The sequence below is a fragment of the Sphingorhabdus sp. genome, assembly GCF_044374345.1.
Classification (GTDB): Bacteria; Pseudomonadota; Alphaproteobacteria; order Sphingomonadales; family Sphingomonadaceae; genus Sphingorhabdus_B.
The window spans coordinates 1-42,705 of the sequence record NZ_JBILOS010000006.1 but is presented as its reverse complement, the minus strand read 5'-3'; the positions used below and the strand labels follow the sequence as shown (position 1 = coordinate 42,705).

Below are 42,705 nucleotides of genomic sequence, written 5' to 3'. Positions count from 1 at the left end.
GACATCCTTAAGGAGTTCATGGTCCGCAACACATATATTTACCCGCCCGAACCATCGATGCGGATCGTTTCGGACATAATCGCGTACACCAGCGCCAACATGCCGAAGTTTAATAGCATCTCCATCTCCGGCTATCATATGCATGAAGCCGGCGCGACCGCGGTGCAGGAGCTTGCCTTCACCATCGCCGACGGCAAGGAATATGTGCAGCGCGCGATGGCTTCCGGCTTGGATATTGATGCGTTTGCCGGACGGCTGTCCTTCTTCTTTGGAATCGGCATGAACTTCTTCATGGAAGTGTCAAAGCTGCGCGCCGCGCGCACCTTGTGGCACCGCGTCATGGATGAGCTTGGCGCAAAGGACGAACGCTCCAAAATGCTGCGCACGCATTGCCAGACATCGGGCGTGTCGTTGCAAGAGCAAGATCCCTATAACAACGTCATCCGCACCACGGTTGAAGCCATGGCCGCGACCCTTGGCGGCACGCAGAGCCTTCACACCAATGCGTTGGACGAAGCCATTGCGCTGCCTACGGAATTTTCGGCGCGCATTGCGCGGAACACGCAAATCATCCTGGCCGAAGAAACGGGCATTACAAAGGTCGTCGATCCTTTGGGCGGCAGCTATTATGTCGAAGCCTTGACCGCTGAGCTGGTTGATCAGGCGTGGAAAATCATTGGTGAGGTCGACGAACTCGGTGGCATGACCAAGGCTGTCGCATCGGGCATGCCCAAGCGTTTGATCGAAGAAGCCGCCGCGGCGCGTCAGGCACGGGTCGATAAGGGTGAAGACGTCATCGTTGGCGTCAACAAATATCGTCTGGAAACCGAAGACCAGCTCGATACGCTTGAGGTCGATAACGACTTTGTCCGTCAGGGCCAGATTGCACGCCTTGCCGCCACGCGCGCGTCGCGTGATAAAGCTGCGTGTCAGGCCGCATTGAGTGCGCTGACCGAAGGGGCCCGTGCGTTCCCCGGCGAAGGCCGGGGGCCAGTGCCGCACAACGCAACGTCCGAGACTGGACCCCTGCCTGCGCAGGGGAACACAAACCTGCTCGCGCTGGCCGTCGACGCCGCCCGCGCACGCGCCACACTGGGCGAGATATCGGACGCAATGGAGGCTGTGTTTGGCCGCTATGCAACCACACCCGTACCTGTGCAGGGTATTTATGGCAGCGCGCATGAATTCGACAAACGCTGGGCGCAAGTGCTCGACGGCGTCGCATCGGTTGGCCGCCGCTTGGGCCGCAAACCAAAATTGCTCGTCGCCAAAATGGGGCAGGATGGCCACGATCGCGGTGCGAACGTCATTGCCTCTGCATTTTCCGACATGGGCTTCGACGTCATCAGCGGGCCATTGTTCCAGACACCCGAAGAAACCGTTGTGTTGGCGCTACAGCATGATGTCGATGCCGTGGGTGCCTCCAGCCTTGCTGCAGGACATAAGACGCTGATCCCAGAGCTCATAAAGGGTCTGCGCGAAGCGGGGCGTGGCGACATCAAGGTCATTGCCGGTGGCGTTATTCCACCGCAGGATTATGATTTTCTGCGTGAAGCGGGTGTTCAGGGCATTTACGGTCCGGGCAGCAATGTTGTTGAGTGCGCAGCCGATGTTTTGACGTTGCTCGGCCACAATATGCCGCCGTTGCATGATGCGGCGGAGTGAGACGCATGCGATCTTGTTGGAAACAGACATGGTAGGTTCAACACCGCCTCTGCCGCTTTCAGCCAGCGTCAACGCCGCGCAACTTGCCAAGGCCTATGTCATTGCCGAGGTTGATGTGCGCGATGCCGCTGCGTACGAAGAATACACATCCGCCGTTGTCCCTATCGTTGCCCAATTTGGGGGGCGTTACATCGTTCGTGGGGGTAGAATAGAAAGCCTTGAAGGCAGCGATCCCAGCGGCCGCATGGTCGTCATTGAATTTTCGCATTTTGCCGCGGCCCAGGCGTTTTTAAGCTCCGAAGAATATCGTCCCGTCGCTGATATCCGGCATAAGACAGCTATATCCCGCATTATGATTGTTGAAGGAACGCTTCCTTAATGTTCAAGAAAATCCTGATCGCCAACCGTGGCGAGATCGCTTGCCGTATCATCAAGACCGCACGCCGGATGGGGATCGCAACTGTCGCGGTCTATTCCGATGCGGATGCGCGTGCACCATTTGTGCAAATGGCCGATGAAGCGGTGCATATCGGGCCTTCGCCTGCCGCGCAGTCTTATTTGATTGCCGACAAGATCATCGCCGCGTGTAAGGCAACGGGCGCGGAGGCAGTCCACCCCGGCTATGGCTTCCTGTCCGAACGCACCAGCTTTGCCGAGGCTTTGGCCAAGGAAAACATCGCGTTCATCGGCCCGCCCGTGAACGCAATTGCCGCGATGGGCGACAAGATCGAGTCCAAGAAACTGGCCATGAAAGCAGGCGTCAACGTCGTTCCCGGTTTTGTGGGTGAGATTGACGACACCGAACATGCCGTGCGGATTTCGGAAGAAATCGGCTATCCAGTGATGATGAAGGCCAGCGCGGGCGGCGGCGGCAAGGGGATGCGGCTTGCCTATAATGAGCAGGATGTGCGCGAAGGCTTTGAAGCGACCAAACGCGAGGGGCTGAATTCCTTCGGCGACGACCGCGTTTTTATCGAGAAATTCATCCTCAACCCGCGCCATATCGAAATCCAGATATTGGGCGATCAGCATGGCAATATTTTATACCTGAACGAACGCGAATGTTCGATCCAGCGGCGCCATCAGAAGGTCGTGGAAGAGGCGCCATCGCCCTTCGTCACGCCCAAGATGCGCAAGGCGATGGGTGAGCAATGCGTCGCATTGTCACGTGCAGTAGGCTATTATTCGGCGGGTACTGTGGAACTGATCGTATCGGGTGCAGACCCGAGCGGCGAGAGTTTCTACTTCCTGGAAATGAACACCCGTTTGCAGGTGGAGCATCCGGTGACCGAATGCATCACCGGCATCGATCTGGTCGAACAAATGATCCGCGTTGCCGCTGGCGAGAAGCTCGCCATGACGCAGGATGATATCAAGATTGACGGTTGGGCCATTGAAAACCGCGTCTATGCCGAAGACCCCTATCGAGGATTCCTGCCCTCAACAGGCCGCCTGACGCGCTATCGTCCGCCAGTCGCTGGCTGGACTGAGGACGAGTACGCTAACGGCCGTCGCGGTGTCGAAGGCGTTCGCGTTGACGACGGCGTTTATGATGGCGGCGAAGTGTCTATGTTCTACGACCCGATGATCGCCAAGCTGATCACATGGGGCAAAACCCGCGACGAAGCGGCTGACTTGCAAATCGCTGCGCTGGACCGTTTCGAAATCGAAGGCCTTGGCCACAATATCGATTTCGTCAGCGCCATCATGCAGCACCCGCGCTTCCGTTCCGGCGAATTGACCACGGGGTTTATCGCGGAGGAATATCCGGACGGTTTCCACGGCGCGGCATCAACGCCCGATTTGGTCAAATCACTCGCGGCCATCGCAGGGTTCGTGGCGACGGCAGAAGCCGACCGCGCGCGCCATGTCGACGGCCAGTTGGGCGATACGCTGGAACCGCCCGCACGCTGGCAAGTGAAGATCGGTGACGCTGTCCACGATATCGAAATGGTCGATGGTGACATGCACGTCGACGGGGAACATTTCGACCTTTCAATGGAATATGATCCGGGTGATCGCTTGATCGAGGCGGAAGTCGGTGACGAAGAGCTGGCGGTCAAAGTTTCGAAGATGCGGACTGGCTTTAAGCTAACCACGCGCGGCGCAACGCATATCGCGCGCGTCCTGCCGGGGCATATTGCGCATTTGGCCGATCACATGATTGAAAAGATCGCGCCGGATCTCTCCAGATTCCTCATTTGCCCAATGCCCGGCCTGTTGACGACATTGCACGTCAATGCCGGCGATGCTGTGGAAGCAGGGCAACCACTCGCCGTGGTGGAAGCCATGAAGATGGAGAATATCCTGCGCGCCGAGAAATCCGGGACGGTAAAGATTGTCAACGCCAAGGCAGGGGACAGCCTTGCCGTCGATGCTGTCATTCTGGAAATGGAATAATATGCGCGCGGTGGCTTAATCCAAAATCGCTACCGCCCGTATCCATCCCGCGCTCGCACGCTCGATCTTCACGGGGAAGCATGACAGCGTAAAACCAAAGGCTGGCAATGCTTCCAAATTGGTAAGCTTTTCAATTTGGTAATAAGGCTGGATACGTCCGGCCTTATGTCCTTCCCAAATAATCGACGGATCGCGCTTTTCGGCCCAACGCTTGGCCGTATGGCTGAACGGCGCATCCCAGCTCCATGCGTCGGTGCCGACAACCTGCACGCCCAGCGAGGTCAAATACAGCGTTGCTTCCGCGCCCATGCCAACGCCTTGGTCGGTGAAATTATCCGTGCCGTAAACCGCACCAGACTGCACCAGAACAATGTCGCGTGGTTGCAGCGTATATCCGATACGCTTGAGTTCGGCCTCGACCTCCGAAGCACTGACGACATGGCCAGCGGGCAAATGCGAAAAATCCAACTTCACGCCCGGTGCGAAAAACAAATCCAACGGCGCTTCGTCAATCGATGGGGCAGGGCGTGCTCCGGCATCTGTTGTTGAATGGAAATGCCACGGCGCGTCCATATGCGTTCCGTTATGCGTGGAAAGCGTGAGGCTTTCGACGGCCCAACCCTCCCCATCGGGAAGGTCGTTCTTCGTGAGCCCCGGGAAAAACATCGCAATCTGTTCCCACGTGTTTTCATGCGTCATATAGGAAATCTGCGGCCGCATGACGGGCGGATCGGAAATGACGTCGTTGGTAATCGGGATCGACAGATCAATAAATACCGGCATGCTCTTCTCCTCTCCCAAATCGTTAATCGCCCTTGTGGATAAGCGCAACAAGCCGCTTGAACAGAGCGACATAGCGATTAAGACAGGCAAGAGGGTTTTTTGGGGAATATCATGGCCGCTGCTACCGAGAACGAAATCACACTTGATCCGAAACGGGACCGCCTGGTCATAACGGCGTCATCACTTGGCACCGTGTTCGAATGGTATGACTTCTTTGTCTATGGCATCCTAGCGGCGCTGATCGGTAAGCTATTCTTTCCTGCAGATAACCCAACCGCCGCAACGCTGGCTTCTCTGGCCATATTCGGTGCGGGCTTTGGTGTTCGTCCGCTTGGGGCAATATTATTTGGCTATTTCGGCGACAAGATTGGGCGGAAATATACCTTCCTCGTGACGATCACGCTCATGGGCGTCGCGACCGCCGCGATTGGCCTATTACCCACATTTGAGACCGCAGGCGTCTGGGCCGCAGGCCTGTTGTTGCTGATGCGCTGTCTTCAGGGGCTGGCGCTTGGCGGTGAATATGGCGGCGCGGCCATATATGTTGCCGAACATGCACCCGAGGGAAAACGCGGCCAATATACCAGTTGGATCCAAGCATCGGTCGCTGGCGGCTTTTTGCTTGCGGTTATCGTGGTCCTTATCACCCGTCAGTCGATGAGTAACGAAGCGTTTGAAGCCTGGGGTTGGCGCGTGCCGTTTCTGACGTCGATCTTGTTGCTCGCCATATCGCTGTTCATGCGGCTTAAATTGTCTGAAAGCCCTGTTTTCAAGGCCATGAAAGCGGCAGGAACGACGTCCAAAAATCCGTTTGTCGAAAGCTTCCAATATCCCGGCAACATCGGACGTCTCTTGGTTGCGCTATTTGGCGTCGCCGCGGGTCTTACGGTGATCTATTATACATCGCAATTCGGAACGCTCTATTTTCTGACAGGTACGGCGCGTGTGCCAGAGACAGATGCCTTGCTGTACATGGCCGTGGGTGCCGCGCTCGCCGCTCCAACCTATGTTGCATGCGGTTGGTTGTCGGACAAATGGGGCCGCAAGCGGATGCTTTTGCTGGGCTACGGCCTTTCTATCATCGGCGTGTTCCCAATCTTCTGGATGATGGCGGATGCAGCTAATCCCGCACTTGCGCGCGCGACTGTTAGCAACCCGGTCACGCTGTCGATGCCCGAATGTGATTTCAACGCATTAAACCGCGTTCACGAAAGCGAATGCGCGCAGGCGCTGAACTTCCTGACCAAGCGCGGCATTGCATATAGCAAGCAATCGGGCGAGACTGTGTCATTGAAGGTCGGCGATGCCCAGTTGCAGGGCTTTGACGAAAAAGCCTATATCGCCGCATTGGAGAAGGCGGGCTATCCCGACAAATCTGATCCTGCCCAGCGGCAGCCATGGAAAATCATTCTCGCGGTGTTCCTGATGGTCGCGTTGTCGGGTATGACCTATGGACAGGTTGCAGCCATTTTGGTCGAAATGTTCCCGGCCAAAATCCGCTACACCTCCATGTCTATACCTTATCATATTGGCGCAGGTTATTTTGGCGGCTTTCTGCCCTATATCTCGCAATATATTGTCGCGCAGACCGGGCAGCCATTCTCTGGTCTTTGGTATACGGTCGGTGTCACAGCATTGGCCTTTGTCGTTGCATTGATTTGGCTGCCGGAAACGTCGGGAAAGACCAAGCTGGATTGACACGCAATGGGGTAGGGGCAAAAGGCCGCGGATGACCGATTTTGAACCCCCACTGCGTTTAATCCTTGATGGCGAAGCTCTCGCTTCGAACTGGAAAGCGCTCAACGCACGCAGCGGCTCGGCGCAGGCTGGCGCGGCGGTAAAGGCCAACGGCTATGGCCTTGGCGCGCGCGAAGTGGCGGCGCGGTTGCGCGATGCAGGGTGCCGCGACTTTTTCGTTGCCCATTGGGGCGAAGCCGCTGCGATCGCGGATGTTATTCCTCCGGCCTGGATGTCCGTCTTAAACGGCATTCAGGCCGCTGACATTCCGCACATACGCGCTTTAGGCGCAGTGCCCGTGCTGAACACGCCAGAACAGGTCGCGATCTGGCACGCGTCAGGTGGCGGACGTTGCCACATCATGTTCGACAGCGGCATCAATCGGCTTGGCATCGGGCCGGAGCAGATGTCGCAATGCCGCTTACACGATCTCGATGTTGATTTGCTGTTGTCGCATCTGGCGTCGGCGGATGAGGATAGCGCGCAGAACGAAGCACAACAGCGCCTATTCCATGAACATGCGGCTGCTTCGGGCGCGAAGCGCCTGAGCCTTGCCAACAGTGCGGGCATCATGCTCGGTGCGGATTATCATTATGATCTCACGCGCCCCGGGCTCAGCGTATATGGCGGCATCGCACGCTCCGGCATGGAGGCCTTCATCAAGCCCGTCGCGCGTCTTTCCGCACGCTTGCTTCAGGTGCGGGCACTGCCTGCCGGCGCGCCTATTGGTTACAACGCGACACATATCTGTGGAAACGATACGACCGTCGGGACGATTTCTATCGGATATGCCGATGGGTATCTGCGCGCCTTCTCTAGCAAGGGAACAGCGCATCATGGCGCGGCCGCATTGCCTGTTCTGGGGCGCGTATCCATGGATCTCGTGACAATCGACGTCAGTGCGGCGCCTGAGCTTCGCGAAGGCGACTGGGTAGACGTCGATTATCACCTGCCCACAGCATCGGCGCTGACGGGGCTATCGCAATATGAATTGCTCACCAATCTGGGAACCCGCTTCGAACGCATTTGGCGGTAGTTCGCTGGCGCGTTTTAGTGGCCTGCGGATAAACCAATAAAAAAGGGCGCCACACGGGCGCCCTTTTCAATTTCTATGTGTAACGATTAGAACGTGGCACGAACGCTCATTTGGAAGCGGCGGCCAATCAAATCGTTGTAGCTAGAAGGATGGAGCTCACCGAAGTAATTCTGTCCTTGGCGGTTAAGCAAGTTTGTAACCGACAGAGTGATACGGAAATCGTCGGTTGCATCGATAAAAAAGCCACCGCTGACGATGAAAAAGTCATTTAGCTTGTCGACTTCGCGCGCATCGGGCCCAGAACCAGCCACTCCTGGCGCACGGTTCAATCGGCTAAACAACTGTTCTCCGGTGTATGTTACTGTTGTCGTAACGCCGAACTCTTCTTGAGCGTAGCGGAAACGCAACTGGCCCGAGAATTCAGGGTCTCCAATGACCCCGTCACTGCGGCTTGGCGCAACACCGGTAATGTCTACAAGACGGCGCCGGACATAAAGCATGTCGCCACCTAATGTAAATGTACCTTTGAACAATGGAAGATCGTAACCAATTGTTCCTTGAATTCCGCTAAACTTGATATTGTTGCCATTAACAAAACCGCTGCGGACAGCGGGGTTTTGTGGATCACCCTGAACACGTCCATTGGGACCATAGTTAATCTGTTCACAGAAGCCGTTACCATTGGATGGGTCCGACTTATCAAAGTTAGGGTTGTCGAAACAACCGGACGCAATCTGCGCGATCGTCAAGTTCGAAATTGGCTTATTCAGCGTAATGTCGATGTAGTCCGCCGTGATTGACAGTCTTGGGATGAATGTCGGACGAACAATGACGCCGAAGCTATAACTGTCAGCAGCTTCGTTATCCAGGTTTGGATTTCCGCCGGACTGCGCAGGCACACTCGCCGTAGATGCAGGGTCCGGAGAGTTGAAATCGGTTCCTGGAAACGCTGCGATGAAAGCAGCGCAGTTCGCGGCACGGATTGTAGGTGCCGGGCCCGCGTTACGTGCCGAGGGCTGACACAGATCTGGAACGAATGCAAAGGTGTTCACCTTTGGCAGGAACAGCTCTGTGATCGCAGGAGAACGGAAGGACCGTGTGAAGTTACCACGGAATTCCACGTCGGGGATCGGTGCAAGGGTGCCGCCGACCATGTATGATGCGAACCCTCCGTTTACGGTGTTATCAGAATAACGACCACGTGCGGTGATAGACGCGTTGTGAATGAAAGGAACATTATTCTCTTCAATAACAAGCGGCACAACTAGCTCGCCGAACGCCTCGTCAAGATTATACCTACCGGACAAAGGTGTAATAGCAACGGAGCGTCCCCGACCTGCCTGCTGGAAATCACTAGGTGTAAAGCTCGCTTTCTCGTCACGGTGCTCATACCCAATGTTGAAACCAACCGGGCCTGCCCAAAGATCAAACAGCGAACCACCAATGTTGGCGTTGAAAACTGTCTGCTCTTGCTCACTGATGGTCACAAAATCTTCGATGACATAGTCCCGCGCTGTTGCGGATGCGCGACCATCACCAAACACATCAAGGGGAACGCAATTTGGATCCGCAATCGGCGTGCCACCAGGAGCAGCAAAACCGGTTAGCGTGGTACCGACAAGGCGCGTAGGCGCTGTTGTACATACAATTTGGCCATTTCCGTCACGCGTCACGTTTACAGCATTGATGAAATTTTGGGCATTCAAATCTTGACCAAAATCCATGCTGCGCGTCTTGCCGTGGCTAGCATATGTTTCAAAATTCAACGAACGACCAAAAACGTTCAGATCCGCTTTCAAACCACCGACCATGTTATACAAACGGGTTTTGTTGAAACCGGTAAGATCGGCATAGTCATCAGATGCGCGAGATAGGCTGAACGTCGTAACACCGCGTGAAACCAGTGCCGCCCGCGCTTGTGGCGTCAACAACGGGTTGTCTACGGAGAATGTCAGCGCGCCACTAAGGCCGCCGAAAAGCGAGCTGTTGAACGTGGGCTGCTGCGTCAATTCGTCAGCACGCGATTCGAAGTAGCTTCCCTCAAAAAACAGCTCGACATCTGGAGTCACATCAAAAGTTACGAATGCATTTGCGCTTGTACGATTGAGATCAGAGGTGATCTGCGTGAAGTCCGAGAATACGAAACCGTCGCCACCTGAACCTGACGTACCCGGAAAAACAACACCCTGATTAAAGGGTATAAGATTACCGCTGGAGTCAAACTGCAGACCGCTAGATGTGCGCGTACCAAAGGGGACCGCTGGATTTAGCGGGTTTGTTCCCGCACCGGAGAGGTTGGTGCCAGTGATTAGACCGCCACGTGTCAGGAATGGAATGTTAACGTTGCGAATAAGAACCGAACCAGGCCATCCATCGGTAGAACTGTTGTTAAATCCTATGCCAGTATTCAAACGACCGTCGTTCGTTTGATTGACGCCGGGAAAACGGAGCGATGCATTTTGCGCATCGGATGGATTCGTTCCGTTACCAATCCGACGACGCAGAAAATCACGGTCATTATATTCGAGGCCATCCAACTCGTCGCGTGAGAAAGCAACCGTAATATTCAGGCGGTCGTCCAGGAAATCTTTTCCGATGATCCCGGAGAAATTGTAATTTGCATTGTCACCGCGGGCGGTAATGCCTGTGGTGACTGAAAACTCAGCACCGTCAAAACGTGTCCGCTGGAAAATGTTGATAACACCCGAAATGGCGTCCGAACCATAGATAGGCGCACCGCCCACGCTAAGCTGGTCGATTTTATCGGTAAGGATACTTGGCTGTGTGTTAAGGTCGACTTGCGTTCCGGCGCCCGCGTTTGCAAAAATCGTCGCTACGTTCGAACTTACAAAACGACGACCATTTATAAGTGTGAGAGTGCGGTTTGAACCGAGGCCATAGCTGTTGGCGAAGTTTACACCTTGACCAAAGCCTTGACCGCCCTGCGGCGTAACACTTCCGCGAATCCCAGGAAGCTCGTTCAACGCATCGGCTATGTTCGTAAAATTGCGTTCGCGCAGTTGGCGATAATCGAGAGTCGTTGTCGGCTCGATTGATTCAAGATTAGGAAGTCTGATGCGCGATCCGGTTACCGTGATGACTTCTTCGTTTTTGGAGGACTCTTCAGCGCTGCTTTCATCAGGCTGCGCATCCTGCGCGTAGGATGGAACGGCGCTAAACAGCGCTAGGCTGATAGCGGAGCCTGCGACCAATAAACGTGACTTCTTCATTAAAAAAATCCCCAGCTGTTTTGTTCATTTTCAATTAATAGTCCAGTAAAGCGTAGACGGACAACATGTGCAATAGCTCCCGAAGAAAAAAACTGCTTTTTCCGATATTGTTGCTGTCAGGCCACATAGGGCAAACCGCTGTAGCGGACAGGTTTAGACATCAAAAAGTCAGAGCACGACAGGCAAATTCCCTTTCAATGTGCTCCCAAAAGTCCCTGAACCTTAGGCAAATTTCGCTGCACCGCGCGCCGATGTTGCAGTGCACCACAGCTTGGTGCTATCGGACTTCTAACATCCGCGAAAGGAATATGAATGGCACGTGCAGCCAGCAGAAATGGTGATGGCCCCATCATCATCAAAAAATACGCGAACCGGCGGCTCTACAACACGCATTCGTCCAAATATATTACGTTGGACTTCCTGGCGGAACTGACTCGTAAGGATATCGACTTCAAAGTTGTTGATGCCAAAACGAATGAGGACATTACCCATGGTGTGCTGACACAAATCATCATGGAAGAAGAAAATAGCGGACAGCAGATGTTGCCAGTCGGCTTCCTGAAACAATTGATCGCCATGTATGGGGATTCCATGCAGGGCATGGTCCCGCAGTTTCTGGAAAGCTCCATGGACAATTTCCGCAAGAACCAAAAGCAGGTGCAGGATGCGATTGAAACCGCAATCACCTCCGGTCCTTTTGGCCATATTGCAAAACAGAATATCGAATTCATGCGTTCTGCACGCGAAGCGTTGATGCCCAATCTTGGCGGCCTTACGGGCGGCAAAGCTGCGCAGACAGAGACAGTTGCGGATCTTAAGCGGCAGATTGCGGAATTGCAGGCGAAGCTTGATAAAATTGCGACGGATTAACGCCGCAGCCATAATCACTATAAAGTAACAGGTAAGATTTTGATAAAACATGCTTTAAGCGTCACGCGCGCGCAAAATTTCGCGGGCTGGTATCAGGAAGTTATTTCGGAGGCCGATCTCGCAGAAGAATCGGGTGTCCGTGGTTGCATGGTTATCCGGCCATGGGGCTATGGCATGTGGGAACGCATCCAAAAGCTGATGGACGCGGAAATCAAAGCTGCAGGCGTGGAAAACTGCTATTTCCCGTTGTTCATCCCCTTGTCGTTTTTTGAAAAAGAAGCCGACCATGTGGAGGGCTTTGCGAAGGAAATGGCGGTCGTCACGCACCACCGCTTAATTGGTGATGGCAAAGGCAAGTTGATCCCGGATCCGGATTCCAAGCTGGAAGAGCCGCTGGTTGTTCGCCCAACATCGGAAACGGTGATTGGTGCGGCGATGAGCCGATGGGTCCAAAGCTGGCGTGATTTGCCGTTGATGGTCAATCAATGGGCCAATGTTGTGCGCTGGGAAATGCGCACGCGTATGTTTCTGCGCACCAGTGAGTTTCTATGGCAGGAAGGGCACACCGCCCACGCCGATCGCGCCGATGCGATGCAGGAAACCATGCGCGCGCTCGAAATGTATCGCGCCTTCGCCGAGGGGCCCCTGGCCATGCCAGTCGTGGCTGGCGAAAAGCCCGAGAATGAACGCTTCCCGGGCGCCGTTGCAACATATAGCATCGAAGCGATGATGCAGGACGGCAAAGCTTTGCAGGCTGGCACGTCGCATTATCTGGGCACCGGTTTTGCCGAAGCATCGGGCATCAAATATCAGGATAAGGACGGCAGCCAACAATTTGCGCACACCACCAGCTGGGGTGTTTCCACGCGGATGATTGGCGGCGTTATCATGACGCATGGCGATGATGATGGCTTGCGCTGTCCGCCGCAAATTGCCCCGCACCAAATCGTCATTATACCAATGTTGCGCGACAATGACGAAGACGAAGCCGTGCTGGAATATTGCCGCAGCCTGCGCCTCGAATTGCTCGCGTTAAGTGCGTTCGGCGAACCCTTGCGCGTATTGCTGGATACCAAAGCGGCGAAGGCATCGAACAAGCGTTGGTCTTGGGTCAAGAAAGGCGCGCCCATCATCGTTGAAGTGGGCCCACGCGATGTGGGCGAAGGCAAAGCGGCCGTTTTGCGCCGTGATCGCCTGTATAAGGACGACGGCAAGCTTGCGACGGCATTTACCCCGCGCGATGAATTTGTCGCGGCGGCCGCTGGCTTGCTCGAGGACATTCAGTCCACATTGTACACGCAAGCAAAAGAGCGGCTTGATGCCAACATCCGCCGCGACGTCACCGACCTTGCCGCGCATTTTGCTGGTGACGAGGCGAAGTTTGCTGGCTGGGTAGAGGTTCAGTGGGCACGCCCAACCGGCGCTGCACTCGATAAAATCGTTGAGCAGTTAAAAGCGCTCAAACTGACGATGCGGAACAGCCCAATTGATGCGGCGGCGGTCGACGGCGCATGCTTTTTTACCGGCGAACCTGCCGTGGAACGGATCCTTATTGGCCGGACTTATTAGGGAATGGCCAAAAGAACCCATTTTGAAGGTCTTCCGTCCCGCGAACAGATACTCGCCTTTATCCAGTCGTCCAACGACCCTGCGGGAAAGCGTGAGATTGCGCGGGAATTCGGCTTGCGCGGGCATGAAAAGATCGCGCTGAAGGCATTGTTGAAAGACATGACCGATGAAGGCCTGATTGACATGGCACCGGGTCGTGCCTTTCACAAAATGGGCGGCGTGCCAAAAGTCACGGTGCTGAAAATTATTGCGATTGACGGCAACCAAGCGGTGGCCATTCCGGAGCATTGGGAAGCTGAAGGCATTCCGGCACCCAAGATCCGGGTGATCGAGACCAAAGGCAAGCGCAACAGTGCGTTGGGCATTGGCGACCGCATTTTGGCGCGCACCGAAGAACGCGGCAATGGCTGGGCCGCGCATGTTATGAAGAAACTCGCCAAGGGTAGCGAGCAGATTTTGGGTGTTGTCGAAGGCGGCGAAAATGGGCGTTTCTGGCTAAAATCCGTTGACAAGAAATCACGGTTCGACACCCAAATCGGTGATGTTGGTGACGCAAAAGCTGGCGAGCTGGTCCTTGCGGAATTGACCGGGAACGCGCACAAAAAATCGGCGCGGGTAACGCAGGTTCTGGGCGACCCGTTTGCGCCGAAAAGCTTCAGCCTCATTGCCATTCATAAATTCGGCATTCCGTTTGAGATGCCAGAAACCGTGGAGCGCGAAGCGGAACGTGTACGCGAACTGCCCGTCACCGACGACCATCGCGAAGACCTGCGCCACCTGCCGATTATTGCCATTGACCCCCGCGATGCGCGTGATTTCGATGATGCGATTTGGGCAACGCCAAATGCGGATACGGGCGGATTTGACGCCATCGTCGCGATTGCGGACGTCAGCTATTATGTCCGTCCGGGCAGCGCGCTTGACCATGAGGCGTCGAAGCGCGGGAACAGTGTCTATTTCCCAGACCTGGTCGTGCCCATGTTGCCGCACGCATTGTCATCGGACAAATGCTCGTTGCGGGCGGGGGAAGACCGTGCGGTACTCGCTTGCCACCTTGCCATTGGTAAGACGGGCCAAGTGACGTCATGGCGCTTCACGCGCGCAGTGGCGCGGATTGCCGCCAATATTCCTTATCCCGACGCACAAGCCGCGATTGACGGGACGATGGAAAATCCGTTGCTGGAGACCGCGCTAAAGCCATTATGGGCATGTTGGCGGCTGCTGTCGAAGGCGCGTGCCAAGCGCGCGCCATTGGAACTAAACTTGCCCGAAAAGCGTATCACGCTGGATGCACAAGGCCGCGTGACGGGCGTTGCCGAACGCGAGCAGCTTGAAGCGCATCGTTTGGTCGAAGATTTCATGATCGCGGCCAATGTCGCGGCCGCCAAAGCCTTAGAGGCGAAGAAATCCTCGCTCATTTACCGCGCCCATGAACCGCCAGGCCGCGAAAAGCTGGTCGCGTTGAAGGAATATCTCAAAACCTTCGACATTGATTTTGCGCTGGGGCAGGTGGTTAAGCCGGAAACCTTCAACGGGATCTTGGCAAAGATCATCGACGAAGAAATCCGCCCACAAATTATGGAAGCCGTCCTCCGCAGCCAGACTCAGGCTTATTATGGCCCGACCAATGTCGGACATTTCGGCCTGTCCTTGGGCAGCTACGCGCACTTTACCTCACCCATTCGCCGTTATGCCGACCTTATCGTGCATCGCGCGTTGGTCAGTGCCTATGGGCTGGAAATGCCCAAGCCGAAGATCAAGGATGTCGAACCAATAACCGGTCTGACTGAGGCCGCGATTGCACGATTACCCGCGACCGCCGAAGCGATTAGCCGCACCGAACGCCGCGCGATGGAAGCCGAGCGCGAGACCACAGACCGCTATATCGCGGCATATCTGTCGGCGCAGGTCGGGCAAGTGGTTCAGGCACGCATCACCGGCGTTCAAAATTTCGGTTTTTTCGCAACAGTTGAAGGCGTTGGCGGTGATGGCTTAGTTCCGGTCTCAACACTTGGAAAAGATTATTTCCATTATGATGAGGCGAGCCAAGTGCTCATCGGCGAAAAAACGCGGCAGGAATATCGCCCGGGCATGCGCCTTGAACTCCGCTTGGCCGAAGCCAACCCTATTTCGGGATCACTCCGCTTCGAATTGCCCGAAGGTGGCAGCTATGCGCCGGACCGGTTCAAACATAAGGGTAAGCCAAAGGCCGGTAAATATGACGCGGGCAAACGCGGACGCCCCGGGAACATTCGGCATCAGGGCAAGCGGCGCTAGCTCAATTCATCCAATTGCGCATCGCTCAGCGAGCCGGGGATCACCATAACCGGGCAGGGCAATGTCCCTGCATTAATTCCGGTAAAGTGCGCAATAAGTGGCCCCGGAGCGCCTTGGGCTGCGGCACCGAGTACAAGTGCGGCGATACCGGGATGTTCCTCCAGCATGACCTTGACCACGTCAATGGCTTCGCCGGGCTTCACGGTGATTGCGGGACGAACACCCATTTCGTCAAAAATGGATCCAGCAGCGGCGGTCACAAGCTGTTCAGCCCGGTCGCGCGCTTCTTCCTCCATCGTCGCTTGCACGCCACCCCAGGCGACAAAATCCGCCTGTTCAACGAGCGCAAGGATGTGCACGGTTCCACCCGTTTTTGCGGCACGACGCGACGCAAACCGCAGCGCAAGCCGCGCTTCTTCGGTCTCGTCAATGACAACCAGATATGTGCGCATGCGCTTCCCCCGGCATGGGCCCCTGCGGCCAGCCTTTATGAATTCGTATAGCCTGCGCGAAATTTGCATCCTTGGCAACCTTATCGCGCTTGACGCTTGGGAAAGCTTGGCTATGCGATTATTTCAAATTGCGACCAAAAAAGGCCAAACCCGATGTCTATCGAACTCAAAATGCCCGCACTTTCCCCAACCATGGAAGAAGGCACGCTTGCCAGATGGCTGGTGAAGGAAGGGGACACTGTTTCGTCCGGTGATTTGATCGCAGAGATCGAAACCGACAAAGCGACGATGGAGTTCGAAGCGGTCGACGAAGGTGTGATTACACAATTGCTCGTTGCCGAAGGCACCGACGGCGTGAAAGTCGGCACGGTCATTGCAATCATTCAGGGTGAAGATGACGTTGCGTCCGCCACACCAAAGCCTGCCGCGCCTGTCGCCGCGCAAGCGCCTAAGCCTGCAGCAGTGGCTGCTGCACCAGCGCCAGTCACCGCGCCCGTTGCTGCGCCATCGCATTCCTCAGGTGACCGCATCAAGGCCAGTCCATTGGCAAAGCGCATCGCGGCGAATTCGGGCGTTGATCTTGCGGCTATTAGCGGAACGGGTCCCAATGGACGCATTGTAAAGGCGGATGTCGAGGCGTTCTCCGGCGCAGGCCGGAGCCCAGCCACAGCAACCACAATGGATCCCGGCCTTCGCCGGGAAGCACCTGCGGCTCCGGTTGCGGCAATCGATACCGACATTCCGCACGAAGTCGTCAAGCTCTCCAACATGCGCAAAACCATTGCGCGCCGTCTGACCGAATCCAAGCAGCAGGTTCCGCACATCTATTTGACCGTCGACGTCCGCCTCGATGCTTTGCTCAAGCTGCGCGGAGAGCTTAACGCGTCGCTGGAACCGCGCGGCATCAAGCTGTCGGTCAACGACATGCTGATAAAGGCGCTTGGCCTTGCGCTGATTCAGGTCCCCAAATGCAATGTCAGCTTCGCCGGCGACAATATGCTGCAATATAGCCGCGCCGACATCAGCGTTGCGGTATCGGTGCCCACCGGCCTGATTACGCCCATCGTGACGGACGCAGCAAACAAGTCGCTGTCCAAAATCTCGACCGAAATTGCCGAACTTGCGGCCCGCGCGAAGGAAGGCAAGCTGCAACCCCATGAATATCAGGGCGGCACCGCGTCCATATCCAACATGGGCATGATGGGCATCAAGCAATTCGAAGCCGTCATCAACCCGCCACAGGCGATGATCATGGCGATCGGCGCCGGCGAAAAGCGGCCCTATATCGTCGATGACGCACTCGCCATCGCCACAGTCATGTCGGCCACCGGCAGCTTCGACCACCGCGCCATCGACGGCGCAGACGGCGCGCAGTTGATGAAGGTGTTCAAGGAGTTGGTGGAGAAGCCACTGGGCTTGGTGGCGTAATATGTCGGATTACGACCTCATCGTCCTTGGTTCCGGCCCCGGTGGCTATGTTGCCGCCATCCGCGCGGCGCAGCTGGGCCTGAAAGTTGCGATTGTTGAACGGGAAAATCTCGGCGGCATTTGCCTCAACTGGGGCTGCATCCCGACGAAGGCGTTGCTGCGCTCGGCCGAAATCTATCATTATATGCAGCATGCGGGCGATTACGGCCTGACGGCGGCGAATATCAGCGCGGATATTGACGCGGTGGTGAAGCGGTCGCGCGGTGTGGCCAAGCAGCTTAATCAGGGCGTCACGCATCTGATGAAGAAGAACAAGATCACCGTGCATATGGGCGACGGCAAGCTGACGGCGGCAAACACACTGACGGTCACCAAAGATGGCAAGAGCGAAGAGCTGACCGCGAAGAACATCATCCTCGCCACCGGTGCGCGCGCCCGTGACCTGCCATTTGCGCCTGCCGATGGAAAACGTATCTGGACCTATCGCCACGCGATGGTGCCACCAGAAATGCCGAAAAAGCTGCTGGTCATCGGATCGGGTGCGATTGGCATCGAATTTGCCAGCTTCTACAATGATATGGGCGCAGAGGTCACCGTCGTCGAAATGCTCGACCGCATCGTGCCCGTTGAAGACGCCGATGTTTCGACCTTCCTTGAAAAGGCGCTGACAAAGCAGGGCATGACGATCATGACCGGGGCAGGGGTAGAAGAGCTTAAGGCCAGCGCGACGGGCGTTTCTGCAAAGATCAAGGGCAAGGACGGCAAAGTCATTGCGTCCGAATTCAGCCACTGCATCGTTGCCATCGGCATTGTCCCCAACACCGAAAATATCGGGCTAGAGGCGCTTGGCGTCGAAATGGACCGCGGTTTCCTGAAAACCGATCCGATGTGCCGCACCAATGTGCCGGGCCTGTGGGCCATCGGTGATATCACCGCGCCGCCTTGGTTGGCGCATAAGGCCAGCCATGAAGGCGTTATTGCCGCCGAAGCGATTGCTGGCGGGCATCCGCACGCGATGGACCCCAAGAACATCCCCGGCTGCACCTATTGCCACCCGCAGGTCGCAAGCGTTGGCTTGACCGAAGCTAAGGCGAAAGAGGCGGGTTATGACGTCAAAGTCGGCAACTTCCCGTTCCTCGGCAACGGCAAAGCGATTGCGTTGGGTGAGGCCGAAGGTTTTATCAAAACCGTGTTCGACGCCAAAACCGGCGAGCTACTGGGCGCGCATATGGTTGGCGCTGAAGTGACGGAGCTCATCCAAGGCTATACCATCGGCAAAACGGCGGAGTTGGTTGAGGCGGACTTTATGCACACTGTGTTCCCGCATCCGACATTGAGCGAGATGATGCACGAAAGCGTGCTCGGCGCTTATGGCAAAATGTTACACATGTGATTTTGCCGTTTCGTCTTTGGGCGGGGGCGGCGGTTCTCTTTGTTCTCGTACTCGCGTTGGGTTTCGCTGTTACCGCTGGCTATTTCCGCGCATTTGACCTCGCCGTCTCGCACGCACTCAATATGCAGCGCGGGGTTTCCCCTGATTGGCTGATCTGGCTTATGCAAGGCATCAGCTGGATCGGCGGCGGCGCCCAACGCTACATCATCATCGCCGTTCTGACGTTCGCTTTATGGCGTTGGTGGGGGTGGGGCTCTGCGCTTGCCATGGGCCTAACGACATTGATCGCGGCCCTGACGTCTGACGTCATGAAATATTTTTTCGCACGTGTCCGCCCAGATCTGGTGGCGCAGCTTGACCCTGTCACCAGCCCGGCATTTCCCAGCGGCCATGCCAACAATGCGGCAGTGGTCTACATTCTTTTCATCATGCTGGTACCGCAGGCGCGGCATCCTGTGTGGCAGCTGGCGGCGGCGACGATGATCTTGCTGACCGGTGTTTCGCGGATCATGCTGGGCGTCCATTGGCCGACCGACGTGCTGGGTGGGTGGATGCTGGGTGCGTCCTTCGCGCTTATGGCGGGCGGGGTCATTGCCTATCGCGAGCATCAGCGACAGGGACAGTTTCCTTCGGTCCTCGCACCTTAATACCCACAGCTGCGCTTTTTTCTGTCCTACACGCGCGGAATTTGTCATGCATGTAACTTAACAGTTTTTCGGGAGAAACGACCATGGGACATAGCCTCTACTTTCTGAGAAATGCTGGCGTTTTCGCGATTGCGTTGGCGGCCGTTTCTGCCCCTGCATCCGCGCAAGATACCATCATTACCGCAGATAAGATGATCGACGTTTTGACGGGCAAGACCGTGGACTATCCCGCCGTCTTTGTTGGCGCCGATGGCCGCATTACCAGCATTGCAGACGCACGCACCGTCAAATGGGGCAGTGACGTCAAACATATCAACCTTAGCGGCAAAACCATATTGCCTGGCTTGATCGACATGCACGTCCATCTCGACGGTCCCGCCGATATTGGCGGCTATCGCGGATTGGAATTCACCGACAGCTTTTGGGGCATGACCGCCGTTGGATCGGCGCAAGCGATGCTAAAAGCCGGATTTACGACAGTTCGCAACGTTGGCGCGGGCAACCGCAACGACATCGGTCTGAAACAAGCCATTGAAAATGGCTACGCCAACGGGCCGCGCATTGTTCCGGCTGGCTATGCGCTCGGCGCGACTGGCGGGCATTGCGACTCCACATTCCTGCCACCAAGCCTTGAGAAATCGGGTAAGGAAGAGGGCATCGCCGACAGCGAAGACGAACTGCGTTACCAAGTGCGACGTCAGCGCAAATATGGCGCAGAGGTTATCAAGGTTTGCGCAACGGGCGGCGTGTTTTCGCGCAATACCGAACCCGGCCAGCAGCAGCTTTCGGAGCGCGAGCTTCGCGTGATCGCGGACGAGGCACATCAATGGGGCCTTCGCGTTGCAGCCCATGCCCATGGCGGCGACGGGATCAAAGCCGCGATCAAGGCGGGCATCGATACCATCGAACATGCCAGCCTTGTCGATGATGAAGGCATCAAGCTTGCAGCAGCGCGGCCACGGCCGGTCTGGTTCTCAATGGATATCTTCAACACCGACTATACCCAGTCCGAAGGCGCAAAGAACGGCGTGCTCGAAGACAATCTCAGGAAAGACCGCGAAGTCGCGCAAATCCAACGCGATAATTTCCGCAAGGCGCATAAAGCGGGCGTCAAAATGGTCTTCGCGTCCGATGCTGGCGTGATGCCGCACGCATTGGTCGGCGGGCAGTTCAAGGTCATGGTCGAATATGGCATGACACCGCTGGAGGCGATCCAAGCCGCCACGCGCAATGCGGCGCAGGCTTTGGGCCGTGAAAAGGATGTCGGCGCAATCGCCGTCGGTCGCTTTGCCGATATCATTGCGGTTGATGGTGATCCGCTGGCCAATGTTCGTGAACTGGAATCGGTCGATGCCGTCGTAAAAGGTGGCAAAGTCGTCAACTAAAGCCAATATCACGCTGTGCGATGTTGCATTGATTGCGAACCGCACACTGTGATAAAAAGAGCTAATATGATGAACATCTGGGGGTTTGAACTATGATTTCTCTGGTCGCAGCAACTTTGCTCAGCATGGCCGCCATGAAAGGCGACCCAATGGACAATGCCCGCAAGGCATTCAACAATTGCATGATTGAAACGCACAACACCGCGGTTGACGGAAAAGCGAGCCCAAGCGATTTCATCAAAACCAGCGATGCAGCCTGCCCAACGGAGCGCGCGGCGTATAAGGAAATTCTGATCAAATCGGAACGCTCATACGGTTCAAGCATGGCGGATGCCGAAAAATTTGCGGCTGAAGAAATTCAGATGATCGTCGACTCAATCGTCACCAGCTTCAACGAAAATGTCGAAAGCGGCGCAAAGCTGACGCCCGAGAAATAATCGCGGCGTTGGATGTGCAACAAATTCGGTTGAGATATTGGCGGACAGGGTGGGATTCGAACCCACGGTGAGCTTCCACCCACGACGGTTTTCAAGACCGTTGCCTTAAACCACTCGGCCACCTGTCCGCTTACGCAGTGCCCCTAGCCATCCCGCAAAGCGATGGCAAGGGCCGATGCAGACAAACTGTGGCTTCTCCGCGCGACCGGATGTGGGGTGGCCGCGACCAAAGCATTTCACACCTTGGGTACAATGTGCCAATATGCCGCCTTCAACACAAATGGAGGCCATGTGCGCATTAACCGGAAGTTTTGGCTATCAACGCTAATCTGCACCAGTGCGTGCGTGTTTGGGCCCGCCAGCACCGCGCAAGATATTGCCGCGCCGACCAACCTTGTTGACAATGATGCACATGAGGCCAGATTTCGCGCCTATCTTGGCCAAGTGCGGCAAAAGGCGCTAACCGAAGGCGTCTCTGCGGCCACGCTCGACCGTGTGCTACCTTCGATACGCTTTAACGCGCGCGTTGTTCGGCTTGACCGGCAGCAGCCAGAGGGCGCTTCAAATGCGCCGGTTCCCAATTTTGCACCTTATAAAGCCCGCCATGTCGATGCATCGCGCATTAGCCGGGGCCGTGCGAAATATACCGAGCTTCGCCCATTACTGCAGCGGATCGAAAATGAAACCGGTGTGCCAGAAGAAATCATGATCGCCATTTATGGCCATGAAACCAATTATGGATCGGTCATGGGGAACTTCAACGCGCCCGAAGCCTTGGCGTCGCTCGCATATGAAGGCCGCCGGCGGGCCTTGTTTGAGGCTGAATTGATTGCAGTGCTGAAGATGATCGACAAGGGCGTTCCGCAATATGCCATTACCGGCAGCTGGGCCGGCGCACTCGGAAAGCCGCAGTTTTTGCCTTCGGTATATTTGCGCCTGGCGCGCGATGGGGATGGCGACGGTTATGCTGATATCTGGCGTAGCGAGGTGGACGCCATGACGTCGATCGCCAACTATTTCGTCAACACAGGCTGGCGACGCGGAGAGGAATGGGGCTTTGCTGTCAATGTGCCTGCGTCGTTCAACCGCGCCGCGTTGAATTCGCGCATGATGTCGCCACGCTGCCCCCGCGTTTTTGGGCGGCACAGCCAGTGGAAAACAATCGCGGAATGGCGGCAACTGGGCATCACGCCAGAGCGTGGATTTTGGCCAAAGGACAGCATGATGGCGACCTTGATTGAACCCGATGGCGTCGGCCGAACCGCTTATTTGCTGGGCGGGAACTACCGCGTAATATTGGACTATAATTGTTCAAATTTTTACGCGCTATCGGTGGGGTTATTGGCTGATGCGGTTCGGAATTAAGCCAGCTATCGTTTGATAGGCACGAACGCTATACGGAGCCGTTAAAGGCACCTATTAAGCGGAGCGTGCACGTGCACGGCTTGTCGCGAAATATGAGGACGGAACAGAGCAAATCATGCCCTTATTGGCTGACGAATCACTAGCCCCAGCAGGCTTTTTAACGCGTGCCCTTAATGGCTTGCCGTCATGGGTGGCCGCATGACCGCGCGTGGCCGTTTTTTGTCGATTGAAGGCGGGGAGGGCGTGGGTAAGTCTACGCAGATCAATGCACTTGCGGACATGATCCGAAGCCATGGGCATGAAGTGATTTTGACGCGTGAACCCGGCGGAACAGAGGGTGCGGAGGTCATCCGGCAATTGTTGTTGGGCGGAAGCGCAGAACGCTGGGCCCCGCGGGCGGAAGCTTTGCTATTTGCCGCAGCACGCAGCGACCATGTCGAACGGTTGATCGAACCCGCATTGGCGAGCGGCAAATGGGTCATTGCGGATCGCTTCATCGACAGCAGCCGTGCCTATCAAGGTGCAGGCTCCGGCTTGTCAGATGATGACATCATGACGCTGCACGGCATCGGCAGTCGGGGCCTATTGCCCGACCGGACATTGGTGTTGCGCCTTGATCCGAAAGAAGCCGCACAGCGCGCGGCAGCCAGAGATCAGAACCGTCCTGACCGTATTCAGGGCAGGGCAGAGGATTTTCATTCGGACGTCGATATGGCATTTGTGGGATATGCCGAGCGCGAACCCAGAGTGCGTCTGGTGGACGCGTCAGGAGAGGCCGCAGACGTGACCGCACGGCTATTGGCGCAGATATCCGATTTGTTGGTGGAACCCGCCTGATGGACTATGTCGGCCATGACAAGGCATGGCGCCAGTTTTCCAAAGCCTGCGACAGCGGGAAAACGCACCATGGCTGGATATTGGCCGGGGCGAGGGGGCTTGGCAAATCTGCGTTCGCGCTGAAAGCAGCATCCGCGCTTGTTGACCCAACAAACATGCACGCAAATCTCATCGCCCGCGGTTCCCATCCCGATATTTTGTGGGTGAAACGGCTTCCAAAGGACGCACCCAAGGACGATGAAGACGTCACTGATGAAACCGAGCTCAAACGCAGCATAACGGTGGATCAGATCCGCAGCGTTCAGCAGGTGCTAACATCGCGTCCGGGGCTCAGCGATAAGCGCGCCATCATTATTGATGCTGCGGACGACCTCGAACGCGGCGGTGCCAACGCATTGCTGAAATCTTTGGAAGAACCGCCCGTTGGGACCTTTTTCTTTTTGGTCAGCCATGCCAGCGACCGGTTGCTTCCGACCATCCGATCACGCTGCCAGATATTGCGCTTTGAACCCTTGTGTGACGCAGATATGGCCGAGGCCTTGCAACGCGCCGCGCCTGAGGCGAGCCAGCCTGATATTGAGGCGCTGGTGCGCTTGGGCAACGGGGCACCCGGTCAAGCGCTGGATTTCCTTGGGCTAAGGCTCGACGAGTTGGAAGATGCCATGACGTCCATTTTGCGCTCAGGCGACCGGGATAATGCCATTCGCGTCGCTTTGGCCGAAAAATTATCGCTGAAGGCCGCGCAGCCGCGATATGAAGCCTTCCTGCGCCGCGCGCCTGCACTAATCGCAGAACATACGCGGATGCTTGACGTCGGTCAGGTGCGCGCCGGGATTGATGCGTGGGAGGCCGCAAGCGGGCTGGCCGCACGCGCCATCGCGTTAAGTTTGGACAAGCAGAGCGTCGTCTTTCAAATGGGAAGCTTGCTGGCATCGGTTCAAGCGCATAAGGCGAGCTAATTAGCCAAAAATACAAGAGTCCACATGTCTGAACCTTTTTATATTACCACCGCCATAGCCTATCCAAATGGCAAACCGCATATCGGTCACGCTTATGAAGCGATCGCAACCGACGCGATTGCGCGGTTTCAGCGTTTGATGGGCCGTGATGTGCGCTTCGTCACTGGCACCGATGAGCATGGCCTGAAAATGGACCAGACGGCACGGGCAGCCGGCAAGGCAACGCGCGATCTTGCCGATGAAATGTCTTCATATTTCAAGGAAATGTGCAGCACTCTTGATATTTCCTTTGATCATTTTTGTCGCACAACGTCGGACCATCACCACAAGGCCAGCCAAGCGATTTGGAAACGACTGGAAGCCGCGGGCGACCTATATCTTGACCGGTATGAAGGATGGTATTCGGTCCGCGACGAAGCATATTATGACGAAACCGAGCTGACCGAGGGCGAGGGAGGCCAGAAGCTTTCTCCGCAGGGCACACCGGTTGAATGGACAGTTGAAGAAAGCTGGTTTTTCCGGCTTTCGAAATATGAACAGCCTTTGCTCGAATATTATGCCGCGCATCCTGACTTTATCCGGCCCGACAGCCGGAAAAATGAAACGGTTAAGTTCGTTGAAGGCGGCCTAAAAGACCTCTCCGTTTCGCGCACCAGTTTTGATTGGGGCGTCAAAGTGCCCGGCAGCGAAAATCATGTCATGTATGTCTGGTTGGACGCGCTAACCACGTATATTTCTGCGATTGGCTTTCCCGACGATACCGAGGAATGGCGCAAATTCTGGCCGGCCAATGTCCATATCATTGGCAAGGACATTGTCCGCTTTCACACCGTATATTGGCCCGCATTTTTGATGTCGGCTGGCTTGCCATTGCCGAAACAGGTGTTCGGACATGGATTCCTGCTTTCACGTGGCGAGAAAATGTCGAAGTCCTTGGGCAATGTCGTTGACCCGATGCAGCTTGCGGAATTGTTTGGCGTCGATGCACTGCGCTATTTCCTGCTGCGTGAAGTCAGCTTCGGTCAAGACGGCAGCTATAGCCCCGAAGCGATTGTCACCCGCGTGAATGCTGATCTCGCCAACAGCTTCGGCAATTTGGCGCAGCGGACGTTGTCGCTGATCTTCAAAAATTGCGAGGGCTATCTGCCCGCCATTCGCGGCCATAATGACGATGACATAGCGCTGTTGGATTTGGTGGGCGCGACAGTTTCCCAGCATATTCCTGCGCATTACGAAGATTTGGCGATGTCACAGGGGCTAGAAAGCTGGATGCAGGCGGTTTTTGCCTGCAACGCTTATGTCGATGTGCAGGCGCCGTGGGCGCTTAAGAAAACCGATCCGGAACGTATGGAAACCGTGCTTGCCACACTGTTCATCTGCATCGCGCAATTGGCCATCGCGGCTTTGCCGATCATTCCCGGGTCGGCGACCAAGCTTCTCGACCAAATGGGCGTTCCGCTTGATGTGCGGAACTTCGATGCGGCAGGATCGCATTGGTATTCACCTTTGGCCGAGAGCAATTTCCAAATTGCCCAGCCTGTCGGGCTATTTCCCCGATTGGAAATGCCGGCGGAGGAGGGGACTGCGGCCTGATGTTCGTCGATTCCCACTGCCATCTGAATTATAAAGGCTTGGTCGAGCAGCAAGGCGAAATTCTCTCGCGTGCGCGCGGTAGCGGCGTGTCTGCCATGCTCAACATTTCGACGCGTGAGCGCGAGTGGGATGAGGTTATCGGCCTTGCGGAGCAGGAACCAGACGTATGGGCGTCCGTCGGCATTCACCCGCATGAAGCGGACCAGCATATAGGCATGGATGCTGCGAAACTTATCGAGCGTGCGGCGCACCCGCGTGTCGTCGCAATCGGCGAGACTGGACTCGATTTTTACTACGATCACAGCGACCGGGCGCAGCAAGGCCTGTCCTTTCGCGAACATATAGCGGCGTCACGGGACACCGGGCTTCCCATCATCATTCACACGCGTGATGCCGAGGCGGAAACGGCCGAGATATTACGCGATGAAATGTCCAAGGGCGCATTCACCGGCGTCATTCATTGCTTCACCGCAAGTGCAGAATTCGCGCGGACGGCATTGGACCTTGGGCTTTATATTTCGCTGTCGGGTATCGTAACGTTCAAAAACGCCCAAGATCTTCAGTCGGTCGCCAAATGGCTGCCTGCGGACCGATTGCTCGTGGAAACCGATGCACCGTTTCTGGCGCCAATTCCGCATCGCGGAAAGACGGGCGAGCCTGCATTTGTCGCGGATACCGCGCGTTACGTGGCGCAATTGCGCGGTGTTGACGCGGACATACTGGCTAAAGAGACTTCAGACAATTTCTACAGTCTGTTTACCAAGGCCGTACGATGAATATCATGGAAGACGGCCCATCGTTAATCTGGGGCGTCGTTTGCATAGTCTTGTTACTGAGCTCGCTTGCGGCGCGACGTTTGCCTTTGGGATATGTCGCCAAGGCGGCATTTGCGTGGATTGCGATATTCGCGGCGTTGTTCGCAATATTCAGCTTCCGGTTCGAATTTAAGGCCGTCTGGGAGCGCGTAAAGGCCGACATTTCCGGCACCGCTGGCCAGAGCGTGAGCGGCACCGAAATCACCATCAGGCGGCAGGATGACGGCCATTATTGGCTTCAGGTCGACGTCAATGGAAAGCCGGTGCGGTTCATGATCGATAGCGGCGCGACAACCACTGCGGTAAACGCAAAGACGGCGCGCGAAACAGGCATCGAGGTTGATGCAAACGGATATCCGGTATTCCTGAATACGGCCAATGGGCGCGTGACGGCGCAGCGCGGGGTTATTCAATCGTTGAAGATTGGAACGCGCGAAATCGGACAGCATAATGTTGTGGTGTCGGAGAGTTTCGGCGACACGAACGTCCTGGGCATGAACTTTCTCGACAGCATGCAAAGCTGGAAGGTTGAGGCAAATGTCATGACGTTAAAGCAATGATAATGGGTCGATACGACGTGTTTCAACCGTCATTATTCAATCTTACTTAACATAATATATATTATCGAACTTATTTATGGCTGAACCGATGCAGGCAGATATTACCCCACTCACAGATATCATGACCCGTTTGCGCGATCCGGAAACCGGATGCCCTTGGGATCTGGAGCAAGATTTCGCGACCATTGCGCCATATACCATCGAGGAAGCCTATGAAGTCGCGGACGCCATTGAGAACAATGATCTCGATGCGTTAAAAGACGAATTGGGCGATCTGCTCCTCCAAGTCGTATTCCACAGCCAGATGGCATCTGAAATCGGCAAATTCGACTTTAACGACGTCGTCCGGAGCATTTCCGATAAAATGGTCCGCCGTCATCCGCATGTGTTCGGCGAACACGGCGCACCAACCAATAGCATTCCCGACAATTGGGAAACGATCAAAGCCACCGAACGCGAAGCGGGATCGGATAACAGCGCCTTAGCGGGCGTCGCCCGCGCCCTCCCCGCATTGTTACGCGCGCAAAAAATTCAAAAGCGCGCGGCCAGAACCGGATTTGATTGGCCCGACCAGTTCGGTGCGCGCGATAAAATTATTGAGGAATTAGAAGAAGTTGACACTGCAACTTCGGCGGAACATGTTACCGAAGAAATTGGTGATTTGTTGTTCGCCGTTGTCAACTTCGCCCGGTTTCATGACGTTGACGCCGAAACCGCGCTGAAATCCGCGAACGCAAAGTTCGAACGCCGCTTTCGCGATATGGAAGTTTCCGCTGGCGATCGGTTCACAGCGTTATCGCTCGATGAAAAAGAAGTTCTCTGGCAACAGGCGAAAGCCAAGGAAGCGAAATAATCAGGCTTCTATTTGGGCGAATTGCTTATCGAATTGGCCCCATAATTGGCGGCTGAGCGAGGCTTCGACGGTTACGAGGTCCTCATCGACAATCTGGCTGTTGATTGTTCCGCGCGCGTGAAGCCATGCGAGCGCAGCGCCATCGCTGGCCTTCAATCGAACAGACCGCACAAGATTGCCCTTGGCGATCAGCGCGGACAGATGCGCCTTAAAGGCATCAACCCCCTCGCCCGTCTGCGCCGAGATCATCAGTACATCGTCATGACGCCGGGCAAGCGCCGACAGATCCTCGCGTTTTTCGGCATCGAGCAGGTCAATCTTATTCCAGACCTCCAGCATCCGGGGTTGGTTTGCGGCATCATCACCATCCAGAACGCCTAAATCGCGCAGGATTTGGAGGACATCGTCACGTTGCGCATCGGTTTCGCTGTGCGAAATATCGCGCACATGCACGATGATATCTGCCGAGATCACTTCTTCGAGCGTGGCGCGGAACGCGGCAACCAATTGCGTTGGCAGGTCGGAGACAAATCCCACCGTATCCGACAAAATTGCCTTTTCCACCCCCGGCAAGGAAATTTCGCGCATGGTGGGATCGAGCGTCGCAAACAGCATATCCTCGGCCAACACAGTCGCGCGCGTAAGACTGTTGAACAGGGTCGACTTGCCGGCGTTGGTATAGCCAACCAATGCGATCACGGGCCATGGCGCCCTTTTGCGGCGCGCACGGTGCAACGAACGCGTCCGTTTCACTTCCTCCAGCTCGCGGCGCAAACGGGCCATCCGGTCGCGGATCATCCGGCGGTCGGCCTCAATCTGCGTTTCGCCCGGGCCGCCCAAAAAGCCAAAGCCCCCGCGCTGCCGTTCCAAGTGGGTCCAGCTGCGCACCAAGCGACCGGCTTGATAATCCAAATGGGCCAGTTCGACTTGCAACCGTCCTTCGGCGGTTGCCGCACGCTCGCCAAAAATTTCGAGGATGAGGCCGGTACGGTCAATCGTTTTCAACCCGGTGCGTTCTTCCAGATTGCGCTGCTGAATGGCAGTCAAAGACGCATCGACGATCAACAGGTCGATTTCTGAATCCCGCCCTATCTGGGCAATTTCCTCCACCTGCCCGCCACCAAGCAGGGTTACCGCGCGCGGCGAACGGACGCGGAAATGCTTTTTCTGGACGACATTCAGACCAATGGCCAATGCAAGGCCCTCAGCCTCGGCAAGTCGCGCCTCTGGGCCCACCGAAGCCCGTCCGGGCAATTCGGGGTAAATAACCAACGCACGCGCACCGCGCGCAAATTCGTCGGTTTCGCTACGTTCAAAAACGCTCAAATATCATCCTCATCCACGCCTTGATTATATTCGGCGAGATTTACAGGATGTGCAGGCTGAATGGTCGATATGGCATGCTTATAGACCAATTGCGTCGTGCCATCACGTTCCAACAAAACCGAAAACAGGTCATAGGCCGCAATACCGCCCTGAAGCATCACCCCATTGACGAGGAATGTGGTCACAGGCTCATTCTTGTCGCACATCGCATGCAAGAACACATCCTGCAGCATGCCCACACGGTGGCTGGTCCGGCTCATCATGTCATCAAAAACCGACCGATCGGGCGAGACAGATGGCATAATCGTGGAAATGCTATGCTTATAGACCAGCTGGGACATACCATCACGGCGCAATAGCACGGAGAAGTTGTCAAACCAGGTGACTACGCCTTGAAGCTTCACACCTTTGACCAAAAACATGGTGACCGGTGTTTTGGATTTTCTGAGCGAGTTCAGAAACAGATCTTGCAGTCCGTTATTCTTTTCAGTCATTATTATTATCCGTTTATATTTTTGTTGTGCTCGGCTTAACGGGAGACCCTAAAAGGGAGTGAGCCAAAGCAAAAGCGCGTATACACCAGGAGTGCTGACGGCGCAATTGGACTCATGCGCCGCTGTCTTCTTCAAGCTCCAGACCGTTTTTCCGCACGGAAATGCCCAGCAGCTTGAGCTTACGATGCAGTGCAGAACGCTCCATCCCGACAAAGGCCGCCGTCTTTGAAATATTGCCGGAAAAGCGCTTGATCTGAACGCGGAGATATTCGCGTTCAAACGCCTCACGCGCCTCACGCAAGGGCGCGCCCATCAGCGACGTGACATTATGCTCCGTGCCTTCATAGCTGTTGATGACTTCCGAGGGCAGCATGTCGGCGTCAATCGTGTGGACCCGGTTTGCGGGGGCCAATATAATCGTCCGCTCAATGATATTGCGCAACTGGCGGACATTTCCCGGCCACTCACACGCCTGAAGCGCGGCCATGGCGTCATCCGAAAAATAGGGTGGCGGAATGCGATGTTCCGACGCAAAGCGCGCCGCATAATGATTGGCGAGGTCGGGAATATCCTCCCGACGACCTGACAATGGCGGAATTTCAACGGGCACAACATTGAGGCGATAAAAGAGATCCTCACGAAAGCGCCCCTCCGCAATCTCAATCGTCAAATCACGCGCGGTGGCAGAGACAAAACGCACATCGACCCTAATCTGCCGGTCGCCCCCTACCCGCACAAAGCTTTGATCGGTTAAAACACGCAAGATCTTGCCCTGCGTGGTCCACGGCATGTCCGCCACTTCGTCGAGAAACAACGTCCCGCCATGCGCTTTTTCCAACATGCCAGCCTGCACAAGCCGGCCATCTTTTTCGATACCGAACAGCTCTTCATCAAAACGTTCGGGGGATAGGCGAGCCGCGCTCACCGAGACAAAGGCTGAGTCTGAACGCGGGCTCCAGCTATGGAGCAAGCGGGCCGCAACCTCTTTCCCAACACCAGCGGGGCCAGTGATCAACATCCGGCTGCCTGTGCCAGCAACTTTCTTCAAAGTTGCGCGCACCGCGTTGATCGCGGCGGATGATCCGGTGAGTTCTTCCGAATGCCCTACCCGCGCCTTTAGTGCCGCGTTTTCCGCGCGAAGGCGTTCTGTCTCGGTCGCTTTCGACACCAAATGCAGAAGCTTGCTGGCTTCAAATGGCTTTTCGATAAAGTCCGCCGCACCATGGCCAATGGCGGCAACTGCGGTGTCAATATTGCCATGCCCGGAAAAGACGATGACGGGAATCTGCGGATCGCGTAGCTTGATCGCGCGCAGCAGCTCAATGCCGTCCATGGACGACCCGCGCAGCCATACGTCCAGAAGGATAAGCGACGGCAACCGCTCGTCCAGTGCGGCCAAGGCCTCATCGGCCGACGCGGCGGTCCTTGTGCCATATCCTTCGTCATCGAGGACACCGGAGACCAAGTCCCGAATGTCTTGCTCGTCGTCTACAATCAGTATGTCGAGTGCCATATTAGCCCATAACCTCATCTGAATTGACAGCTGGCGGGGCCGCGTTCAACTTGCCTACCCGCAATGCTACGATTTCCGGATTGAACTTCAACGTCACAACTGCGCCTTCTGGTTGGTTGTCTGACAGAGAAATCTCTCCAAAATGTTCTTCAATAATTTTCTTAACGATCGCGAGGCCAAGCCCCGAACCCGTTGCCCGATTGGTGATATAGGGCTCCATAATCCGCTGGCGATCCGGCGGCAGACCGATGCCATTGTCCGATATACGGATGATCAACCCATCGCCTTCGACGACCAGATCGATGACTATCGCGCCATCGACTTCGACCGTTTTCTTTTTCTCTTCAATCGATTCAACAGCATTTTTCAGAATGTTCGTAATCGCTTGCCCCAATTGCCGCCGGTCGGAGATCAATGTGGGGAAAGGGCCATCCTGATTATAACGGAAGCTGATGTCGGGATGTGCAACCTCAAACATGAACACAGCATGCCCCACAATGTCGTGCACATTTTCCGAACGGAACAAAGGTTTTGGCATCCGCGCGAACGATGAAAATTCATCGACGATGTTTCGCAAATCGCCAACTTGGCGCACGATGGTGCTGGTCAGCTGCGCGAATATCGCTTCATCTTGGGCAATGTGCTTGCCAAAGCGCCGCTGAAGTCGCTCTGCCGCCAATTGGATGGGCGTCAGCGGGTTTTTGATTTCGTGCGCGATCCGGCGGGCGACATCAGACCATGCCGCGCGGCGTTGATCGGCAAGCTGCTGGCTGATGTCTTCAAACGTGACCACACTGCCCTGCTCGCGTGGAGATACCGTGACCGCAACCGTCAGCGGCTCTGGCCCATCGCCAAGCTGTACAACACCCCGCGGGCTCTCGCTGGCCAAAGCGGCGAGCGCCGGCGCGACCACTTCAAATTTTTGGCCAACAATAGTATCAGATTCATGCTTCAACAGTTTTTCCGCAGTGGAGTTCGCCAGCTGGACCACGCCATTGCCATCGACCGAGACGACACCTGCCGACACCGATTCCAGCACCGCCTCAATAAACAAACGCCGCTCACCCAACTGATGGTTGGTGGCCAGCAATGCGCCCGTTTGCTGCTGTAGTCGCTCGGTCATGCGGTTGAACGATTGCGACAGGAAACCAACTTCATCATCGCGGAATTGATCTTCGGTGACCCGCGCCGATAGGTCGCCGTCTGCAATTCTTTGTGCGGCATCCACCAGATTGTTGACCGGCCTTACCAACCGGTCCGCGACGCGCAGCGCAATCCAAAGCGTGATGCCAATAATCATCAGCGACACAAAATAGAGCGCGAGGTTGAATTGGATTTGCAACGCCCGAGATCGCGCGACCATTTTGTCATAGTCTTGCAAAACGGACTGGGCGCGTGAACCCAAAGCAAATGAAGGCACTGTTTCCGCGCGTCTTACGTATAGATAGGTTCGCGGATTGTCATACAGGACCACAACAGCATCGATATTATTGGGACTGACCGTAACGACAAAATTTTCGCCGGATTCCAGTTTGCGCAGCGCTTCATCGCTGATCCAGTCACCACGTTCTTTTTCGGCGAGCACTGCTTCTGTATTTTGCTGTCCGCTTGGCCCAATCGTGACAATTGCGGACTCGCTCAACTTGCGGTTCAAGACCTGTTGCGGATAGGCAATCTCTAAAAATTCAGCGCTATCGATTTTTACCTGCGATAAAATGTACCGAATGTCCCCCGCCATTGTGACCGTTTCGGCCCCAACATCGCGCACCTTTTCATCATAATATCCCTTGGCCAGCTCGCCTGCATTTTCCAGCATGCCGCGTGCCGAACCCGAGAACCAGAATTGCACACCACTTTGGAACAGCAATGAGGCAAAGATAACCAAAAGCACCGTTGGAACCGCCGTAATCGCCGAAAATATCGCCACCAAGCGGACGTGCAGCAATTGCTTGCTGCCAATGTTGCTATTCTCCGCCCGCTTGAGCGCCACACGCCGCCCAAACAGAACAAGAAGCAATGTCGCTGGCAACAGATTGCTGACCAACATAGTTGCAGAGGCAGCCGGTCCCAAAGGCTCCGACTGCGGCCCTTGGTCGATCAGCAATATCGCGGTCACAACGCCGGCAACGACAACCATCACCGCACTGGCGATTTCCAGAAATTTGATCGATTGGCTGTTGCCCAGCAGATCGGCAAGCCATTCAAAAAGACGACCGACGGCGGACGGTGAACTTGTTTCCTCCGCTAATCCGATTGTTGCCATAAAGACACTGTGACACTCATTGCGTTACCTGAAAAGCACAAAATTGCCCCTCAAACACTATGTATCTTGGCTAAACACCGTTCTAACGCCCCCCGGCGGGGCCAATCCCGTAATCGGTCAACTTTTTGCGCAGCGTGTTGCGGTTGATGCCAAGCAAGGCTGCGGCTTTAAGCTGGTTGCCTTTCACTTGCTTCATCACATGCTGCAGCAATGGAATCTCGAACTGGGCCAAGGCGCGTGGATATAGCTTTTCGCGCAAATGCCCGCGCTGTTTTTGGTCGCGCAGGAATTGCGCAACCGCCGCTTCGAAGCTCGCGCCTTGAATCTGCGGGTCAGCATCATGCGCCGGTTCGACAAACTGGTGGACCGTGCTTTCTGTGATCGTATCTTCGCGGCACAACAATGCCAGACGATAAATAAGGTTCTTCAACTCGCGGATATTCCCGCGCCAGGGCATCGCCATCAATTGCGCAACGGCCCCATCGTCAATTTTGCGCAATGGAAGGCCATCCTTTGCCGCCATCATCAGGAAATGCTGCGCAAGCAAACCGATGTCTTCCGTGCGGTCGCGCAGCGGTGGCATTTCGATGGGCACGACGTTCAGGCGGTAAAACAGATCCTCCCGAAACCCGCCCTTTTCAATGAGCGCGGCCAAGTTCTGGTTGGTCGCCGCGACGATGCGGACATCGAGGCGAATGCTCGCTTTCCCGCCAATGCGGCTGATGACACCGCTTTGCAGCGCGCGCAAAAGGCGGGTCTGTGCGTGCATTGGCATGTCGCCAATTTCGTCGAGGAATAATGTGCCGCCTTGCGCCTGTTCAAACCGGCCAATGGATTGACCAACGGCGCCGGTAAACGCGCCTTTTTCATGGCCGAACAATTCCGCCTCAATCAACTCGCTCGGGATCGCCGCCATGTTGACCGCGACGAAGGGCCCGGTTTTGCGGTGCCCCAGATTGTGGATCGCTTCGGCCACCAATTCCTTGCCCGTTCCGCTTTCCCCCGAAATCAGGACCGACAGGTCATTCCGCAACAGGCGCGCCACCATGCGGTACACATCCTGCATCGCGGCACTGCGTCCAATCATCGGCAGATTGGCTTCGCTTAACCCCTCAAACGGGTCAGAGGCGGTTGAGCGGCGTTTCTCGATGCCTTGCTTGACCGCCAAGACAAGGTCGTTGAGATCAAACGGCTTTGGGAAATATTCAAACGCATCAATCTCGCTGGCGCGCACGGCTGTCTCCAGCGTGTTTTGCGCAGACATGATGATGACAGGCATATCGGGCGTTCGTGCCAATATCTCTTTCAGCGTGGACAGGCCGTCGCTGTCTTTCAACACCACGTCGGTCAGCATCAGGTCGAAATGGCCATTGGCAAGAGCCGCATCGCGCGCCGCCACGGTATCGCAAATTTGCGTTTCGATATTCTCCGCCTCAAGCGCGGCGCATACGACGAGACCGATGGACGCGTCATCTTCGACTATCAGAACCTTAGCTGGCTTCATTCGCTTGCCTTCCCTGAAGCTACCGGAAGCAAAAGCCGGAATGTGGTTTGCCCAAGGGCATGATCACGTTCGAACAGCACCCTGCTGTTCATCTGCTGCACAAGCTTGCGGACAATGGCGAGGCCAAGCCCCTGCCCGTCACGTTTTGTCGTTACGAATGGCGAAAAAAGCTCATCGACAATATGATCAGGCACGCCCGCGCCATTGTCGGATATCGCGATTTCCACGGGCAATTTAATGGCGCGCCGGTCAATGTCCGTATCGCGCAGCGCGCCGCTCATGACATAGCGCGTCGAAATTCCAATCACGCCGTCAAGACGCCCGTTCAGCGCGTCGATGGCGTTTTGCAGGAGGTTGATGAGCACCTGAACCATACCGTCGGCATCGATATACACATCGGGCAGCGAGGGATCATAGTTGATGGAAATTTCGGGCATGGCGCGGTTGGCTGCCCGTAGGGAACGAATGGCGCGCTCAATCAACAAATGGATGTTTGCCGGCGCCAATTCGGGCCGCTCCGACCGCCCCAGCTTTTGCATTTGGTCAAGTAAGCGGGCAATGCGGTCAACTTCGTTGACAATAAGCTCGGTCAACGCCCGGCTTTTTTCATCGACCTGACGCGCCAGCAACTGTGCCGCGCCCTTTATGCCCGCCAAGGGGTTTTTGATTTCATGCCCCAATATCGCAGGCGCGCCCATGGCCTGTTGCTGCCCGGTGTCGCGCTGGTCCCCAATATGTTCGCGGCCACCATTGCGCGGGGATATGACGGCTATGCGCCAATCGGGTTCTTTGGCCACGGCGGATATGTTGATATCGACCATGATCACCCCATAAGGCGTTTTCAGCTCCATATCCTGCGCGGAAATGTCGCCCTCACGCGACAGCAAAGCGGCGTTCATCCGTTCACTTTCGAAGATCAGCGCTTCGTCAATACGGTGCCCCTCAAGCCGCCTGCGGCTTCGGCCGAAAAAGGCTTCGCTCGCATCATTGGCATAAGTGATGAGATGCTCAGGCGAGATCAGAAGCACCGGCACCGCAATACTCGCCAGCATTTGGCTAAATTCGGGGCGATGCGTGATCTGCGACATCTATCAGGCGGCCGACCGCGTCAGGAACGGTTCGTAAAAGCGTGTCAGCTCGTCAATGACGACATCTGGATCATCAATGCGGTTCACGAAATTGCGGAACTCGGCGGAACCATTCAGCCCCTTGGTATACCAACCGATGTGCTTGCGCGCGATGCGAAGGCCAACTTCGCCGCCATAATGATCAAGCATGGCGCGATAATGGTCCATGATCAGGTGGAACTGGGCATCAATGTCTGGATCGGCAATGGTCTGCCCGGTCCGGAACCAATGCATCATCTGACCCAAGAGCCAGGGTTTTCCATAAGCGCCGCGGCCGACCATCACGCCATCGGCACCACTTTGTTCCAGCGCATTGCGCGCGTCTTCGATGGTGCAAATGTCACCATTGACGATAACCGGAAGCGATACCGCGTCCTTCACCTTGCGCACAAATGCCCAGTCAGCCGAGCCTTTATACATCTGGTTCCGCGTGCGGCCGTGGACGGTGATCATCTTTGCGCCAAGGTCTTCGGCGATACGGGCGAGTTCAGGCGCGTTCAGGCTGCCATGGTCCCAGCCCATGCGCATCTTGACGGTAACCGGCACGGATACGGCCTTTACCGTCGCCTCGATCAGGCTAGCCGCCAACGGCAGGTCGCGCATCAATGCAGAGCCTGCATCGCCGTTCACCACCTTTTTAACGGGGCAGCCCATGTTGATATCGATAATCGCCGCGCCGCGGTCTTCGTTCAGCTTCGCCGCCTCACCCATTTCATATGGTGCGCAGCCTGCCAATTGCATCGACACAGGCTCTTCAATCGCATCCCATTCGCATTTTTGGATGCTCTGGCGCGTTTCGCGGATCATCGCTTGGCTCGCAATCATCTCGGTCACGTTCAAGCCAGAGCCAAATTGCCGGACGATTTTGCGAAATGGCATATCGGTGACGCCAGTCATCGGCGCCAGAATGACGGGACAATTGATTTCAATATTGCCGATTTGGATAGGTTTCAGCTGCATTTTCAAAACTTGCCTAAAATTTAGGCAGGCCGTTACCCGCTTTCGGCTTGGCGGGCAAGTGCGCTGTCGCTAGAGCGCGGCTATGGTATCTGTACCCATCAATATTGCGCTCATTGTTGCCGCTGGCTCTGGAAGTCGCGTGGGCGGAGATATCCCCAAACAATTTCGTCCGGTACGCGGCAAACCGATGCTGCGGCACAGCTATGAAGCGCTGTCCGCACATCCATCGATTTCGAAGGTCTATGTGGCCATTGGCGCGGGCCAAGAGGCCGAGGCTTCGGCAGCACTGCGCGGCCTGCCCGCGGCGATCTTTGTTCAGGGCGGCGCGACACGGCGGGAAAGCGTGCATTTGGGTTTGAAGGCGATTGCAACCGATGGCGGCGCAGACCGGATCCTGATCCATGACGCTGCGCGACCATTTCTGCCCGGGACGGTCATTGACGACTTAATCAAAGCACTCGACGAAGCGCCCGGCGCTGTTCCTGCCCTGCCCGTTGTCGATAGCCTTTCCAGAGGCGATCAAAATCTGTCCGAAACCGTCAACCGCGAACATTTGTGGCGCATTCAAACACCGCAAGCATTTGCCTTCGCCGATATATTTGCCGCGCACGAAATTTGGACTGGCGACGAGCCAACGGATGACGCCCGCATGCTGATGGCCAGCGGCGGGCAGGTTCGCATTGTTCCGGGATCGGAAGCGCTCAACAAATTCACCTTTTCAACCGATTTTGCAGGACCGACTATGCCGTCATTTCGAAGTGGCAATGGATTTGACGTGCATCGCCTTGTGCCCGATGCCGAACTGTGGCTGTGCGGCGTGCTTATTCCGCATGACAAGGGTCTTGCGGGGCACAGCGATGCGGACGTGGCCATGCATGCGCTTACCGATGCGATATTGGGCGCGATCGCCAAGGGCGATATTGGCGACCATTTTCCGCCGACCGACCCGCAATGGCGCGGGGCATCATCAGACAGGTTTCTGGCCTATGCGATGCAGCTCGCCCGCGACGAGGGCTATGCCCTTGCCAATGCCGACGTGACCATCATTTGCGAGCGCCCGAAAGTTGGCCCTTTCAGGGGACAGATGCGGCAACGGCTGGCGGAAATAATGGCTGTTGATGTTGATTGTATATCGGTAAAGGCAACAACCACCGAGATGCTGGGTTTTACTGGCCGCGGCGAAGGCATCGCTGCGCAGGCCACCGCTACTTTTGAGAAATATTGATTATGGAAACCGTTTTACCCGCCGATATCGCGCAAATGGCCGCGCGTGTAGTTGCCGAAAACAAGGCCGCTGGCCGCACTGTCGCTGTCGCTGAAAGCTGCACGGGTGGGCTGGTGAGCGCCGCAATCACCGAAGTCCCCGGCAGCAGCGCTGTATTGGGCTCTGGCTATGTGACATATAGCAACGAAGCCAAGATGACGATGCTGGGGGTCAATGAAGATATTATCGACACCTTTGGCGCTGTGTCGGTCGCTGTCGCCTGGGCGATGGCGCAGGGCGCGTTAAAGAAAAGTGGCGCAGACATTGCCGTGGCGATCAGCGGCGTTGCTGGACCTGATGGCGGAACAGCCAACAAGCCCGTGGGCACGGTAGTCTTTGCAGTCGCGTTGAAAGGGCAAAATCCCGAAGACGTGGTCGGCGATAAAAAGGCATTTGGTGCAGATAAAAGCCGCGCCGATATCCGCGCCTTTGCAACGCTTTACGCGCTTGAGCTTTTGCTGCCGCCTGCCCCGTAAAGTGCGTCCGCACGGTCAATAAATGCTGTCGTCATTTTGCGCAGGGCTGAATCAAAAAACTGTCCGGCCAGTGCCTCAAACACACGGTTGCGGAATGAAAAATCGACCGTGAAATCCACAATCGATCCGCCGCCCGCGACATCTTCAAATGTCCAAGCGTTATGCAAATGCTTCATGGGGCCATCGAGATAATCCACGACAATCGTCGAATGCGGGGTTTTGACGACCCGGCTGCTGAAGGTTTCCCGAAGAGATTTGAAGCCGACAATCATGTCCGCCAGCATTTCGCCCTCTTCATCCTTACGAATGCGGATGGCACTGACCCACGGTAAAAATTCGGGATAGCGCGCCACATCGGCCACCAGATTGTACATTTGTTCCGCACTATGCGGCAAATGACGGCGTTCGTGATGATGCGGCATTGGGGCGGTTACCGTGCCTTGGCCAACTGTGCCGCACGCGCATCACGCATTTTCGCAAAATCATCACCCGCGTGATAGCTAGACCGCGTGAGCGGGCTGGCTGCGACAAGCAAGAAACCCTTCGCACGGGCAATCGCCGCATACGCGTCAAATGCCGCTGGCGTCACAAAGTCCATCACCTTCGTGTGCTTGGGCGTTGGCTGCAAATATTGGCCCATCGTCAGGAAGTCGATGTCTGCGCTGCGCATATCATCCATGACCTGATGCACTTCCATCCGCTCTTCACCCAAACCAAGCATGACTCCAGACTTGGTAAAAATGGACGGGTCGTGGCGCTTTACGGTCTCCAACAAGCGAAGCGATGCGTAATAACGCGCACCGGGCCGGATCGTCGGATAGAGGCGCGGAACAGTCTCCAGATTGTGGTTGTACACATCAGGCCGCGCCGTAACGATGGCCTCAACCGCGGCTTGCGCCTTGTTCCGGAAATCCGGCGTCAGGATTTCAATCGTGGTATTGGGTGTGTTGCGACGCAGCGCTTCGATCACCTTCACAAACTGGCTCGCGCCACCATCGGGCAAATCATCACGATCAACCGATGTAATGACGATATGTTCAAGGCCCATTTTCGCGGCAGCAATCGCCACATGCTCTGGCTCTAACGGATCGACAGCGCGCGGCATTCCGGTTTTGACGTTGCAAAAGGCACATGCCCGCGTGCACACATCGCCCAGGATCATCACGGTTGCGTGCTTTTTGGTCCAACATTCGCCGATATTTGGGCAAGCCGCCTCTTCGCATACGGTGTTTAAATTCAAGTCCCGCATCAGCTTGCGGGTCTCGTTAAAACCCGCGCCAGTAGGTGCCTTGACGCGGATCCAATCCGGCTTGCGTTCGCGCACGGGGCGCTCGGGTATCGATATTGGAACGTTCATGGCGTTCGAATAGCCGCCATGCCTCAACTTGCCAACTGCAACTTGCCTGCTATGGGTTGCAAAATTCGCAAAGAGGCTATGATGATAATCGACACATTGACGTCGCCGGTAATTCTCTTTTTTGTCCTCGGCTTTATTGCTGCCGCACTTAAGTCCGACCTCAGCATTCCCGAAGCCTTCGCAAAAGCCATGTCCATCTATCTGATGGCGGCCATTGGTTTAAAGGGCGGCGTTGAGGTCGCGAATAGCGGGGTCACTGCAGAAGTGGCGGCTGCCGCGTTGGCAGGCCTTGCCCTCAGCTTTCTTTTGCCGGTCATCGCATTCGCTTTGCTTCGCCAATTTGGCGGGCTTTCCAAAGTCGACGCCGGCGCGGTGGCTGCACATTATGGCTCGGTCAGCGTGGTGACGTTCGTTACCGCAAAAGAAATTCTCACCGGACAAGGTTTAGGCCCAGCAGGCTATATGGTCGCCGTTTTGGCATTGATGGAGACGCCGGCCATTATCACGGGTCTCATGCTTGCGCGGCGGGGCGACACAGATACCGGCGAAAAATCCTCCACGCCATGGCACGAAGTCCTCACCAACGCCTCGGTGATGATTTTGGTCGGCAGCTTCATCATTGGTATTGTTGCCGGCAGCGATGGCTTCGCGCCGATCAAGCCGATGTTTGATACCGGCTTCCGCGGCGTGCTTTGCTTGTTCCTGCTCGATATGGGGCTAATCGCAGCACGGCGGCTTATCCAGTCACGTAAGATGAACCTTCGCTTGGTTAGCCTCGCTATTGTCATACCTTTGTTAAACGGTGCAATTGGTACAATAATCGGAACATTGGTCGGTCTGGATGTCGCGTCTGCCGCTGCGCTTGGCATCTTGGCGGCCAGTGCATCCTACATTGCTGTTCCGGCGGCGATGCGGCTTGCCCTACCCAAAGCCGACCCCGGCATTTACCTCAGCATGTCACTTGGCGTGACCTTTCCTTTCAACATCATCTTTGGCATCAGCATTTTTGCGGCATTCGCCAAAGCAATAGGATGATTTATGATTCAAACTGTCAGCCGTAAGCGGATCGAAATTCTGGTGGATACGCCGCTTGTGCCGCGGGTTGTCGCGCAATTGAAAGCGGTCGACATATCTGGCTGGAGCGTCATCCATGTCGACTCTGGCGGTGGTCGCGCTGGTGCATGGCAGCAGGATGATGTCACGGGCGCGAGTGCCAAAACCATCGTGCTGGCCATCGCGTCAGAGACCAAAACGTCCGGATTGATTGAAGCGATTGCGCCTTTGCTCGACAGCTATGGAATGCTGCTGACCATCGGCGATGTGCAGGTTGTGCGCGGGGAAAGATTTTAATGCCGGAATTTGCTGTGCTGGTAGACGGATATCGCCGTTTCAAATCCGATGCCTATGTCCGCCAAAAAGCGCGCTATGACGAACTCGCAAATGATGGTCAGGCACCGCCCATCATGATCATTTCCTGCTGTGACAGCAGGGTCGATCCGGCAACCGTGTTCGACACAAAGCCCGGCCAAGTTTTTGCGTTGCGCAATGTGGCAAGCCTCGTTCCGCCTTATGAGATTGGCGGCGGCTTGCATGGTGTGTCTGCGGCCATTGAATTTGGCGTAATGGGGCTGGAGGTGCGGCACATTGTCGTGCTTGGTCACGCCCAGTGCGGCGGTATTAAAGCGTCGTTAGAAGGTGCGAATATCGGCCACGGCGGGCACAGCTTCATTGATGGCTGGGTCGACATTATCCGCCCTGCCCGCGAAAAGATTTTGGCTTCGGCATCCGACGACCCCCAGCATGATTTGGAACTGGACGCCATAAGGGTGAGTTTGAAAAACCTGCGCACATTTCCATTCATTGCAGAGCGCGAGCAATCCGGGCAGCTGAAGCTACATGGTGCCTATTTCGGTATCGCCGACGGCATCCTCCACGTGCTCAACGACCAAACTGACCAGTTTGAGGCTCAATGACCCATCAGGTCGCCTTGCCAGCCTATTATAACGACCTTGACGCGAGTTTTGCGGAGGCCTGGAATGTCGTTGAAGCCGGTGTAACGGACCGAAACAGTCCCGCGCACACTCCGACCGTCGGTACCGTTGATGCAGACGGCACGCCGCAATTGCGCAT

Annotated in this window: 37 protein-coding genes and 1 tRNA gene; 25 read left to right on the top strand and 13 right to left on the bottom strand. The window is 55.9% G+C overall.

All coding sequences use genetic code 11. The features are described 5' to 3' along the window. The 3 genes from ACIQ5B_RS01390 to ACIQ5B_RS01380 form a co-directional block, all read left to right on the top strand. Positions 1 to 1,665: methylmalonyl-CoA mutase family protein (locus tag ACIQ5B_RS01390; RefSeq protein WP_397597449.1), on the top strand; the 1,665-nt coding region annotated here is incomplete at its 5' end. Positions 1,666 to 1,693: 28 nt separating this feature from the next. Beyond that, positions 1,694 to 2,044, top strand: coding sequence for a DUF1330 domain-containing protein (locus tag ACIQ5B_RS01385; RefSeq protein ID WP_397597448.1), 351 nt, complete (start codon positions 1,694 to 1,696; stop codon positions 2,042 to 2,044). Continuing rightward, positions 2,044 to 4,065 carry a biotin carboxylase N-terminal domain-containing protein gene (locus ACIQ5B_RS01380; RefSeq protein ID WP_397597447.1) on the top strand — a complete coding sequence of 674 codons (2,022 nt, stop codon included), beginning with the start codon at positions 2,044 to 2,046 and terminating at the stop codon, positions 4,063 to 4,065. The genes ACIQ5B_RS01385 and ACIQ5B_RS01380 overlap by 1 nt, the downstream gene beginning before the upstream one ends. 15 nt (positions 4,066 to 4,080) lie before the next feature. Here ACIQ5B_RS01380 and ACIQ5B_RS01375 read toward each other — a convergent pair whose 3' ends face one another. Then, positions 4,081 to 4,848 carry a cyclase family protein gene (locus ACIQ5B_RS01375; protein ID WP_397597446.1) on the bottom strand — a complete coding sequence of 256 codons (768 nt, stop codon included), beginning with the start codon at positions 4,846 to 4,848 and terminating at the stop codon, positions 4,081 to 4,083. A gap of 111 nt (positions 4,849 to 4,959) precedes the next feature. Between ACIQ5B_RS01375 and ACIQ5B_RS01370 the strand changes: the two genes are divergently transcribed. Both ACIQ5B_RS01370 and alr read left to right on the top strand, forming a co-directional pair. Then, positions 4,960 to 6,546 (top strand): MFS transporter, encoded by a 1,587-nt coding sequence (locus ACIQ5B_RS01370; protein WP_397597445.1) that lies wholly within the window; start codon positions 4,960 to 4,962, stop codon positions 6,544 to 6,546. A gap of 31 nt (positions 6,547 to 6,577) precedes the next feature. Next, positions 6,578 to 7,621 carry an alanine racemase gene (alr, locus tag ACIQ5B_RS01365; protein WP_397597444.1) on the top strand — a complete coding sequence of 348 codons (1,044 nt, stop codon included), beginning with the start codon at positions 6,578 to 6,580 and terminating at the stop codon, positions 7,619 to 7,621. A gap of 86 nt (positions 7,622 to 7,707) precedes the next feature. On the opposite strand, the gene ACIQ5B_RS01360 is transcribed toward alr, so the two are convergent. Then, entirely contained in the window at positions 7,708 to 10,851 is a 3,144-nt protein-coding gene (locus tag ACIQ5B_RS01360; protein WP_397597443.1) for a TonB-dependent receptor domain-containing protein, read from the bottom strand. 312 nt (positions 10,852 to 11,163) lie between these two features. Here ACIQ5B_RS01360 and phaR point away from each other — a divergent pair, with 312 nt between their 5' ends. Genes phaR through rnr form a run of 3 tightly spaced genes read left to right on the top strand, consistent with a single transcriptional unit; the run spans position 11,164 to position 15,567 of the window. Continuing rightward, entirely contained in the window at positions 11,164 to 11,721 is a 558-nt protein-coding gene (phaR, locus tag ACIQ5B_RS01355) for a polyhydroxyalkanoate synthesis repressor PhaR (protein WP_397597442.1), read from the top strand. A 39-nt stretch (positions 11,722 to 11,760) separates the two neighbouring features. Then, positions 11,761 to 13,290 (top strand): proline--tRNA ligase, encoded by a 1,530-nt coding sequence (gene proS / locus ACIQ5B_RS01350; RefSeq protein ID WP_397597441.1) that lies wholly within the window; start codon positions 11,761 to 11,763, stop codon positions 13,288 to 13,290. Between the two features lie 3 nt (positions 13,291 to 13,293). Beyond that, the gene (rnr, locus tag ACIQ5B_RS01345) at positions 13,294 to 15,567 is read left to right on the top strand and encodes a ribonuclease R (protein ID WP_397597440.1); all 2,274 of its coding nucleotides are present in this window, start codon (positions 13,294 to 13,296) and stop codon (positions 15,565 to 15,567) included. Here the strand turns inward: rnr and ACIQ5B_RS01340 are convergent. Then, positions 15,564 to 16,019: a universal stress protein gene (locus ACIQ5B_RS01340; protein ID WP_324476619.1), complete on the bottom strand. Its 456-nt coding sequence runs from the start codon at positions 16,017 to 16,019 to the stop codon at positions 15,564 to 15,566. The genes rnr and ACIQ5B_RS01340 overlap by 4 nt on opposite strands. A gap of 153 nt (positions 16,020 to 16,172) precedes the next feature. On the opposite strand from ACIQ5B_RS01340, the gene ACIQ5B_RS01335 reads away from it, so the two are divergent. The 5 genes from ACIQ5B_RS01335 (at position 16,173) to ACIQ5B_RS01315 (ending at position 21,309) form a co-directional block, all read left to right on the top strand. After that, complete coding sequence (locus ACIQ5B_RS01335) at positions 16,173 to 17,447, top strand: pyruvate dehydrogenase complex dihydrolipoamide acetyltransferase (protein ID WP_397597439.1); 1,275 nt, start codon at positions 16,173 to 16,175, stop codon at positions 17,445 to 17,447. Between the two features lies 1 nt (position 17,448). After that, positions 17,449 to 18,840, top strand: a complete 1,392-nt coding sequence (gene lpdA / locus ACIQ5B_RS01330; protein ID WP_397597438.1) for a dihydrolipoyl dehydrogenase — start codon at positions 17,449 to 17,451, stop codon at positions 18,838 to 18,840. Further along, positions 18,837 to 19,487 carry a phosphatase PAP2 family protein gene (locus ACIQ5B_RS01325; protein WP_397597437.1) on the top strand — a complete coding sequence of 217 codons (651 nt, stop codon included), beginning with the start codon at positions 18,837 to 18,839 and terminating at the stop codon, positions 19,485 to 19,487. Before lpdA ends, ACIQ5B_RS01325 begins: the two co-directional genes overlap by 4 nt. 83 nt (positions 19,488 to 19,570) lie before the next feature. Continuing rightward, positions 19,571 to 20,872: an amidohydrolase family protein gene (locus tag ACIQ5B_RS01320; protein WP_397597436.1), complete on the top strand. Its 1,302-nt coding sequence runs from the start codon at positions 19,571 to 19,573 to the stop codon at positions 20,870 to 20,872. A gap of 92 nt (positions 20,873 to 20,964) precedes the next feature. After that, a complete protein-coding gene (locus ACIQ5B_RS01315) occupies positions 20,965 to 21,309 on the top strand; it encodes a hypothetical protein (protein WP_397597435.1) in 345 nt (114 codons plus the stop codon). Positions 21,310 to 21,347: 38 nt separating this feature from the next. Here ACIQ5B_RS01315 and ACIQ5B_RS01310 read toward each other — a convergent pair. Continuing rightward, positions 21,348 to 21,437 (bottom strand) — tRNA-Ser (locus ACIQ5B_RS01310). 217 nt (positions 21,438 to 21,654) lie between these two features. Between ACIQ5B_RS01310 and ACIQ5B_RS01305 the strand changes: the two genes are divergently transcribed. From ACIQ5B_RS01305 to mazG, 7 genes are all read left to right on the top strand, one after another. Continuing rightward, on the top strand, positions 21,655 to 22,674 hold the full coding sequence (locus ACIQ5B_RS01305; RefSeq protein ID WP_397597434.1) for a lytic transglycosylase domain-containing protein: 1,020 nt from the start codon (positions 21,655 to 21,657) through the stop codon (positions 22,672 to 22,674). A 198-nt stretch (positions 22,675 to 22,872) separates the two neighbouring features. Beyond that, entirely contained in the window at positions 22,873 to 23,511 is a 639-nt protein-coding gene (tmk, locus tag ACIQ5B_RS01300) for a dTMP kinase (RefSeq protein WP_397597433.1), read from the top strand. Then, complete coding sequence (locus ACIQ5B_RS01295) at positions 23,511 to 24,470, top strand: DNA polymerase III subunit delta' (protein WP_397597432.1); 960 nt, start codon at positions 23,511 to 23,513, stop codon at positions 24,468 to 24,470. Before tmk ends, ACIQ5B_RS01295 begins: the two co-directional genes overlap by 1 nt. 24 nt (positions 24,471 to 24,494) lie before the next feature. Continuing rightward, a complete protein-coding gene (metG, locus tag ACIQ5B_RS01290) occupies positions 24,495 to 26,063 on the top strand; it encodes a methionine--tRNA ligase (protein ID WP_397597431.1) in 1,569 nt (522 codons plus the stop codon). Next, positions 26,063 to 26,839 carry a TatD family hydrolase gene (locus ACIQ5B_RS01285; protein WP_397597430.1) on the top strand — a complete coding sequence of 259 codons (777 nt, stop codon included), beginning with the start codon at positions 26,063 to 26,065 and terminating at the stop codon, positions 26,837 to 26,839. The genes metG and ACIQ5B_RS01285 overlap by 1 nt, the downstream gene beginning before the upstream one ends. After that, positions 26,836 to 27,438, top strand: coding sequence for a TIGR02281 family clan AA aspartic protease (locus tag ACIQ5B_RS01280; RefSeq protein ID WP_397597429.1), 603 nt, complete (start codon positions 26,836 to 26,838; stop codon positions 27,436 to 27,438). Before ACIQ5B_RS01285 ends, ACIQ5B_RS01280 begins: the two co-directional genes overlap by 4 nt. 76 nt (positions 27,439 to 27,514) lie before the next feature. Next, on the top strand, positions 27,515 to 28,291 hold the full coding sequence (gene mazG / locus ACIQ5B_RS01275) for a nucleoside triphosphate pyrophosphohydrolase (protein ID WP_397597428.1): 777 nt from the start codon (positions 27,515 to 27,517) through the stop codon (positions 28,289 to 28,291). Here the strand turns inward: mazG and hflX are convergent, their stop codons facing one another. The 7 genes from hflX to dusB all read right to left on the bottom strand — a co-directional run bounded on the left by hflX (position 28,292) and on the right by dusB (position 37,478). Next, positions 28,292 to 29,617: a GTPase HflX gene (gene hflX / locus ACIQ5B_RS01270; protein ID WP_397597427.1), complete on the bottom strand. Its 1,326-nt coding sequence runs from the start codon at positions 29,615 to 29,617 to the stop codon at positions 28,292 to 28,294. Beyond that, positions 29,614 to 30,111, bottom strand: a complete 498-nt coding sequence (gene hfq / locus ACIQ5B_RS01265; RefSeq protein ID WP_183940801.1) for an RNA chaperone Hfq — start codon at positions 30,109 to 30,111, stop codon at positions 29,614 to 29,616. The genes hflX and hfq overlap by 4 nt, the downstream gene beginning before the upstream one ends. Before the next feature lie 112 nt (positions 30,112 to 30,223). After that, the gene (locus ACIQ5B_RS01260) at positions 30,224 to 31,624 is read right to left on the bottom strand and encodes a sigma-54-dependent transcriptional regulator (RefSeq protein WP_397597426.1); all 1,401 of its coding nucleotides are present in this window, start codon (positions 31,622 to 31,624) and stop codon (positions 30,224 to 30,226) included. A 1-nt stretch (position 31,625) separates the two neighbouring features. After that, complete coding sequence (locus tag ACIQ5B_RS01255; protein ID WP_397597425.1) at positions 31,626 to 33,887, bottom strand: ATP-binding protein; 2,262 nt, start codon at positions 33,885 to 33,887, stop codon at positions 31,626 to 31,628. 82 nt (positions 33,888 to 33,969) lie between these two features. Next, positions 33,970 to 35,391 (bottom strand): sigma 54-interacting transcriptional regulator, encoded by a 1,422-nt coding sequence (locus ACIQ5B_RS01250; protein WP_397597424.1) that lies wholly within the window; start codon positions 35,389 to 35,391, stop codon positions 33,970 to 33,972. Next, positions 35,388 to 36,479, bottom strand: a complete 1,092-nt coding sequence (locus ACIQ5B_RS01245; protein ID WP_397597423.1) for a nitrogen regulation protein NR(II) — start codon at positions 36,477 to 36,479, stop codon at positions 35,388 to 35,390. The genes ACIQ5B_RS01250 and ACIQ5B_RS01245 overlap by 4 nt, the downstream gene beginning before the upstream one ends. 3 nt (positions 36,480 to 36,482) lie before the next feature. Then, complete coding sequence (dusB, locus tag ACIQ5B_RS01240; RefSeq protein WP_324476654.1) at positions 36,483 to 37,478, bottom strand: tRNA dihydrouridine synthase DusB; 996 nt, start codon at positions 37,476 to 37,478, stop codon at positions 36,483 to 36,485. A gap of 82 nt (positions 37,479 to 37,560) precedes the next feature. Here dusB and ACIQ5B_RS01235 point away from each other — a divergent pair, with 82 nt between their 5' ends. Beyond that, complete coding sequence (locus tag ACIQ5B_RS01235) at positions 37,561 to 38,703, top strand: bifunctional 2-C-methyl-D-erythritol 4-phosphate cytidylyltransferase/2-C-methyl-D-erythritol 2,4-cyclodiphosphate synthase (RefSeq protein ID WP_397597422.1); 1,143 nt, start codon at positions 37,561 to 37,563, stop codon at positions 38,701 to 38,703. A gap of 2 nt (positions 38,704 to 38,705) precedes the next feature. Then, a complete protein-coding gene (locus ACIQ5B_RS01230; protein ID WP_397597421.1) occupies positions 38,706 to 39,218 on the top strand; it encodes a CinA family protein in 513 nt (170 codons plus the stop codon). On the opposite strand, the gene ACIQ5B_RS01225 is transcribed toward ACIQ5B_RS01230, so the two are convergent. After that, positions 39,182 to 39,640, bottom strand: a complete 459-nt coding sequence (locus tag ACIQ5B_RS01225) for a type II toxin-antitoxin system RatA family toxin (protein ID WP_397597420.1) — start codon at positions 39,638 to 39,640, stop codon at positions 39,182 to 39,184. The two genes, ACIQ5B_RS01230 and ACIQ5B_RS01225, sit on opposite strands and share 37 nt — an antisense overlap. Positions 39,641 to 39,648: 8 nt before the next feature. Further along, the gene (gene lipA / locus ACIQ5B_RS01220) at positions 39,649 to 40,575 is read right to left on the bottom strand and encodes a lipoyl synthase (RefSeq protein ID WP_306063568.1); all 927 of its coding nucleotides are present in this window, start codon (positions 40,573 to 40,575) and stop codon (positions 39,649 to 39,651) included. A 78-nt stretch (positions 40,576 to 40,653) separates the two neighbouring features. Between lipA and ACIQ5B_RS01215 the strand changes: the two genes are divergently transcribed. Genes ACIQ5B_RS01215 through ACIQ5B_RS01205 form a run of 3 tightly spaced genes read left to right on the top strand, consistent with a single transcriptional unit; the run spans position 40,654 to position 42,548 of the window. Beyond that, the gene (locus ACIQ5B_RS01215; protein WP_397597419.1) at positions 40,654 to 41,610 is read left to right on the top strand and encodes a sodium-dependent bicarbonate transport family permease; all 957 of its coding nucleotides are present in this window, start codon (positions 40,654 to 40,656) and stop codon (positions 41,608 to 41,610) included. A 3-nt stretch (positions 41,611 to 41,613) separates the two neighbouring features. Beyond that, entirely contained in the window at positions 41,614 to 41,925 is a 312-nt protein-coding gene (locus ACIQ5B_RS01210) for a P-II family nitrogen regulator (protein ID WP_395635751.1), read from the top strand. Beyond that, complete coding sequence (locus ACIQ5B_RS01205; RefSeq protein ID WP_397597418.1) at positions 41,925 to 42,548, top strand: carbonic anhydrase; 624 nt, start codon at positions 41,925 to 41,927, stop codon at positions 42,546 to 42,548. Before ACIQ5B_RS01210 ends, ACIQ5B_RS01205 begins: the two co-directional genes overlap by 1 nt. Positions 42,549 to 42,705 lie beyond the last annotated feature (157 nt).

Coding starts and splice junctions, on each gene's coding strand:
- ACIQ5B_RS01385 (WP_397597448.1), top strand. CDS start 1,694: ATGGTAGGTTCAACACCGCCTCTGCCGCTTTCAGCCAGCGTCAACGCC.
- ACIQ5B_RS01380 (WP_397597447.1), top strand. CDS start 2,044: ATGTTCAAGAAAATCCTGATCGCCAACCGTGGCGAGATCGCTTGCCGT.
- ACIQ5B_RS01375 (WP_397597446.1), bottom strand. CDS start 4,848: ATGCCGGTATTTATTGATCTGTCGATCCCGATTACCAACGACGTCATT.
- ACIQ5B_RS01370 (WP_397597445.1), top strand. CDS start 4,960: ATGGCCGCTGCTACCGAGAACGAAATCACACTTGATCCGAAACGGGAC.
- alr (WP_397597444.1), top strand. CDS start 6,578: ATGACCGATTTTGAACCCCCACTGCGTTTAATCCTTGATGGCGAAGCT.
- ACIQ5B_RS01360 (WP_397597443.1), bottom strand. CDS start 10,851: ATGAAGAAGTCACGTTTATTGGTCGCAGGCTCCGCTATCAGCCTAGCG.
- phaR (WP_397597442.1), top strand. CDS start 11,164: ATGGCACGTGCAGCCAGCAGAAATGGTGATGGCCCCATCATCATCAAA.
- rnr (WP_397597440.1), top strand. CDS start 13,294: ATGGCCAAAAGAACCCATTTTGAAGGTCTTCCGTCCCGCGAACAGATA.
- ACIQ5B_RS01340 (WP_324476619.1), bottom strand. CDS start 16,019: ATGCGCACATATCTGGTTGTCATTGACGAGACCGAAGAAGCGCGGCTT.
- ACIQ5B_RS01335 (WP_397597439.1), top strand. CDS start 16,173: ATGTCTATCGAACTCAAAATGCCCGCACTTTCCCCAACCATGGAAGAA.
- lpdA (WP_397597438.1), top strand. CDS start 17,449: ATGTCGGATTACGACCTCATCGTCCTTGGTTCCGGCCCCGGTGGCTAT.
- ACIQ5B_RS01320 (WP_397597436.1), top strand. CDS start 19,571: ATGGGACATAGCCTCTACTTTCTGAGAAATGCTGGCGTTTTCGCGATT.
- ACIQ5B_RS01315 (WP_397597435.1), top strand. CDS start 20,965: ATGATTTCTCTGGTCGCAGCAACTTTGCTCAGCATGGCCGCCATGAAA.
- tmk (WP_397597433.1), top strand. CDS start 22,873: ATGACCGCGCGTGGCCGTTTTTTGTCGATTGAAGGCGGGGAGGGCGTG.
- ACIQ5B_RS01295 (WP_397597432.1), top strand. CDS start 23,511: ATGGACTATGTCGGCCATGACAAGGCATGGCGCCAGTTTTCCAAAGCC.
- metG (WP_397597431.1), top strand. CDS start 24,495: ATGTCTGAACCTTTTTATATTACCACCGCCATAGCCTATCCAAATGGC.
- ACIQ5B_RS01285 (WP_397597430.1), top strand. CDS start 26,063: ATGTTCGTCGATTCCCACTGCCATCTGAATTATAAAGGCTTGGTCGAG.
- ACIQ5B_RS01280 (WP_397597429.1), top strand. CDS start 26,836: ATGAATATCATGGAAGACGGCCCATCGTTAATCTGGGGCGTCGTTTGC.
- mazG (WP_397597428.1), top strand. CDS start 27,515: ATGGCTGAACCGATGCAGGCAGATATTACCCCACTCACAGATATCATG.
- hfq (WP_183940801.1), bottom strand. CDS start 30,111: ATGACTGAAAAGAATAACGGACTGCAAGATCTGTTTCTGAACTCGCTC.
- ACIQ5B_RS01260 (WP_397597426.1), bottom strand. CDS start 31,624: ATGGCACTCGACATACTGATTGTAGACGACGAGCAAGACATTCGGGAC.
- ACIQ5B_RS01255 (WP_397597425.1), bottom strand. CDS start 33,887: ATGGCAACAATCGGATTAGCGGAGGAAACAAGTTCACCGTCCGCCGTC.
- ACIQ5B_RS01250 (WP_397597424.1), bottom strand. CDS start 35,391: ATGAAGCCAGCTAAGGTTCTGATAGTCGAAGATGACGCGTCCATCGGT.
- ACIQ5B_RS01245 (WP_397597423.1), bottom strand. CDS start 36,479: ATGTCGCAGATCACGCATCGCCCCGAATTTAGCCAAATGCTGGCGAGT.
- dusB (WP_324476654.1), bottom strand. CDS start 37,478: ATGCAGCTGAAACCTATCCAAATCGGCAATATTGAAATCAATTGTCCC.
- ACIQ5B_RS01235 (WP_397597422.1), top strand. CDS start 37,561: ATGGTATCTGTACCCATCAATATTGCGCTCATTGTTGCCGCTGGCTCT.
- ACIQ5B_RS01230 (WP_397597421.1), top strand. CDS start 38,706: ATGGAAACCGTTTTACCCGCCGATATCGCGCAAATGGCCGCGCGTGTA.
- ACIQ5B_RS01225 (WP_397597420.1), bottom strand. CDS start 39,640: ATGCCGCATCATCACGAACGCCGTCATTTGCCGCATAGTGCGGAACAA.
- lipA (WP_306063568.1), bottom strand. CDS start 40,575: ATGAACGTTCCAATATCGATACCCGAGCGCCCCGTGCGCGAACGCAAG.
- ACIQ5B_RS01215 (WP_397597419.1), top strand. CDS start 40,654: ATGATGATAATCGACACATTGACGTCGCCGGTAATTCTCTTTTTTGTC.
- ACIQ5B_RS01210 (WP_395635751.1), top strand. CDS start 41,614: ATGATTCAAACTGTCAGCCGTAAGCGGATCGAAATTCTGGTGGATACG.
- ACIQ5B_RS01205 (WP_397597418.1), top strand. CDS start 41,925: ATGCCGGAATTTGCTGTGCTGGTAGACGGATATCGCCGTTTCAAATCC.